53 protein-coding genes (2 of these 53 only partly in view) are annotated in these 56,273 nt (G+C 68.6%); 22 read left to right on the top strand and 31 right to left on the bottom strand.

Translation table 11 applies throughout. From position 1 onward, the window contains the following. Positions 1-222: the 3' portion of a DUF7344 domain-containing protein gene (locus tag M1L36_RS12280; RefSeq protein WP_250874024.1), read on the top strand. 105 nt of this gene lie to the left of the window's left edge; 222 of the gene's 327 nt are visible here — the last part of the coding sequence; its start codon lies beyond the left edge, outside the window; its stop codon occupies positions 220-222. Positions 223-876: 654 nt separating this feature from the next. Here the strand turns inward: M1L36_RS12280 and M1L36_RS12275 are convergent. Next, a complete protein-coding gene (locus M1L36_RS12275; RefSeq protein ID WP_369694226.1) occupies positions 877-4,083 on the bottom strand; it encodes a glycoside hydrolase family 97 N-terminal domain-containing protein in 3,207 nt (1,068 codons plus the stop codon). A gap of 389 nt (positions 4,084-4,472) precedes the next feature. Between M1L36_RS12275 and M1L36_RS12270 the strand changes: the two genes are divergently transcribed. The 5 genes from M1L36_RS12270 (at position 4,473) to M1L36_RS12250 (ending at position 9,304) form a co-directional block, all read left to right on the top strand. Then, complete coding sequence (locus M1L36_RS12270; protein ID WP_250874022.1) at positions 4,473-5,768, top strand: ABC transporter substrate-binding protein; 1,296 nt, start codon at positions 4,473-4,475, stop codon at positions 5,766-5,768. A gap of 3 nt (positions 5,769-5,771) precedes the next feature. After that, on the top strand, positions 5,772-6,686 hold the full coding sequence (locus M1L36_RS12265) for a branched-chain amino acid ABC transporter permease (protein WP_250874021.1): 915 nt from the start codon (positions 5,772-5,774) through the stop codon (positions 6,684-6,686). Beyond that, the gene (locus M1L36_RS12260; RefSeq protein WP_250874020.1) at positions 6,683-7,744 is read left to right on the top strand and encodes a branched-chain amino acid ABC transporter permease; all 1,062 of its coding nucleotides are present in this window, start codon (positions 6,683-6,685) and stop codon (positions 7,742-7,744) included. Before M1L36_RS12265 ends, M1L36_RS12260 begins: the two co-directional genes overlap by 4 nt. After that, a complete protein-coding gene (locus tag M1L36_RS12255; RefSeq protein ID WP_250874019.1) occupies positions 7,741-8,496 on the top strand; it encodes an ABC transporter ATP-binding protein in 756 nt (251 codons plus the stop codon). The genes M1L36_RS12260 and M1L36_RS12255 overlap by 4 nt, the downstream gene beginning before the upstream one ends. Before the next feature lie 103 nt (positions 8,497-8,599). Next, complete coding sequence (locus M1L36_RS12250; protein WP_250874018.1) at positions 8,600-9,304, top strand: ABC transporter ATP-binding protein; 705 nt, start codon at positions 8,600-8,602, stop codon at positions 9,302-9,304. 18 nt (positions 9,305-9,322) lie between these two features. Here the strand turns inward: M1L36_RS12250 and M1L36_RS12245 are convergent, their stop codons facing one another. The 3 genes from M1L36_RS12245 to M1L36_RS12235 all read right to left on the bottom strand — a co-directional run bounded on the left by M1L36_RS12245 (position 9,323) and on the right by M1L36_RS12235 (position 11,961). Continuing rightward, a complete protein-coding gene (locus M1L36_RS12245) occupies positions 9,323-9,841 on the bottom strand; it encodes a GNAT family N-acetyltransferase (RefSeq protein WP_250874017.1) in 519 nt (172 codons plus the stop codon). Positions 9,842-9,877: 36 nt separating this feature from the next. Then, positions 9,878-10,717, bottom strand: a complete 840-nt coding sequence (locus M1L36_RS12240; RefSeq protein WP_250874016.1) for a VOC family protein — start codon at positions 10,715-10,717, stop codon at positions 9,878-9,880. An 80-nt stretch (positions 10,718-10,797) separates the two neighbouring features. Then, a complete protein-coding gene (locus M1L36_RS12235) occupies positions 10,798-11,961 on the bottom strand; it encodes an NAD(P)/FAD-dependent oxidoreductase (protein ID WP_250874015.1) in 1,164 nt (387 codons plus the stop codon). 139 nt (positions 11,962-12,100) lie between these two features. On the opposite strand from M1L36_RS12235, the gene M1L36_RS12230 reads away from it, so the two are divergent. Continuing rightward, positions 12,101-13,072 (top strand): ornithine cyclodeaminase family protein, encoded by a 972-nt coding sequence (locus M1L36_RS12230; RefSeq protein WP_250874014.1) that lies wholly within the window; start codon positions 12,101-12,103, stop codon positions 13,070-13,072. A gap of 126 nt (positions 13,073-13,198) precedes the next feature. After that, positions 13,199-14,968, top strand: a complete 1,770-nt coding sequence (locus tag M1L36_RS12225; protein WP_250874013.1) for an ArnT family glycosyltransferase — start codon at positions 13,199-13,201, stop codon at positions 14,966-14,968. 38 nt (positions 14,969-15,006) lie between these two features. Here the strand turns inward: M1L36_RS12225 and M1L36_RS12220 are convergent, their stop codons facing one another. From M1L36_RS12220 to M1L36_RS12185, 8 genes are all read right to left on the bottom strand, one after another. Then, positions 15,007-15,381: a DUF7344 domain-containing protein gene (locus M1L36_RS12220; protein WP_250874012.1), complete on the bottom strand. Its 375-nt coding sequence runs from the start codon at positions 15,379-15,381 to the stop codon at positions 15,007-15,009. Positions 15,382-15,616: 235 nt separating this feature from the next. Then, positions 15,617-15,925, bottom strand: a complete 309-nt coding sequence (locus M1L36_RS12215; RefSeq protein WP_250874011.1) for a HalOD1 output domain-containing protein — start codon at positions 15,923-15,925, stop codon at positions 15,617-15,619. A 44-nt stretch (positions 15,926-15,969) separates the two neighbouring features. Beyond that, positions 15,970-16,302 carry a hypothetical protein gene (locus tag M1L36_RS12210; protein ID WP_250874010.1) on the bottom strand — a complete coding sequence of 111 codons (333 nt, stop codon included), beginning with the start codon at positions 16,300-16,302 and terminating at the stop codon, positions 15,970-15,972. A 257-nt stretch (positions 16,303-16,559) separates the two neighbouring features. After that, on the bottom strand, positions 16,560-17,312 hold the full coding sequence (locus tag M1L36_RS12205) for a GTP cyclohydrolase IIa (RefSeq protein WP_250874009.1): 753 nt from the start codon (positions 17,310-17,312) through the stop codon (positions 16,560-16,562). 103 nt (positions 17,313-17,415) lie between these two features. Next, a complete protein-coding gene (locus M1L36_RS12200) occupies positions 17,416-18,012 on the bottom strand; it encodes a riboflavin synthase (RefSeq protein WP_250874008.1) in 597 nt (198 codons plus the stop codon). 77 nt (positions 18,013-18,089) lie between these two features. Beyond that, positions 18,090-19,463 (bottom strand): TIGR00341 family protein, encoded by a 1,374-nt coding sequence (locus tag M1L36_RS12195; RefSeq protein ID WP_250874007.1) that lies wholly within the window; start codon positions 19,461-19,463, stop codon positions 18,090-18,092. A 35-nt stretch (positions 19,464-19,498) separates the two neighbouring features. Beyond that, positions 19,499-19,636, bottom strand: coding sequence for a hypothetical protein (locus M1L36_RS12190; protein WP_250874006.1), 138 nt, complete (start codon positions 19,634-19,636; stop codon positions 19,499-19,501). Positions 19,637-19,720: 84 nt separating this feature from the next. After that, positions 19,721-20,155 carry an ester cyclase gene (locus tag M1L36_RS12185; RefSeq protein WP_250874005.1) on the bottom strand — a complete coding sequence of 145 codons (435 nt, stop codon included), beginning with the start codon at positions 20,153-20,155 and terminating at the stop codon, positions 19,721-19,723. 251 nt (positions 20,156-20,406) lie between these two features. Here M1L36_RS12185 and M1L36_RS12180 point away from each other — a divergent pair, with 251 nt between their 5' ends. The 4 genes from M1L36_RS12180 (at position 20,407) to M1L36_RS12165 (ending at position 26,893) form a co-directional block, all read left to right on the top strand. Then, the gene (locus M1L36_RS12180) at positions 20,407-21,195 is read left to right on the top strand and encodes an HpcH/HpaI aldolase family protein (RefSeq protein ID WP_250874004.1); all 789 of its coding nucleotides are present in this window, start codon (positions 20,407-20,409) and stop codon (positions 21,193-21,195) included. A gap of 320 nt (positions 21,196-21,515) precedes the next feature. After that, positions 21,516-23,726 (top strand): CARDB domain-containing protein, encoded by a 2,211-nt coding sequence (locus tag M1L36_RS21585; protein WP_250874003.1) that lies wholly within the window; start codon positions 21,516-21,518, stop codon positions 23,724-23,726. Between the two features lie 90 nt (positions 23,727-23,816). After that, positions 23,817-26,240: an efflux RND transporter permease subunit gene (locus tag M1L36_RS12170; protein WP_369694233.1), complete on the top strand. Its 2,424-nt coding sequence runs from the start codon at positions 23,817-23,819 to the stop codon at positions 26,238-26,240. A 380-nt stretch (positions 26,241-26,620) separates the two neighbouring features. Beyond that, positions 26,621-26,893: a PadR family transcriptional regulator gene (locus M1L36_RS12165; RefSeq protein ID WP_250874063.1), complete on the top strand. Its 273-nt coding sequence runs from the start codon at positions 26,621-26,623 to the stop codon at positions 26,891-26,893. On the opposite strand, the gene M1L36_RS12160 is transcribed toward M1L36_RS12165, so the two are convergent. The 3 genes from M1L36_RS12160 to M1L36_RS12150 are packed head-to-tail and all read right to left on the bottom strand — an operon-like array spanning position 26,863 to position 30,022. Further along, positions 26,863-29,040, bottom strand: a complete 2,178-nt coding sequence (locus M1L36_RS12160) for a type B DNA-directed DNA polymerase (protein WP_250874001.1) — start codon at positions 29,038-29,040, stop codon at positions 26,863-26,865. The genes M1L36_RS12165 and M1L36_RS12160 overlap by 31 nt on opposite strands. Before the next feature lie 3 nt (positions 29,041-29,043). Then, positions 29,044-29,358: a DUF8156 family protein gene (locus M1L36_RS12155; RefSeq protein WP_250874000.1), complete on the bottom strand. Its 315-nt coding sequence runs from the start codon at positions 29,356-29,358 to the stop codon at positions 29,044-29,046. Beyond that, positions 29,345-30,022: a P-loop NTPase family protein gene (locus M1L36_RS12150; protein WP_250873999.1), complete on the bottom strand. Its 678-nt coding sequence runs from the start codon at positions 30,020-30,022 to the stop codon at positions 29,345-29,347. The genes M1L36_RS12155 and M1L36_RS12150 overlap by 14 nt, the downstream gene beginning before the upstream one ends. 245 nt (positions 30,023-30,267) lie before the next feature. Here M1L36_RS12150 and M1L36_RS12145 point away from each other — a divergent pair, with 245 nt between their 5' ends. The 3 genes from M1L36_RS12145 (at position 30,268) to M1L36_RS12135 (ending at position 32,060) form a co-directional block, all read left to right on the top strand. Continuing rightward, positions 30,268-30,840 (top strand): GNAT family N-acetyltransferase, encoded by a 573-nt coding sequence (locus tag M1L36_RS12145; protein ID WP_250873998.1) that lies wholly within the window; start codon positions 30,268-30,270, stop codon positions 30,838-30,840. A gap of 89 nt (positions 30,841-30,929) precedes the next feature. Further along, positions 30,930-31,466, top strand: a complete 537-nt coding sequence (locus M1L36_RS12140) for an SCP2 sterol-binding domain-containing protein (protein WP_250873997.1) — start codon at positions 30,930-30,932, stop codon at positions 31,464-31,466. Positions 31,467-31,514: 48 nt separating this feature from the next. Beyond that, positions 31,515-32,060, top strand: coding sequence for a hypothetical protein (locus M1L36_RS12135; protein WP_250873996.1), 546 nt, complete (start codon positions 31,515-31,517; stop codon positions 32,058-32,060). A gap of 85 nt (positions 32,061-32,145) precedes the next feature. Here M1L36_RS12135 and M1L36_RS12130 read toward each other — a convergent pair whose 3' ends face one another. From M1L36_RS12130 to M1L36_RS12105, 6 genes are all read right to left on the bottom strand, one after another. Then, positions 32,146-32,892, bottom strand: coding sequence for a helix-turn-helix domain-containing protein (locus M1L36_RS12130; protein ID WP_250873995.1), 747 nt, complete (start codon positions 32,890-32,892; stop codon positions 32,146-32,148). Positions 32,893-32,905: 13 nt separating this feature from the next. Beyond that, positions 32,906-34,114: an acyl-CoA dehydrogenase family protein gene (locus M1L36_RS12125; protein WP_250873994.1), complete on the bottom strand. Its 1,209-nt coding sequence runs from the start codon at positions 34,112-34,114 to the stop codon at positions 32,906-32,908. A gap of 1 nt (position 34,115) precedes the next feature. Further along, the gene (locus M1L36_RS12120) at positions 34,116-34,685 is read right to left on the bottom strand and encodes an SCP2 sterol-binding domain-containing protein (RefSeq protein WP_250873993.1); all 570 of its coding nucleotides are present in this window, start codon (positions 34,683-34,685) and stop codon (positions 34,116-34,118) included. Positions 34,686-34,871: 186 nt separating this feature from the next. Beyond that, a complete protein-coding gene (locus M1L36_RS12115) occupies positions 34,872-36,581 on the bottom strand; it encodes an AMP-binding protein (RefSeq protein ID WP_250873992.1) in 1,710 nt (569 codons plus the stop codon). 103 nt (positions 36,582-36,684) lie between these two features. Further along, positions 36,685-37,335, bottom strand: coding sequence for a helix-turn-helix domain-containing protein (locus M1L36_RS12110; RefSeq protein WP_250873991.1), 651 nt, complete (start codon positions 37,333-37,335; stop codon positions 36,685-36,687). A gap of 99 nt (positions 37,336-37,434) precedes the next feature. Continuing rightward, complete coding sequence (locus M1L36_RS12105) at positions 37,435-38,211, bottom strand: SDR family NAD(P)-dependent oxidoreductase (RefSeq protein ID WP_250873990.1); 777 nt, start codon at positions 38,209-38,211, stop codon at positions 37,435-37,437. A 154-nt stretch (positions 38,212-38,365) separates the two neighbouring features. Between M1L36_RS12105 and M1L36_RS12100 the strand changes: the two genes are divergently transcribed. Then, positions 38,366-40,045, top strand: a complete 1,680-nt coding sequence (locus M1L36_RS12100) for an acetate--CoA ligase (protein WP_250873989.1) — start codon at positions 38,366-38,368, stop codon at positions 40,043-40,045. 13 nt (positions 40,046-40,058) lie between these two features. Here M1L36_RS12100 and M1L36_RS12095 read toward each other — a convergent pair whose 3' ends face one another. From M1L36_RS12095 to M1L36_RS12085, 3 genes are all read right to left on the bottom strand, one after another. Next, positions 40,059-40,421, bottom strand: a complete 363-nt coding sequence (locus M1L36_RS12095; protein ID WP_250873988.1) for a hypothetical protein — start codon at positions 40,419-40,421, stop codon at positions 40,059-40,061. A gap of 140 nt (positions 40,422-40,561) precedes the next feature. After that, a complete protein-coding gene (locus M1L36_RS12090) occupies positions 40,562-40,858 on the bottom strand; it encodes a HalOD1 output domain-containing protein (protein WP_250873987.1) in 297 nt (98 codons plus the stop codon). A gap of 92 nt (positions 40,859-40,950) precedes the next feature. Continuing rightward, entirely contained in the window at positions 40,951-43,857 is a 2,907-nt protein-coding gene (locus tag M1L36_RS12085) for a bacterio-opsin activator domain-containing protein (RefSeq protein ID WP_250873986.1), read from the bottom strand. A gap of 189 nt (positions 43,858-44,046) precedes the next feature. Between M1L36_RS12085 and M1L36_RS21390 the strand changes: the two genes are divergently transcribed. Continuing rightward, positions 44,047-44,175 carry a hypothetical protein gene (locus M1L36_RS21390; RefSeq protein ID WP_305794467.1) on the top strand — a complete coding sequence of 43 codons (129 nt, stop codon included), beginning with the start codon at positions 44,047-44,049 and terminating at the stop codon, positions 44,173-44,175. 221 nt (positions 44,176-44,396) lie between these two features. Continuing rightward, positions 44,397-45,122 (top strand): competence/damage-inducible protein A, encoded by a 726-nt coding sequence (locus M1L36_RS12080; protein ID WP_250873985.1) that lies wholly within the window; start codon positions 44,397-44,399, stop codon positions 45,120-45,122. Positions 45,123-45,170: 48 nt separating this feature from the next. Here M1L36_RS12080 and M1L36_RS12075 read toward each other — a convergent pair whose 3' ends face one another. Then, positions 45,171-46,493, bottom strand: a complete 1,323-nt coding sequence (locus M1L36_RS12075; protein WP_250873984.1) for a site-2 protease family protein — start codon at positions 46,491-46,493, stop codon at positions 45,171-45,173. A gap of 141 nt (positions 46,494-46,634) precedes the next feature. On the opposite strand from M1L36_RS12075, the gene M1L36_RS12070 reads away from it, so the two are divergent. Continuing rightward, positions 46,635-47,048 (top strand): cupin domain-containing protein, encoded by a 414-nt coding sequence (locus tag M1L36_RS12070; RefSeq protein WP_250873983.1) that lies wholly within the window; start codon positions 46,635-46,637, stop codon positions 47,046-47,048. Between the two features lie 24 nt (positions 47,049-47,072). On the opposite strand, the gene M1L36_RS12065 is transcribed toward M1L36_RS12070, so the two are convergent. Next, positions 47,073-47,852: a sulfite exporter TauE/SafE family protein gene (locus M1L36_RS12065; protein WP_250873982.1), complete on the bottom strand. Its 780-nt coding sequence runs from the start codon at positions 47,850-47,852 to the stop codon at positions 47,073-47,075. Positions 47,853-47,856: 4 nt separating this feature from the next. Then, entirely contained in the window at positions 47,857-49,131 is a 1,275-nt protein-coding gene (locus M1L36_RS12060) for an Nramp family divalent metal transporter (RefSeq protein ID WP_305794466.1), read from the bottom strand. Between the two features lie 262 nt (positions 49,132-49,393). Between M1L36_RS12060 and M1L36_RS12055 the strand changes: the two genes are divergently transcribed. Next, a complete protein-coding gene (locus tag M1L36_RS12055; RefSeq protein WP_250873980.1) occupies positions 49,394-51,499 on the top strand; it encodes a prolyl oligopeptidase family serine peptidase in 2,106 nt (701 codons plus the stop codon). Between the two features lie 61 nt (positions 51,500-51,560). On the opposite strand, the gene M1L36_RS12050 is transcribed toward M1L36_RS12055, so the two are convergent. Further along, complete coding sequence (locus M1L36_RS12050; protein WP_250873979.1) at positions 51,561-51,920, bottom strand: HalOD1 output domain-containing protein; 360 nt, start codon at positions 51,918-51,920, stop codon at positions 51,561-51,563. A 296-nt stretch (positions 51,921-52,216) separates the two neighbouring features. On the opposite strand from M1L36_RS12050, the gene M1L36_RS12045 reads away from it, so the two are divergent. Beyond that, positions 52,217-54,253: a DEAD/DEAH box helicase gene (locus M1L36_RS12045; RefSeq protein ID WP_250873978.1), complete on the top strand. Its 2,037-nt coding sequence runs from the start codon at positions 52,217-52,219 to the stop codon at positions 54,251-54,253. Between the two features lie 36 nt (positions 54,254-54,289). On the opposite strand, the gene M1L36_RS12040 is transcribed toward M1L36_RS12045, so the two are convergent. Together M1L36_RS12040 and M1L36_RS12035 are read right to left on the bottom strand one after the other, a co-directional pair. Then, complete coding sequence (locus M1L36_RS12040; protein ID WP_250873977.1) at positions 54,290-54,541, bottom strand: hypothetical protein; 252 nt, start codon at positions 54,539-54,541, stop codon at positions 54,290-54,292. Then, a complete protein-coding gene (locus M1L36_RS12035) occupies positions 54,541-54,786 on the bottom strand; it encodes a DUF8593 domain-containing protein (protein ID WP_250873976.1) in 246 nt (81 codons plus the stop codon). The genes M1L36_RS12040 and M1L36_RS12035 overlap by 1 nt, the downstream gene beginning before the upstream one ends. Before the next feature lie 123 nt (positions 54,787-54,909). Between M1L36_RS12035 and M1L36_RS12030 the strand changes: the two genes are divergently transcribed. Continuing rightward, on the top strand, positions 54,910-55,788 hold the full coding sequence (locus M1L36_RS12030) for a hypothetical protein (protein ID WP_250873975.1): 879 nt from the start codon (positions 54,910-54,912) through the stop codon (positions 55,786-55,788). A gap of 190 nt (positions 55,789-55,978) precedes the next feature. Here M1L36_RS12030 and M1L36_RS12025 read toward each other — a convergent pair whose 3' ends face one another. After that, on the bottom strand, positions 55,979-56,273 hold the final stretch of the coding sequence (locus tag M1L36_RS12025; RefSeq protein WP_250873974.1) for a radical SAM protein. The gene runs 698 nt beyond the window's last position; the window shows 295 of its 993 coding nt (coding positions 699-993); its start codon lies beyond the right edge, outside the window; it ends in the stop codon at positions 55,979-55,981.

Raw genomic sequence — 56,273 nt, 5'->3', positions numbered from 1 at the left:
GGCGATCGAATCGACCTCGATACGTTCGCACAGGATGTCGCGACCGAGATACACACCGAGAGTACAGTGAATAAGGAAGGCGATCACACGACCAAGGTCGAAATCGCACTGGTACATCATCATCTGCCTCGTCTCGCCCAAGAGAATGTTATTTCGTTCGACCCAGAGGCCGAGTGGGTCGGTCCTGGTGAGAACATCGGCGATCTTGACCCGCTGGTTTAACAGGGAGTGACCAAGTCCGCCACTGCTGACTTGGATCCGTGTGAGAACTGACATCGCTGGGCGTACGAATATTCCTGTGTACCTTGTTGAAGCGGCTCGTTCACAATCAGATTGGACTTGACACCTCTAAGAAATCATTGTCCTCCCCTAGCTTCCTTGCTTTTGCTCGAAGCCCCTGTCAATATACTCGGTACCGCCTCGTCTGTCAAAATTCAGTTGCCTGATTGCTCATCCAATAATCCAATACGAAAGATAAATGTGCATGGGTGGCATTAACTAGCACGCGGGCGGGAAGGTGTAGTCAGAGGCACTTTGCCCCTCGTCAACGGTGCCGGGCATCCACTGGGCCCCGTCTTGCGCTTGCTCGACCGGGGTTTTTGAGGAAGACTGTCGTTTCCTCTGGTGTCTTTTTCCTGTTGGATTCACTACTTTCCCTTTGACTGGTGACGTTTGCTTAATCGAGGTTGTGAATACCGTGGCGTTGAAGCAAGAAGCCCCATCACCAGCCGTCAGAGACGTCTGGGTGGCAGTCAGAACGCTCCGCGGTCTAGTGTGCGAACGAGACGCGCCGCATCTCGTCAACGCCGCGAACGGCGGGATTCTCTCGTTAAAGCAGATAGAATCCACCTCGAGCCCGCTACCGCGGGCAGTCGTTCACAGACGTTCGAATGTCCACTTCTGGTTGTCCGCGCCACCGTAGCCGTACTGGTGGACGTTCGCTCCGTCGCTCGTCGAGGCGTACTCGACGTCGAGTGCCTTCCCACTGTGTCGAGCGAGCAGGCGGTAGCTACCGTCGGCGTTCTCGACGATCTCCCACTGCTGGTTGTCGGCACCGACGTAGCCGTACTGGTGGACGTTCGCGCCGTCGCTCGTCGACGCGGCCTCGACGTCCAACGCCTTCCCGCTGTGGACTGCTTCGAGTTTGTAGTAACCGTTGTTGAGGTCGGTAACGACCCACTTCTGGTTGTCGTCGCCGACGTAGCCATACTGGTGAACGTTCGCACCGTCGCTCGCTGAAGCGGACGCGACGTCTAGCGCCTTCCCGCTGTTGACGTTCCGGAGGACGTAGGTCTCGCCGGACTGGAAGTTCGCCCCGTCGCCACTCGCGGCGGGGACGATGTGCAGAGCGGTACCGCCGCTGGAACCGAGCGAGAGGTCGACGTCGTCGCCGGCGGCGACGTCGTAGTCGCTGATGACCACCGACGTGGGGTTGTTGTCGACACCGGTCTCGGGGGCGTCGGCGTACTCGACAACGGTCCACCCACCGGAGCGACCCGCGAGGAAGTCGAGCGAGACGGTCAGGTCGCGGGCGCTCTCGTCGGTCATCGCGCCGAGGAACCACTCGTCGCCGCGGCGTTTCGCGGTGACGCTGTAGTCGCCGACCCGCCCGTCGACGGCGACGGTTTCGTCCCAGCTGACGGGGACGTTCTCGACGAACTCGAACGCCGGCACCGTGTCGAAGTTCTCGTTGGCGGCGTGGGTCTCCGAGAAGTCGGTGTAGGCGGCCGGGAACGGCGCTCCCGCCCCGGGCTCCGTGACACCGACCGTGTTGAGGTTGAACCCGCCGACGTCACCCGAGCCGAGTTCGATGCCGAGACGGTTGGTCCCCGCGACGAGGTCGACGGAGACGGTGTGGACGGCCCAGTCGTCCCAGTAGTCGGTGAACGGCGGCGTCAGGCTCGTCTCCGTGTCGTTGACGACGAGCGTCGCCTGTGGGGTGCCGTTGGTCTGGACCTCCGTTCGGTTGTCCTCCTGGTCGGCCGCGTAGCGCAGGTGCAGGTCGTAGGTGCCCGCGCTGGGGACGTTCCGAACCGTGAACCGGGCGGTCGCGCCCTCCGGTTCGCGCGAGGGGTCGATAGGGACGTAGTGACCGCCGAACGCGTCGCGCCACGTGTCAGCCGTTATCGTGCCGTCGAGTTTTCCCGACTGCGCCTGGACGAACTGGCCCACCTCGAACGTGTGGTCGACGTACGCCTCGATGCGGTCGGCCGCCATCTGCAACCCACCGAGGTACGTCGGGTACATCGCCAGTTGTTTCGCGAGGGTGGTCCGAATGCGCGCGTCGTCGTTGTCCTCGAACGTGAGGTCGAAGATACCCGGCTGGTAGCTGGTCGGCCCGGCGAGCATCCGCGTGAACGGCAGGGTGACGTGGTGGCCGTCGCCGACGTCGGCACCCAACTCACCGAACCCGTCGTACTCCTGGGCTTTGACGACCTCGCGGGCGGCGACGTTCGGGTAGGTCCGAATCTCGCCGGTCGGCTTGATGCCCTCGTGTATCTCGAGCATCTGGCGGTTCGACGCGGCCGCCTGCATCACCAGTCGGTGGTGGTTTACTGCCGTCTGGCAGTGCTGGTTGTGGCTGGCGGTCGCGCCGTCGCCCTCGAAGCCCAGGCCTGGGTCCTTGACGTAGCCGTTCTTGATGGAGCGAATCCCCTCGGCCTCGTACTCCGCGAAGATGCCCTGGGTCTGGATCTCGTCCTCGTAGGTGACGACGTTGCCCGCCGTCTCGTTGTGGATGGTCATCTCGACCGGGTTCGGGAGGCTGGCTCCGTAGTTGGTCACCTCGGGGACGTCGAAGTCTGGGTAGGAGTCGGCGACGCCCATCTCAAAGCCGGTGCCGTCGCCGGGGTACGTCGACCAGCCCTGGTTCCACCCCTCGGCGAGCACGCTCTCGATGCCGTGCTCGTTGGCGAAGCGCATGTAGCGTTTCATCCGCTCGGTCCTGGCTCCGTGGATGTACTTCGCCGGGTCGCCGCCCTCGCTCGACACCTGGCTGTCGGACTTGTACTGCCAGTTCGCCGACCCGGCGATCATCAGCCACCAGATGCCGACGTACGAGCGACCGTCCTCCAGCCAACTGGTGTCGCCGCCGGGGAACGCCGACGCGTCGAGCGGGTCGGCGAGCAGCGGAATCAGCTGTGACTCGACGAGGTCGCCCGGCGAGTCCCCGATCTGGAGCGTGCGCCACGGCGTCGTGTGCGGGGCCGACGCCTGGACCTTCGTCCCGTCCGGGAGGGGGGCGAGTTCGGTCGCGAATCGCGTTCCGCCACCGTCGGCCACCGCGGCGAGCGACATGCTCGCGTAGTCGTCGAGGTTCGACTCGTGGACCGAGAGGTGTGTCCCGTCGCTCGCCCGCATCGTCAGCGGCGTGTGCGCTCCGCGTCGGACCGAGTTGTCGTTCGGCCTGGTCGTGTGTGCACCCGCGGGGATGGCGCTGAGCGCCGTCTCGCGGTACTCCTGTTCGAAACGAGGGTTCGTGAACTCGTTCTCTATCCACCAGCTCGTGTAGTCCTCGCCGAAGCGCCACTCGGTGTTCTCGGAGGTGACGGTGAAGTCACCGAACTCCTGGTCGAACACGACACGGAACCCGAGGCCGCTGTCAAACACACGCAGTTCGAGGTTGGCGGACCGACCCGGACTGGCCGTCTCTTCGAGACCGAGCCGGAGGGAGCGGTACTCCTCGGCGACGGTGTCGAAGTCACCCCACACTGGGTCCCACGTCTCGGTGGCGCTGTCGCGCTCGCTGCCGGTGACGGTGATAGCGGGGCCGGAGCCGCTGATAGCCGTCCCGAAGGCGGCCTGGTTCGCGAAGTCGAACCCGATGGGTGACTGGTCGATGTAGTCGGTCCCGTCACGCGAGACTGCGTACGTTGGGACGCCCGTGGAGACATCGACGGTGACGGTGATGGAGCCGTCCGGGGAGCTGACCGATTGCACGTCCGAGTCGTCCCCGCTGGTCACCTGTGCCGCAACTTCGGCCGGAATCGTTGCCGAGTACGCCGAGGCAGCGACCAATCCCGCGAGCCCCTTCAACAATCGCCGCCGGTCTGTACTCACACCATCGTCAGTGTCCTTCGACATTCGTCTAACAGTTTACACGAAGCGTAGTAAACACATATCCTCGATTCGTTGTCAACTCGGTACAACTCAGTTCGGTAGTGTAACGATGTCCGACATCCCTCTCCAGTCGCTCGATTCACGCCGTCGCGAACACCGCCGCTTGACTGGTACAGTGGAGACAGCGTCGGTCGTCGCCACACGGTGAGTGTCCCGAACGCCGCCAAGAACCTGTGAAGCGGCTCAAGAGCACCGCTGGAGGACGATAACTCCCTCGTCCGGGGTTCACACCGGACATTCTCTCAGTGACGAACATCTAAACAACAATCGAGGAAATCGGGTGACTGCGCGCCGATTTAGAAATTAAATTACACAAAGTTATAACAACCCCTGCTGCAAACTGCTCGAATAACATGGCGTTTGATAACACAGGTCGAAATACGCGTCGGAACTTCCTCAAGGCGGTCGGGGCCGGGGGAGTCGCCGCGACGGCAGGGTGTCTCAGCTTCGGCGACAGCGGCGGGGGGAGTGGGACGATTACGCTCGGGCAGCCGGCGGCCCAGACGGGCGACTGGGACTTCCTCCAGCCGGGTGTCTCGCAGGCGACCGACGTCGCCGTCCAACAGATCAACGACGCCGGCGGCCCGCTCGACCGCGAGATAGAGGTCCAGCGGCGTGACACGGCGGTCAACCCACAGGAGGCGCGCTCGGTGGTGACACAACTCGTCGAGAACGACGACGCGCTGGCGCTGATGGGGCTGTTCTCGAGCGAGATCAACCCGCTGTTCGACTTCCTGCAGGAACAGCAGACGCCCGTCGTCACCCCATGGCCGGGGTCGGGCTACCTCGACACCCGTGGAGGAGACATGGGGACGCCGGACAACATCGACGACGACCAGTGGGTCTGGCGGACCGTCATCGGCGACACGGTCCACACGGCCGGCGGTGCACGCCGGGCGCTGGACGAGGGCAACGACACTCTCGGCGTCATCAACGGGAACTCCGAAGGGGCGCGGAGTTGGGCCGACGGGTTCGTCGCCGCCTACGAGGAGGGTGGTGGCACCGTTGCCCAGCGCGTCGAGGTGAGTCTCGGCCAGTCGAGTTACCAGTCGGCGCTCGACCGGTTGTTCGGCAGCGAGTTCAGCGCGTTCGCGGTGAGCATCCCGCTGGAGGACGCGACGACACTGTTGAGCGACTGGTCGGACGGTGGCTACGGTCGCCAGCCCATCCTCTCGGACCCGCTCGCACAGAACGACCTCGCCTCGCAGGTCGGCGGCGACCTCGACGGAGCCTGGGCAGCGAGTCCGGGACAGGCCGGCCCCAGCTTCGACTCGTTCGTCGAGACCTACGAGCAGGGCGGCGATGCGGAACTCAACGGCTGGACGCCACCGGCCTGGGACGCGATGCACGTGACCGCCCTCGCCATCGAGCGGGCGGGCGAGGCGACGCCCGAGGCGATTCAGCAGAACCTCGGCCCGGTCAGCCGGGACGGTGGCACCGAAGTGACGACGTTCGCCGAGGGGAAGGAGGCGCTGGCGAACGGCGAGGAGATATCGTACCAGGGGGCGGCGACGCCGACGAACTTCACGAACTTCGGGAACGTGTTCGGCCCGGTCGCCATCAACGTCGCCGGCGGCGGCGAGTTCTCCCAGGAGGAGGTCATCCCGGCCGAGGACATCCGTGGCCTCGTCCCGGAGGACGAGTACTGAGCGATGGGGCTCGCACAGAACGTCATCTTCGGGCTGGTGACCGGGTCGTACATCGCCATCGCCGCCATCGGCTTCACGCTCATCTACGGCATCGTGAACATGATCAACTTCGCCTACGGCGAGTACCTCACCATGGGGGCGTTCATCGGCATCCTCACCGTCGGCGTGTTGCCGTTGCCGCTCCCGCTCGCGGCCGTCGTCGCGATGGTGGGTGGCGGGCTCATCAGCCTGCTGCTCGCCCGGCTGTTCTTCACCCCCATCAACCAGACCGGGCCAGTCCCGATGTTGCTCACGTCCATCGGCCTCGGGTTGGTCCTGCGAAACGGCATCCGTCTCACCGCCGGCCAGAGCGCCCGCTACTTCGATACAGAGGCTATCACGTTCCGGTTCGACGGCCTCCCGCCGCTCTCGGTTGGGTCGGTCGACCTGCTCGGTGGGTTCTTCGTCACCTCCGAACAGCTCATCGTCATGGGCTGTGCGGTCGGCGTCTTTCTGCTCGTCCACACGCTGTTGACCAGAACGGACGTCGGGATCGCGATGCGAGCGATGGGCGACAACGAGAACCTCGCTCGCGTCCGGGGCATCGACACCCAGCGCATCCGCGACAGCGTCTGGGTGCTGGCGGGCGTACTGGCCGCACTCGCCGGCGTCCTGCTGGGTATCCAGACGAACGTCAGCGCCGGGACCGGGTTCAGCCAGATCCTCCAGATACTCTCGGCGGCGATTCTCGGCGGGGCGGGGAGTCCCTACGGTGCCATCGCCGGGTCGTACGTCATCGGCCTCGTGTTGGCGCTGTCGACGGCGTTCCTCCCGGCCGGGATGACGGGCATCTCCTCGGCCATCGCCTTTCTCATCCTCATCGGCGTCCTGCTCGTCAAACCGAGCGGGCTGGCCGGCCAGGAGGTGCGTGAGGCGTGAGCGTCAGAGAGCGGTTGTTCGGCGACGGCGAGCGTTCGGGCGGCAGTGCGGAGCGTGCGTTCCTCGTCGGCGGCGTCTGCCTGCTCGTCGCGGCGCTGCTCGTGTTCACGCCGCTGGCCGTCACCGTCCCGGGCAGCTCGTTCGTGTTCATCGAGGTCGGGACCCTGTTCGTCATCTACGGACTGCTCGTCCTCGGGTTGGACCTCCAGTACGGCTACACCGGCCTGGTCAACTTCGGGCACGTCGTCTTCTTCGCCGTCGGCGCGTACACGGTCGCGATGCTCTCGGCGGAGGGCTCGTTCGCGGGCGTCGCACTCGGTCTCCCGTGGCTGCTGGCGCTCCCCGTGGGTGTCGTCGCCGCCGCGGTCCTCGGTGCCATCGTCGGGACGACGTCGCTCCGACTTCGCGACGACTTCCTCGCCATCGTCACGCTCGCGACCGCCGAGATATTCCACACGCTGTTCGTCAACTTCCGTGGCGTCTTCGGCGGCAACGTCGGCATCCTGGGCGTCCCTCAGCCCATCGCCGACCTCGCCGCCGACAGCGACACCGCTCAGATAGCGACGCTCGTCCTGTTCGGTGGCGTGACGATCATCGCGCTGGGGTTCATGACCCGACTGACCGGGTCGCCGTACGGGCGCGTCCTGCGGGCGATTCGGGCGGACGAGCTCGTGACCCGCTCGGTCGGGAAGTCGACGTTCAGCTACAAGATGCAGGCGTTCGTCTACGGCGCCGCCCTCGCGGGCTTCGCCGGCGGCCTGTTCGCGCTGTACAACGGTGCGGTCGCGCCGGGCTTCTTCACCATCCAGGTGACGGTCACCATCTGGATCGGGATGCTGCTCGGCGGGGCGTCGAACCACCGGGCCGTCCTCGGTGGACTGGCCATCATCATGGGGCTCCGGCTGCTCTCGCGGTTCGCCCTCGAGGTCACGCCGGTGTCGGCGGACGCGTTCGCGTCCATCCGGCTCATCGCCGTCGGCCTCATCCTCGTGCTCGTCATCCGATACCGGCCGGCCGGTATCTGGGGCGACGAGCGTGAACTGGGGGTGGACTCGTGAGCCTGCTCGACGTCGACGGACTGGTGAAGGACTTCGGTGGGCTTCGTGCCCTCGACGACCTCTCGGTCTCGGTCGACCGTGGCGAACTCGTCGGCGTGATGGGGCCCAACGGGGCCGGGAAGTCGACGTTCTTCAACTGCGTCAGCGGCGTCGTCGCACCGGACGCCGGAACGGTCCGGTTCGACGGCGAGGACGTCACCGGCGACGCTCCCGAATCACTGGCGAAGACCGGTCTCGTCCGGACGTTCCAGCGGACGCGCGAACTGGAGACGATGACCGTCCGCGACAACGTCCGACTGGCAGCGCCCGACCAGCGCGGCGAACGGGCGCTCCCCGCGCTGTTGCGGACCTCGGGGATGCGCGAGGAGGAGCAGGCGGTCCGGGACCGGGCCGACGAACTCATCGAGGCGTTCGAACTCGACCACCTGAAAGATGAGTACAGCGGGGCGCTCTCGGGTGGCCAGCGCAAGCTGCTGGAGCTGGCCCGCGTGTTGATGCTCGACCCGGAGGTGCTGTTGCTCGACGAGCCGTTCGCGGGCGTCAACCCGACCCTGACGAACGAGATCGCTGGCCGCATCGCCGACCTCAACGACGAGGGGATGACCGTCGTCATCATCGAACACGAACTGGAGACGCTGACCGAACTGGTCGACCGCCTCGTCGTCCTCGAACAGGGGAGCCTCCTCGTCGAGGGCGAGCCTGCGGCGGTGTTGGCAGACGAACGCGTCATCGAAGCCTACCTCGGGGAATGAGCATGGACGAACACAGACACCGAGAGAGTCGCCGTATCGTCGCTGAAACACGGTGGGTACGGGTACACGCCCCGTCGAACGCGGCCCCCGGAGGTGACCACCGATGAGCCTGCTCGACGTCTCGAACCTGGACGCCGGCTACGGCGACCTGCAGGTGCTCTCCGACGTCGACCTCACCGTCGACCGGGGGGAGTACGTCGCCATCGTCGGGCCGAACGGGGCCGGGAAGTCGACGGCGATGAAGTCCGTCTTCGGCATCGCCGACCGACAGGGCGGATCCATCACCTTCGACGGCACCGACATCACGGCACACTCCCCCGAGCGGGTCATCCACGAGGGGTTGAGCTACGTTCCCCAGACCGAGAACGTGTTCCCGTCGCTCACCGTCGACGAGAACCTCCGACTGGGTGGGTACATCCTCGACGACGTGCCCGAGTCGCGTCGCGAAGCTATCTTCGAGCGGTTCCCGGTGTTGGCCGACCGTGGCGAGCAGGTCGCGGGGACGCTCTCGGGGGGCCAACAGCAGATGCTCGCGATGGGCTGTGCGCTGATGCTCGACCCCGACCTAGTGTTGCTCGACGAACCGTCGGCGGGTCTCGCGCCGGACCTCGTCGACGAGATGTTCGACCGCATCGACGATATCAACGAGATGGGGACGGCCGTACTCATCGTCGAGCAGAACGCGAAGGAGGCGCTCCGGCGCTGTGACCGTGGGTACGTCCTCGCGAACGGCGAGAACCGCTACGAGGGTGGCGGCGACGAGTTGCTGAACGACGAGGAGGTCAGACGACAGTTCCTCGGCGGGTAGCGAGCCTCCCCGACTGGCTCACCCGTCGACGTTGCTCGTCATCGAGTACTGCCGTGTCTCGAAGCCGAGCTTCTCGTAGAACGCGATGGCACGGTCGTTCCCGACGTCGACGTCGAGCGTGAGTTCGTCACAGCCTACCTCCCGCGCCCACGTTCTGGCCCGCTCAACCAACTCGCGGGCGATGTCCGTCCCGCGATACGACTCCCGAACGTAGATGTCGGTGACGAGCAGGCGGTCGGGGCGGTCGAAGACGCTCGGGGCCTCGTCGAGAGTGGCCGCGACGAAGCCGACCAGCTCACCGTCCGTGGTGGCGAGGTCCACGTCTCCGGGCGCGCCGTCGACTGCCACCCACGTCCGACGGCCCGCCGACTCCAGGCGGTCGACGCGGAACGCGAGTTCCTCGGCGACGATGTCGACGTCCTCGGCGAGCGCGAAGTCGTCGAGGAGCATTTCGAACTCGCGGTTGTACGGCAGCCAGAGTTCCTCGAGATAGCGACGGACGGCGGCCTCCTCCGAGACCAGTCGGACGACGTTCATGCCCTCTCGTGATGGGGGTGGCCTTTGTAGCTGTGGTCAGCGTGTCGCGTCGACGAGCCCGAGGTACGGACACCCTACGGGTTCGGTCAGTCCCAGCCACCGAACCTCACGGTCGCCGAACGGGGCTGCCCGGCCGACGTCGAACCGCCCGTCGGCCCGAGCGTCGAGACCGAGGAGGTACGCGACCGGCAGCGGCCCGAACCGGTCGAGTCGGTCGGCGAGCCACCCGTCCGACGTCGGTTCGGCCAGTGCGACCGGCGTCCCGGGGAAGCGAGCCACTGACGCGTCGAACGGCGAGGGGACGCCGCGCTCGACCCCGCGCAGGTCGAACGCGGTCTCGAACCGCTCGATAGCCGCCTCCAGATTGGCGACCGCGAGCACGACCGTCTCCACGCCACGAATCGCTGACGCACCCAGGTCGCCGGTCGGCCGGACGCGCCGCTCGCGTGGCGTCCGGTCGCTGATGAGGAACGGCAACGTGTGGCCGGGGTCGCCCCCGCCGAGGAACGTGAGGTCCCACTCGACGAGCGTGCCGTCCGGGCGCTCGCGTTCGTACTCGTGCGGGCCGTCGATGGCGACGCCACGCTCGCGGAGCGTCTCGCTCGCCGCCTCGATGTCGTCGACGCCGACTGCCCACGCACACGGCCCGCCGTCGGCGCGAATCGGGTCGTTCCACCACGGTGACGCCGTGTTCGACGCTTCGGTCGAGACGAGTTCAACGTAGCTCCCGTCGCGAAAGCCGACGACCGACATGTGGGTGACGCCGTTCGAGTGCGCCCCGCCGTACTCCGCGGGGAGGCCGGCGCTCGCGAAGGCCGCGTCGAGTGCGTCGAGGTCGGCACCGGCGACGGTGACGTGGTCCACGGTCAGGTCCATGCTGGTGGGTCGGGGAGCGACGGGATGGTCGTACCGGCCGTCGAGTCGTGGCCGTCGCACTCCGCCGGTCGCGAGACTTCTCAGGCGACGTTCTGCTCGGTGAGGTGGCCATCACTAGCGTCGAACCGGTCACTCGACAGTACGTCGACGTCGACGAGCGACGTCGCACCGTCGACACAGAGTTCGGCGACCAACTGTCCGGTCGCAGGGGCGTGCTGGAAGCCGTGGCCCGAGAAGCCGGCGGCTGTCACGAGTCCCGGCATCGTCTCCTCGAGGATGGGGTGGTGGTCGGGCGTCACGGCGTACAGGCCGGCCCACCCGCGTCTGATGCGTGAGTCGCCGTCGAAGTACCCCGCCGCGTCGGCGGCGCGTTCGACGGCCGTCGCGGCCCACTCGATGTCCATCGACTCGCTGTACCCCTCCGTGTCCACGTCCGGGTCGGTGCTCCCGAAGTGCCCGCCGACCAGCGCGGTCCCCTCCCGCTCGGGGCGGAAGTACGACCCCGTCTCGAGGTCGATGGTGAGTGGGACGTCCTCGGCGAGGTGCGTGCTCGGGTCGACGACGGCGATCTGCCGTCGTCGCGGGCGAATCGGGAGGTCGACGTCGGCCATCGCGGCGAGGCGACGTGCCCACGCGCCAGCGGCGTTGACGACGAACTCTGCCTCCAGCGGGCCGTCCTCGGTCTCGACGCCCGTGACGACTCGCTTCCCGGCTCGCTCGTCGGTGTGCAGGTCCGTGACGGCGGTCTTGGTGCGGATGTCGGCACCCGCCTCCCGGGCCGCTCCGGCGAACCCCTGGACGGCGAGGTTCGGGTCGGCGTAGCCGTCCGCGGCGTTGAACGTCGCGCCGACGAACTGCTCGGCGTGGAGTTCCGGACAGTGCTCGGTCGCCTCCGCGGGCGTGAGGAACTCGCTGTCGACGCCGAGGTCGTTCTGCATCGCGACGTTCTCGCGGAACTGCTCGGCGGTCGCCTCGCTCCGGGCGAGGAAGAGATAGCCGTGACGCCGGTAGCCCATGTCGACGCCGAAGCGCGCTTCGAAGCTGTCCCACACCTCGCGACTCGCCAGCGAGAGTTCGACGTTGACCGCCGTCGAGAACTGCGAGCGGATTCCCCCCGCCGACCGGGCCGTGCTCTCCGTCCCGAGCGCCCCCCGTTCACAGAGCGTGACGTCCGCTCCTGCCCGAGCGAGCGAGTACGCCGAGGCGAGACCGACGATACCACCCCCCACGACAACGACGTTCATACTCGCTCGGTCGGGAGGGGTGGCGAATAAACCTACGCCGACCTGTCGGCATGAAGACCGGAGTCCCGTTCTCGCCGCTCGGACCGCTCCGAACGGGCGGCCCCACAACACCTAACGGACGTGCCTCGGAACGGGTCGCATGGTACTGACTCTCTCGGACGAGGACGTGGACGCGGTCCTCGACCTCCCGTCGGTCGCCGACGCGGTCGAACGGGCGCTGGTCGAACAGACGGCGGGCAACGTCGAGCGTCCCCACCGACCGCACTACCCCATCGGCGAGGGCATCGAGTCGGAGGAGGCGCTGGGGACGGGACTCGCGATGCCCGCGTACATCCACGGCGACCCCTACTTCTCGACCAAACTCGCGAGCGTCTTCCCCGGCAACGACGAGCGGGGGCTGCCGTCGCTCCACGCACAACTCGTCCTCGGCGACGCCGGGACGGGCGAGCCACTCGCATTCCTGAACGCGACTCGGCTGACGAACGCGCGAACGGGGTGCATCGGTGGGTTAGCCGCCCGCGAACTCGCGACCGACCCCGTCCGCGTTGGCGTCGTCGGGGCCGGTGCGCAGGCCCGCTGGCAGACGCGTGCCATCGCCGCACTGTGTGACGTGGCGTCGGTCTCGGTGTACTCCCCGAGCGACTCGAAACACGACTGTGCGGCGGCGCTCCGGGAGGACGGTCTCGACGCGACGGCAGTGGCGTCGGCCGAGGAGGCCGTCGAGGACGCGACGGTGGTCGTCACCGCGACGACGAGTTCGACGCCCGTCTTCCCCGCCGAGGCGCTCTCGCCGGGGACGCTGGTGGTCGCGGTGGGGGCGTACACCGCCGAGATGCAGGAACTCGAACCGGCGGTGTTCGACCGCGCGGCACGGGTGTTCGCCGACGTCCCCGAGGAGGTGGCCGCCATCGGCGACGTCGCAGCGACCGACCTCGGCGTCGATGACCTCGTCCCGATGGGGTCGCTGTTCGACGGGTCGAGCGGTCGCGAGTCGGCCGAGGAGGTACTGGTCGTCGACAGCGTGGGGAGCGCCGTCTTCGACGTGGCCGCCGCGAGCGTCCTCTACGACGCCGCCCACGAGGCGGGACTCGGTACGGAACTCTCGCTGTGAACTGAGACCAGCACCGCCGCGGTCGACGCGGCCGCCGACGAGAAGTCGCCGCCGAGCGTCGTGTCGACAGCGGTATAAGACGCAGACGAGAACCGACGTGTTCGAGTCGTGTTACGAGAGACTCGCGTGGCGGGAGCCGCGCGCAGCGTTTGTCGGCGAGCGAGACGACAGGTCCGACGTGACCTCCGCGAGGACCCCTACCTCCTGTACGTGTTGTGTTCGGCGGCCGTGCTCGCGGGGTTCTGGTTCTGGCATCTGGCCCCGAACTTCGCGACGCGCGACGAGCGCGACCGGTTGCTCGACGTGCTGGTCGCGTACGGGACCGTCGTCGACGACCCCAGCGTCGCCTCCTTACAAGAGGGCGTGACGTGGGGGCGGACGGCGTTCGCGGGGACGTTCTACCTCTACGCCGTCGTGTTGCTGCCCGTCGTCGCGGCGACGCTCCTGCTCGGTCGTGTCGACGTCCTCACCGGGTTCGTCTCCCCGGACGACAGCTTCCGGTACTGGCAGCTCTGGCACGACACGCCGGAGTGGTTCTGGATGGCGTGTATCGTCCTCGCTCGCCTCGCGAACGTCGCCTTCGCCGTGGGTGCCGTCTACGTCACCTACCGTATCGGGACGACGATTCGCGACCGGCCGACCGGCCGCCTGGCGGCGGTGCTCCTGACGGTCACGTTCGGGTTCCTGGTCCTCGCTCACGAGGCCGGCGAGGACGTGCCGGCGCTGTTCTTCTTCCTGCTCGCGTTCTACTACACGGTCCAGTACACGGAGACGGGCGCGCCCCGCCGGTTCCTCGCGGGGTGTCTCACCGGGGCCCTCGCCATCGCGTTCAAACTCACCGCTGCACCAATCGTCGTCGTCCTCGTCGTCGGCTACGCCCTCCGCGTCCACACGACCGGGAACTACCGCCCGGCGCTGGGTCACGCGAAGGTGCTCGTCGCTGGGGGAGCGCTCGGTGCGGTGACCATCGTCCTCTGTTTCCCCAGCGTGCTCGTCTCGGCGAGTTTCGACCCGCTTGTCGACCGCGTGCTCGGGGAGTCGGTCGGCCGGACCTACAGCGAGACCGGACCGGACGCGCCGGTCTGGTGGTGGTTCCTCCGTGGCTACGTCAACGGCCTCGGACTGCCGCTGTTCGTGGGGAGCGTCGTCGGCGTCCTCGCCAGCGTCCGCAGCGTCGGTCGGCGGACGACCGCCGCCGGCGTCACGCTCGCGCTGGTCGGCCTCGGGAGCTACCTCCTGTTGTTCTCCCAGTGGCACGACTTCCGCGTCCACCACCTGCTGCCGACGTTCCCGTTGCTCGCCGTGGTGCTCGCGAGTTCGCTCTCCCGGCTGCGGGTGCGTCGGCCGTCCGTCGCGCGCGCCCTCGTCGCGTGTCTGGTGCTCACCAGCGGCGCGTACGCCGCCGTCGGCACCGCCGGCTACGCCTCCCAACCGCGCGACGCGGCCGTCACGTGGCTCGATGCGAACGCGTCACCGAACGCGACGCTCGGCGTCTCGCGCAACGACTTCCAGGACACCGCCATCCCACACGGGATGGCCGTCGAGCGCTTTCACGACGACGACCGGGCCGGCGTCGACGTCGACCCGTGTCCGACGTACCTCCAGGTCACGCGCCGGGACCTCCTGAACCTCAGAGAGGAGTTCCGTTTCGGGTACGACCCGGAGCGAGCCTCGTACCTCGAGAACCTGGTCGCCGGGCAGTACAACTACGAACTCGTCGAGGAGTTCGGCCCCCGACCGCCGGCGTTCGTCCCCCAGCGACCCACTCCCGGGTCGCTGTCGGACCTCGTCCCGCTGGGGGTCGTCCCGCGGGTCGACCAGTACGGTGACGAACAGGAACTCGGCCCCAATCAGTACACGGCGATTCTCGAACGGACCGGTGCCTGCGGTCTCTGAGTCGGTTCTGTGACGGTTCTGTGACGATTCGGTCGCGCTCAGGCGTTGAGCGAGACCTGCTCGACCGACGCCTCCGAGCAGTCGAGGGACTCGCCGAGGTACGCGCCCACCGCCGAGAGGTTCTCGCCCGGCGTCACGACCATCGCGTCGTGGTCGAAGTCGACGACGTCCTCGTCGGCGAGTTTCGGGAGCGTACAGTGGTACAGTCGGGTGGCGAGACGGTCCGTGTGATTCTCGACCTGCGCACCGTCCGGAGCGAGGGTCGGGTCGAGCCGGACGAGCTCTGCGGCCAGCGTCTCGACGTCCCACGTCCGCTCCGCTTCGAGCAGGAGGGTGATGACCTGACAGCGCGTCTTCGTCCCCAACAGCGAGTGCACCGTCGTCGTCGAGATGCCGAAATCGGCGTCGTTCATGCTAGTAAGACAGACAGGCAGGTCCGTAACGTCTTCACCCAAAGAGATTGGTGTGTGGGTGACTGACTCTCGTCGCACTCCTCGAACCTCTTCTCGGGAACGAGCGCGTGTGGCGTGTCACCCCTCGAATCGACGGGTTCCGCCGCGAGTGGCACCCGTTGGGACGGCAGGGCGTCGTGGCCGTCGGAGGGGAGTGTCGTCCCACGAGCGTCCGCGACACGCGACGGTGGAGACGTTACTCCGATTCGGCGGTCTCCTGTACCACGACGTACCCCTCGTCGGAGAGCGTGACGAGGCGCTCACAGAACCGGAAGACGACCGCAGCCGTCTGGTCTCCGCGCTCGGACGGCTGTCGGAACAGCTGTTCGAGTGCGTGTGGACTCGTCGCACTGTAGAGTGTCTCCGGGAGCGACTCGGGGGCACGCTCGGTCGCGTCGGCGACAGCCTGGACGACGGCGTCGCACGGCGACTCGTCGTCGGCGACTGTCCGAACGAAGCCCACGTCGGGGTCGTGGCGGGTCTCTCTCTGGTCGTGGTCACTCATGGTTCGTGTCGTGTCGGCCGAAGTGGCTCGAAACGTCGGTGTCGCTAGTTCGGCAGCTCCTCCTCGTGCTCCTCTAAGAGCGTGAGCATCGGGGCGACGTCGTCGAACGCCTGGCCCCGGTACACTACACCTCGACTCCGATTCCAACCGATGAGCTCCTCGTCCGCCAGCTTCGGGAGCTGGACGTGTTGGAACTCGAGTTCGAGGTCGGTCGCGGAACCGGTCGTCTCACGGCCGCTGAGCAGTGTGTCCAGCGTAATTTCGGGGTGCGCCGGGGTCGTCTCCTCGGCGACGTCCTGGAGGATCTGTCGGCGGTGGTCGTCGCTCAGTATCTCGAACGTCGTTTCCAGCGATATCGCGGGGGTAGTCTGGGACATTGTGGGCACGTATCACGGGTCCGACGGACACTCGGTGGTCCCGCGCTCCGGACACGCGGAAAGGAACAGGCAGTTCAGGCGGCCCCTTCATAATCGGGGCGCGAGCACACGGTGTGTGGTGACTCCGCTTGGGAAATCGCAGTGAGTCACACGGAAAACAGTTGGTTCTGTCGCGAGACACTGTTCGGTACTTGAGAGTGAGCTATCCGAAAGTAGCACACTGGCCGAATCCGGGGAGACACCGGTAGCGTCGGTCGTCAGTCTCTAGCCATCGTGATTCGAACCGTTTCCTTCCGACACCGTTCGAGGCCGTGTTTGGCAGCCATCCCCGCCTCTGTCGCCGTCGCCCCCGTTCCGACGCCGACCTGTAACGTGACTCCGGTCGCCTCACGGACGTGTTCGAGCGCTTCGCGGTAGGCGACTTGCGGAAGCGATGGGCAGAGCGCGACGACGTTGTCTCCCCCGACGAAGAACGACAGCGCGCCGTGGGCAGTGTAGAGGTGGTCCATCAGCGAGGAGTACCCCCGTTCGATGGTTCGGTACGTCTCGAACGCACCCATCCGGTCCGTGTACCGCCCGGTCACGTCAATGACGTCGAAGTGGGCAACCGAGAGGTGCTGGTCGGTCGAGGGCGGGGCCGACGTGCCAGCGACGACCATCTCTCGGTTGGGAGACTGTGCGCCGCCCGCCGACTGCATCAGCGCGGAGGCGTCGTCGACCGCTTCCTTCGGGGTTGCTCCCGTCCCAATCGCCATGCTCGTCGTGACGGGGTACTGGACGGCGAGCGACGATTGAATCTCGGCGTGCGCCTCGCGACCGATGCCGTTTGTGACGCTGATCATATTGTCTCCGCGGGTGTAGAACGCGTAGCCATTACGGTGACCTACTGCCTCCGCGAGGTCGGCGTACAGCCGTGCCTGGAGGGCCTGGAGGCACATCTCCGCTCGTGGCTCCGGCGTCACCGTCCACGGGCCGTAGTTGTCGAGCTGGACCAACGTCGTCTGTATCACACGTGTACCTCCAGGCGACGGGCGTTCGCCGAGGCGTCGGTGGTGACACTTCGGCAGTCGGCATCACGTATCGCCACCGACTGCGTGGAGCACATCGTTCGTTTCATGTCGCTCCGACTGTCTGTTGGCGTTCGACGTACTTCGCCAGCACGTCCGCTTCGAAGTGGACCGGGTCGCCGACCGCTTTCTCCGAGAGGGTCGTCTTCGCGTTCGTCTGTGGGATAATCGCGAGCGTGAACGTCTCTTCGGTGAGGTCGGCGACGGTCAGACTGATTCCGTCCACAGCGACCGCTCCCTTCTCGACGAGGTACTGCTCGTACCCGTCGGGAATCGCGACGGTGAGCAGTCGGTCGTCGTTGTCGCCTCGCTCCTCGATGGCGACGACCTCCGTCGTCGTGTCGGTCGTCCCCTTGACGACGTGGCCGTCGAACCGTCCGTCCGCCGAGAGCGGACGTTCGATGTTCACGGCCGCTCCCGGTCGAAGTGACGCGAGATACGTCCGTTCGACGGTCTCTGCCGAGAGGTACGCTTCGAACCAGCCGTCGCCGACGGCTTCCGCGGTCAGACAGACACCGCTGACGGCGACGCTGTCGTCGACGGCGAGGTCTGTGACCGGCGCTTCGACGACGACTCGACAGCCGCTCGTCTCGGGGGTGACCGCCACGATTCGTCCGACTTCTTCGACGAGTCCAGTGTACATCGTATCTGGTCAGACCTGACTGGTTCACAAATGTGTTACGCTACTCACTTCTGATATGAGAGGTCGTTCGTCCTCGTCTACGTGGCGACGGTCGTGAGTCGTCGGTCCGCCAGCGACGTGGGGGAGGACTCAGCCACCCGTCCGAACGGCGGGTCGGGCGGTTCGGACTCGGAGACCTCCGCCTCGACGAACCCCATCCGGACGACGACGTCCCGCCCCAACTGCTCGGTCAGGTGGTCGTCGAGGCGCTGGGCCAGGTCCGGTGGTGCCTGGACGTCCCTCGGGATGCCGATGAGGACGTCGACCTCGGGTTCGTTCCCGAGCACGAGGTCGACGGGTTCGTACGCCACCTCGACGGAGACGAGTTCGACGCCCTCGGCGTCGACCCGGTCGAACTCCTGTTGGATCTCGTTCTGGGCCTGGGCCGCGTAGGACTCGGTCTGGAACGTCGTCCAGGTGACGGCCCCGAGGACGACCGAGAGGACGACGATGCCGACGGCGATGACGGCGATGCGCGAGACGACCGACCGGCGAACGCCCTCGACCTGGTCGGCGTCGAGCGGTCTGAACCCGGCGAGGTAGAACAGGACGAGCGCCGAGAGGTTGATGGCCAGCAGGTTGACCAGCACGAGGACGCTCGCGCCGACGGCGACGCCGAAGGGGCCGAACGCGAGGCCGAGGCCGGCGGTGGCGGCGGGGGGGATGAGCGCGACGGCGATGGCGACGCCGACGAGCGTCGACCCGGACCCGCGCATGATGCTGATGGCCCCGGCGAGTCCGGACCCGAGCGCGAGGAACAGCGAGAGGAAGTTCGGGTTCGTCCGCTCGACGATCTGGGGGACGGTGAGGATGTCGAGGTCCGGCGGGATGAGGATGGTGAACTGGAGCAGCCAGCCCATCACCGCGCCGGTCGCGATGGCTGCGAGGAGGCCGACGACCTGGAGTCTGACCCCTCGGGCGGCCATGCGCTGGTCGTCGAGGACGGTCCCGACGCTGGCGGAGATGGCCGGCCCCATCAGCGGCGCGACGACCATCGCCCCGATGATGGTCGCCGCCGAGTCGAGCAACAGCCCCGTCGTCGCGATGACGGTGCTCAACACGAGGAAGGCGAAGAACGTCGAGTTCGCCGGCGCGAGGTCCTCCGCCCGGGCGTACAGCTCCTCCCGCGAGATACGTAGCCCCGGATACCGCTCGATGAGCGCCGTGAGACGCTGTGAGACGACGGTCTCGGGGGCGAGGACGATGGTGTAGGAGTCCTCGCGGATGCCCGCGTCGGTCAGCCGTTCGAGCACCGGTTCGACGCCGCTCGGCGGGACCGGGAACTGCACCATCGCCTCGAAATCCCCCCGCCCGATCTCCTCGAAGGCGGCGTAGTCTATCCCCTCGTCGTCGAGGGTCTCGAGGACGTGCTCTCGTGCCCCCTCCGGAATCAGTACCTGTACGAGCCGCATACGCCCCGTAGGGCACAAAGATAGATAAGTTGACACTAGCGGACGGGGTCGTCGCCGCCCGAGCGAGTATCCGGGAGGCTGGTGCTCGGCGAACGGGCCGCACCGACGCGTTCGCGGGCTTCCTCGTCATCTTCGTCGGGGTCCTCCTGTCGAACGTCGACGACGTGAGACACCTCACCGGCCGACTCCGAACGCGGTTCGCCCCGGTGCGGTCGCTCGCGCGTCGGTCCTCCGCGACCGAAAAATCGGGTGTCGGGTCACCGCATCGGCGACTCGACGACCCCGAGTTGCCGGAGCATCCCGAGCATGTCCGGGAGTATCCACCGTTCGGCGATCCGGCCGTCCTCCAGTCGTGTGAACACCATGTTCTCGACCTCGAAGGACTCGCCTGTCGGCGCGATGTCCATGAAATCACCGTCGTGCGTGCCGCTGAGCGTCACGCGCATGGCGACGGTGTCGTCTCCTGCGACGACGTCGTCGACGGTCGCCGTGAAGTCCGAGAACCCGCCGACGAACTCCTCCAGTCCCTCTCGGATGGACGCCCGGCCTCGCCGCTCGTCGACCGGACTGTGTTCGACGGCGTCCTCGGTGTACACCTCGTCCACGAGGTCGAACCGTCGTTCGGTGGCGATGTCTTCGGGGACCCGCCGTGCGATTCGTACGTTCTCCGTCGTGCTTGTCGTGGCTGCCATCGGTCCTCACCCTGTCGCACTCGGCACGACGTCTCTCCCCCTCGCGGCGTGTCGGCGGAGCGAGCGCAGTCGTCCACTACGACTTCAGTGTGCTAAATGTTGTCGAACAGCATACTTTCGGGGGCGTCGTTTCCACCGCCGTCACGTGGTGTCGCCACCCCGACTCCACCCCGTCCCCTCCCCGTCGCGGACGGTCTCGTCGAACTGGTGGTTCGCCAACAGCTATCGACACTGCTGTTCATCCACTCCTCATGACACGAGCGAACGAGAACGGTCTTCGACGAATCGTCGAGGACGGTGACACCGCCTTCGGCGTGCTCGACGGTCTCTACAGCCCAGCACTCGTCGAGTTGTACGGTGAGTTCAGCTTCGACTTCGTATGGCTGGACCTCGAACACGCGGGGCCGAGCGTCTACGACGCGCCGACGCTCGAACACCTGCTGCGTGCGGCCGACGCCACCGACACGGAACTGCTCGTCCGCCTGCCGTCGCCCGACCCGGCGATGGTCCGGAAGGTGCTCGACGCCGGCGTCAGGACGGCGTTCGTCTCGCGCGTGGAGACGGCCGAGGAGGCCCGCCGGGTCGTCGAAGCCGCCCGGTTCACCTACGACGGCGGCCCGGGCCAGCGCGGGATGGCCGCCCCCCGAGCACGACGCTGGGGACACGTCGAGGACTACCCGACCGTCGAGGACCGCGAGACGCTGCTCGGTGTCACCGTCGAGTCGCTGCGGGCCGTCGAGCACCTCGACGACATCCTCGCGGTCCCCGAGTTGGGGTTCGTCTTCGTCGGTCCGCTCGACCTCTCGGTGTCGACGGGCCACCCCGGACAGGTCGACCACCCCGACGTCGAGGCGGCCGTCGAGACGGTCCGGGACCGCTGTCTCGACGCGGGCGTCCCCGTCGGGAACCTCACCTTCGGGATGGACGATGTCCACCGGAAGGTCGAGCAGGGCTACCAGATTCTGAACGTCGGTAGCACGATGGCGGCGCTCTCGGAGACGCTCGGCGGGTGGCACGAGCGCTATCGAGACGGAGCCTGATGGCTGTGGGGAACTGCGACCAGCGCTCGGGCGCTCGGGCCGGTGACGGTTCGCGTCCACCGGCGGGGGTACCGACGAGCGTCACCCGCTCGCCGCCCACGCCTCGCTCACTCCCCTCTGTCTGGACACCGCCACGGGTGTGACTAACTGACAGAATAGATGGACGTTACGTCCGGAAGGATACTCCTAACGACCGGGAGGCGGCGATTCTGCGTCGCTCCGAAACTAATAATTCTGTTGTCAAGTTTCTACTCTCTGTGTGGGGGCTGTTATCACGATGGTACTGACGCCGGGGTCGTGCGCGGCGGAGTGGGGAGCGCGTGCGTCGTAACCTCCTGCTCGTCGTCCTCGTCGGTGCGCTCGTGGTACAGGGCGTGGCGACCGGGGTCGGAGGGCCGGCCGACGGTCCTCCCGGTGTGACGACGGCCGACGTCACAGGCGAGGTGGTCGCGACCCAGACGCCGACCGAGACCGGGCCGGAGAACGACTCGGGCAACGAGAACGCCGACGCGTCGGCGACCGCGTCACCGGCGGGACCGCCCTCCGGTACGCCACCGTCGACGGCCGGTACGGAGCCGTCGCAATCGCCGGCCGCGTCGCCGACCTCGGGTGGCGGGCAGGCCGGGCCGTCGGCCCCCGACGGGTCGGCCGCGGGCGAGGCAGCACCGTCGGGGTCGGCCCCCCCGACGGCGACGCCCACGCCGGGCGGCCCTCGAACCGACGCGCAGAACTTCTCGCTCGACGACGTCGACGCCTCGCTCGCCGTCGGGAGCGACGGCACCGTCTCCGGGACCGTCACCAACGACGGCCCGGACGACGTGGAGGACGCCGTCCTCGTCGTCGCCTCGAACGCGAGCGACGTCACGCCCAGACAGTCCGAGGTAGTCCTCGGCGACCTCGACGACGGCGAGTCTGTCGACTTCGACTACCCGGTCGCAGTCCGACCGGGTGTCGCCCCCGGTGACCGGCAGGTGTCGTTCGTCGTCCAGTTCCGGACCGAGGGGGACGAACGGGGACGGAGCGCCCCGCTCGCCGCACAGGTGACCGTCGAGGAGCGCGACGCCGACCTCGCCGTGACGGCCGTCGACTCGACGCTCGAACCGGGCGCGGAGGGGACCGTCTCGCTCACCGTCGAGAACACCGGCGAGGACGCCGACGACGCGGTGCTCTCGCTCCAGTCGCTCGGCAGCGCGGTGCTGTTCGGCGAGTCACCCAACGCGAGCGTCTTCGTCGGCGACTGGCCCGCCGGCGAGACGCGCACGGTCGAGGTGAGCGCGCTCGCCGGTCGTGGGGTCGCCGTCGGCGAGTACCCGGTGCAAGCGTCGCTGTCGTACACCGACACGGAGAACGAACCCGGCCGGGCCGGACCGGTCGCGTTCGGCGTGGCCGTCGGGGAGGCGACCGACGACTTCGAACTCGTCTCGACGGCCGCCGACGTCCCCATCGGCGGGGAGGGGACGGTCGACGTCACGCTCCGCAACGCCGGCGCGGACGCGAGCGAAGCGACCGTCTCGCTCTCCTCGCTCGGCCCCGAACTCGTCGTCGGGCGGGCCGGCAACGCCACGGCGTTCGTCGGCGACTGGCCCGCCGGCGAGGAGCGGACCGTCGCGTTCGACGTGCGGGCGGCGAACGACTCCGAACGGCGGTCGTACCCGCTCCGGACGGCGGTGAGCTACGTCGACGCCGACGGCGATTCGGCCCGGGCCGACCCCGTCACGTTCGGCGTCGAACCGGCCGACGAGCAGGCGTTCTCGCTGGCGAACGCGAGCGGCAACCTCAGCGTCGGCGACGAGGGTCGCCTCACCGTCACGGTTCGCAACGACGGCCCCGGCGACGCCGAGAACGCGGTCGTCCGCCTCCTCGCTCCCGGCGAGAACGTCGAACCGCAGTCGACCGAGGTCGCGGTCGGTAGCCTCGCCGCGGGCGCGTCGACCACCGTCTCGTTCCCCGTCGAGGTGACGACGAGCGCCGACCCCGGCCCCAGACAGTTCTCGTTCGTCGTCGACTACGACGACACGGACGGGACCGCGCGGACGAGCGACCGTCTCCCCGCGCAGGTCGACGTCGGTCCCGAACGCGAGGAGTTCCGCATCGTCCGGCGCAGCGGCCCCGTCGACGTCGGCGGAACCGCGACCGTCACGCTCGAACTCACGAACGAACGGAACGGCACCGTCCGGAACGTCAACGCCAAGGCGTTCGTCGACGACCCGCTGAGCGTCGACCGCGACGAGGCGTTCGTCGCGGAGCTCGCCCCCGGCGAGTCGGTGAACGTCACCTTCGAGGTGAGCGCGAGCGGCGACGCTCCCCCCGGTACCTACCCGTTGAGCGTCGACTTCCAGTACGACACGGCGGCCGGCGACACGAAGCTCTCAGAACCGTACGAGGTGCCCGTCGAAGTGCGGGAGCCCGAGGGCGGCGGCCTGTTCGGCAGCTTATGGGCCGTGCTGGTGGTGCTCGCGCTCTTGCTCGTCGGCGTGGGGGTCGCCGTCACCGTCCGCCGGCAGCGAGACGAGGGCGACGGGGGCGACTGAGTGACCCGCCCCGACCGCTCCGACGCGGCTCACTCGGACGGCGGCACCGACGAGCGTCCCGAGCGCTCCGAACGGCTCTACCAGCGCGCCATCGACCGCGTCGACGACTGGATAACGGAGCGGCCGGTGGCCGTCGTCGTCGCGTTCTTGATGGTGTCGGCGGTGTTCGCCGTCGGGGTCGGCAACATCTCGACCGAGGCCGGCACCGAGCAGTTCACCGAGGACAGCCCCGAGCAGGTGGCGCTCGACCGAGTGAACCAGGAGTTCACCCCCCCGTTCGCGACGACGAACGGGACGACCCAGCTCGTCCAGCAGGGGACGAACGTGCTCGCGAGCGACCAACTGCTGTCGATGCTGACGGTCCAGCGCCGGATGGCCGACCGTCCCTCGATGCGCGTCGCGTCGACGTCGAGCGCCGCGGCCATCGTCGCCCAGACCATCGACCCCGACGCGACGACGCTCGACGCCCAGTACGCCGCCATCGACGGAGCCAGCGAGTCACAGGTCCGCGAGGCCGTCCGACGAGCGGCGGCCACCGACGCCTTCCTCGGGGTCGTCAGCGACGACTTCGACCGCGAGGCGGCCACGGCGTCGGCGACCATCGGCGTCGTCGAACACGACGTCCCTGGGGGGGTCTCCCAGTCGGCGGGCCAGAGCGGCGAGAGTCCACTGACGCCTATCCAGGAGGAGGCCCGGTTCGTCGCGAGCACGGTCGACGCCGACGTCACCGTGTTCGGGGCGGGGATTATCGCCGCCGAGAGCCAGACGGTCATCGGCGACTCGTTGCTCATCGTCGTCCCCGCCGCCGTCGTGCTCATCGTCCTGTTCCTCGTGGTCTCCTATCGCGACCCGCTGGACCTGCTGTTGGGCGTCGTCGCCCTCGCGATGGCGGTGCTCTGGACGTTCGGCTTCCTCGGACTGGCGGGCATCCCGTTCTCGCAGTTGCTCATCGCCGTCCCGCCGCTCTTGCTCGCGGTCGGTATCGACTTCGGCATCCACGCCATCAACCGCTATCGCGAGGAGCGCGTCGCGGGCCGGGCGGTCCGCCCGTCGATGCGGACCGCGACCGACCAACTGCTCGTCGCGTTCTTCATCGTCACCGGGACGACCGTCTTCGGCTTCGCCTCCAACGGCGTCAGCAGACTCGCGCCCATCCGCGACTTCGGGTTCATCGCCGCCGTCGGCATCGTCTTCACGTTCCTCATCTTCGGTCTCTTCCTCCCGGCGACGAAGGTCGCCGTCGACACCCGCAGCGACCGGTGGGGCCTGCCGCGGTTCGGCGAGCGCCCGCTGGGGGCGGAGGGGTCGGCGCTCGCTCGCGTGCTCTCGGTCGGCGTCGTCGTCGCCCGCCGTGCGCCGTACCTGTTTCTCGCTGGTATCGTCGTCCTAACCGCCGGGTCGGCGGTCTACGCGACCGGCGTGGGGACGTCGTTCGACACCGAGGACTTCCTCCCTCCCGACGACGCCCCCGCGTACCTGGAGGCGCTGCCCGAACCGTTCGCACCCGGCGAGTACACCGTCACGGGGACGCTCGACCTGCTCGAATCGAAGTTCGCCTCCGCAGAGGACGACACCGTCACCGTCTACGCCGAAGGGCCGCTGACGGCAGACTACGCGCTCGAATCGCTCCAGCGTGCGAATCGCGACCCGCCCGACTCGTTCGTCGCCGAGAACCGGCGTGCGGAGCCGACGAGCATCCTGACGGTCGTCGACGACTACGCCGCTCGCGACCCCGCGTTCCGGGCACTCGTCGAGCGAAACGACGTCGACGACGACGGCGTCCCCGACGACGACCTCGAACGGATCTACGACGCGCTGTTGGCCTCGCCGGCCCGCGCGCAGGCGCTCCACTACATCGACGAGGAGTACACGAGCACGCAGGTCGTCTACGCCGTCGAGGCCGACGCCGACCAGGCCGAGGTCACGGCCGACGCCCGCGAGATGGCCGACCGCTACCGGCTGGCAGCGACGGCGACCGGGCCCATCGTCGTCTTCGAGGCGACCGCGGACGTCATCCTGGAGTCGACGCTTCGGAGTCTGGCGGTCGCGCTCGTCGCGACGGCGGTGTTTCTGCTCGCCGTCTACCACGTCCTCGAACGGCGGGCGTCGCTGGGGCTGGTCAACCTCGCGCCCATCGTCGTGTCGGTAGCGCTGCTCGCCGGGACGATGCGCCTGCTCGACATCCCGTTCAACGCGCTGACGGCGACCATCCTCGCCATCGCGCTGGGACTCGGCATCGACTACTCCGTCCACGTCGTCCACCGGTTCGTCGACGAGTACCGCCTCACGGGCGACGTGTTCGCCGCGCTCGACCGGACCGTCGCGGGCACCGGCGGCGCGCTCACGGGGAGCATGCTCACCACGGCGTCGGGCATCGGCGTACTCGTGTTCGCTATCTTCCCCGTCCTCGGGCAGTTCGGCGTCCTCGTCGCGCTCACGGTCGTCTACTCCTACGTCACCGCCCTCGTCGTCACGCCCTCGGTGGTGGTCGCGTGGGACGCGCTCGCGAACTGAGCGCTAGCGGCGAGGCTCGGTGGTAAACGGAAGTGGGGCGCGACGGTGACGCCCCCCGACAATGATAGCCAGGCTGTTGCCTACACAGCGCCGTCAGCCAACAGTCATCGCCCCAGGTACATGCGCCTACGTATCGCGGCAAATGTTGGCACGTGCCTCTAGGTGGTCGTCCGACGACCACCTCGTTCGTTCCGAGAGCTTCCCAGATGAAGCATAAAGCACAGCATACGGCCGAAGACAGTCGTGCAACGGTTACTGTTGCGTTCTGTTGAGTGTCTTGGCGGAGTATAACAATACACCGCTGATACCTATAGCGGACCATGTCCACGCCAGACGAAGGTGTCGCAGCCGGGACCGGAGCCAGTGCGAGCAGTCGTTCCATCCACGGGTTGACCGGGTTCCAGCGCGACCTGCTGTACGTCATCGCCGGACTGGACCAGCCGTCGGGCCAGTCCATCAAGGAGGACCTCGAAGCGCAGTCGGGCCAGGAGATTACCCACGGCCGACTCTACCCGAACCTCGACACGGTCGTCGACGCCGGGCTGGTCTCGAAGGGGACCATCGACCGCCGGACGAACTACTACGCCATCACCGACGCCGGCCTCGCGGCGCTCGAGGAGTATCACGCCTGGGGGTCCGACCGACTCGCCTGAGCGCCTCGTGCCTCTCGCTCGCCCCACTCCCCGTCGGTGAGTCGACGGTCCGTCGTCTCGGCGAGCGCCGCGTCGACGTCGGCCTCGCGCCAACCGACCGGCGAGCAGACGCTCTCGGCCGCCCGGACGAGCAGCCCCGCGTAGAACTCGGTGTCGTAGGTCGCGGGAGCTTCGGAGGCCAGCCTCACCCGCTCGGGGGCGGCCGCGTCGTCGTCGACGACGACGTAGCCGACGCTCTCGCCGGGGTGTTTCGCGACGCCTAACGACGCCGACCGCTCCAGTGCGGCGGCGTTACGCGTCGCCTGAACGTACTCGTCGGCCGTCTTCGAGACGCGGTTCTCGACGACTAGCTCCGAGGGGTCGACCGCGCCGTTCCGGAGGTCGGCGAGTCGCGTCGCCAGCCGCGTACACACCGCCTCCGGCGAGCGAGTCCTGTCGAACACCCGGATCAGTTCCCGCTGGACGTCGGCGACGAACGGCGGCGTCGACCGCTGGCGACACTCGATACCCCGGAACTTGTACGCCGCGGGGTCGTCCGTCCGACGGTCGGCCCGCCGGCCGAAGTACTTCGTGAGCGCGCCGGTGTTCGACGTCCGTCGCGGGACGAACGCCACCCAGTCGAACCGCCCCTCGTACTCCAGTCGGATACCGGTCTCGTCGGTGATGGCCGTACAGAGCGCGTCGAGCGGGACCTGAAGCTCGTCCTCACGAGCGGTGACCCACAGCGAGTCGACGATGCCGTGGACGACCCGCCAGCCGTTGCGCTCGAGGGTCGCCTTCGCGTCCAGCAGTATCTCGCGAGCGTAGGCGTTGATGGCCTCGTGACACTCGATTCGACCGAACTTCGCGTTCGAGAACCCCTGGTAGCCGAAACAGCTGACGAGCACCCACTTGATGGCCGCCGACCGCCCTTCGAGGACCGCGCGCTCTTCGGGGTCCGAACAGTCCCGCAGCCGGGCTTTGATGGCGTCGCGGTCGTCGACGAGCGGTTCGAGCACCTCGGGGAGGTAGCCCTGCTCGTCACAGACGGCGTAGTCGAGACCGGGCACGTCCGGTCGTCCGCGATGGCAGTCACACCGTGTCGTCTCGGGACTGACGTTCCGCGTGACGATGACGTTCGGGTAGAGACTGGAGAAGTCGAGTTCGTGGACGTCCTCGTGGACCCCCACCCTCGGGGAGAGCGTCGTCCCTCCGCGGTCGGCGTCGTGGAGTTGGCCGGCGCGCTTGAACTGCTCGTGTCGCCAGGAGTGCCACGGCGTGAGCACGTCGCGAGCCCGTGCCTCCCGGACCTGCATCGCCGTCAGCACGTTGCCGATGGACGCCCAGCCGAGTTCCTGGAGGGGTTTCCCCGACCGCTCGACCATGTCGAGACAGCCCGCGAGGTTCGTCTCCGACCAGAGAAACGAGTTCGAGCGGTCGATTATGACCCGTCCCGGCACCGTGTACCGCGCCGGCGAGTGGCCGACCCGCCCGTAGCTCTCGTACGTCGAGCGCCCCGCCAACTGCTCGAACCCCGGCAGTCGCCCGAGGTGGTAGGCGTCCCCTTCGCCCGGTCGTTCGCCGAGGAGTCGGTTCACCCGTGCGAGCACCGCGGCGGTGTTCACGACCAGCACGTCCGGGTCGCGCTCGGCGATGCGGTCACAGACCGTCGTGGCGAGTGTCCAGTCGTCGCCCGTCACGGTCTCGCTGTCGACGCTCACCTGTCCGAGCGTCTCTCCAGCCAGCGCCCGCGGCGTCGCCTCGATGGCGAGCGTCCGGAGGTCCCGGTCGGGCACCGGCGACAGCCCCTCGTCGAGACAGTGGCGGAACTCCCGGCTGAAGTCGACGTCGTACAGGCGGTAGGTGCCGGGGTCGCCCCACCCCTGGACGGTGTGGGCGACCGGCGTCACGTCGTCGATGGACGCCACGTCGACCCGCAGGGTCTCCTCGACGTCGGAGCGGAACCCGCGGCGGTGGGACTCCAGCACCGTCCGGACGACCCGTGGGTGGCGCTCCAGGTGCTCGCGGACGTCCCCGACGGCGGCGGGGGTCTCGGCGGTGACGTAGAGCGCGGGGGTGTACTCCGTGTCGCGGTCGACGCTCGCACCCGAAGCGGTGGCCGACCAGCGCAGCACGTCGCCGTCGCGGTAGTCGACTTTGAACACCATCGCTCAGCGACCCGATTCCTCCTCCGGGGTCGACTCGTCGCCGTCGACGCCTCGCTCGTTCAGGTCCGTCTCCAGCGTGTCGAGGCGGTCTTCCAGGTCGTCCAGGCGCTTCTCCTGTTCGAGGTCGACCGCGACGAACACCGGGAGGAGCGGCGAGCGGTGGTTGAGGTAGCTGGCGGCGTCGGCGTGCTCGCCGGCGTACTCGAACAGGCGGTCGAGGACGAACTGGTCGTCACGGCGGAGCGCCCGGCGGTAGTCGCTCCAGCGTTCCTCGATGCCCCGCAGCAGGTCGCGGTAGGTCGGGTTAGTTCGCCCCACGCGCCAACACCTCCTGTCTGAGCGCCTCGCGGGCCTGCTGGCGTTCGGCGAGCACCCCGGCCCAGAACGCGATGGTCGTCTGGACGGTCCGCCCGTCGCGGTAGACGAGCGTCTCGAACGCCCCCTCGGAGTCCTCGACGAACCGCGGGCCGTGTCGGGTCGGGACGACCGTCAGCACGCGGTCGGCGCAGGCTTCGACGGCGTCCCCGCTCGCGTGGCGGGTCACCAACACCGGCACGTCCCACTCGTCGGCGAGCGCCCGCAGTCGGTCGAGCGCGCTGGCGAGCATCCGGTCTGCGGCCCCGGCGTCGAGGTCGCCCTCGCGGTACGGGTAGTCGAGTTCGGGGACGACGACGAGTGCCGTCTCGCCGTCGACGCGGGTCGCGAGCGCGTCGAGCAGGCTTCGGTGCTGGTAGGCGGTGAACCCACGGGCGACGTCGATGCGGTCGAGGAAGCGTCGACTCGGTGCGAGGTTCAGCAGGTCGCCCGTGCGGGCGGTGCCGTGACTGTCGACCCACACCGCCTCGCCCTGGCGGATGCAGAGGTGGTCGACGACGAGCGAGTGGACGACGCCGCTGGCGCGGGCCGACCCGTCGAGCAGGGTGACACCCGTGTCGAGCGTCGGGAGCGACGGCACCCCGGCCACGGCCGTGTTGACTGACATACTACAACGGACGAGCCACGTCCCAGATGTAGCTAGGAGGGTCGTTTCCGAAAGTTCCGATACTCACTACATCGCTCGGAGAACCGCCACAGGTGGCGATATCGGGGCTTCGACCCGTTTCCGATACCGGTTTCCGATTCTCCGAGCGGTCGCTCGCGGCCCGGGGCCTTCGTTCTCTCTTTCGGGACGCTCACGTCTCGCCGACACAACGAACGGTTAACTCGAATCGTGTGGTACACGACGGCATGACCGTTCGACGGGCGACCGGCGACGACATCGAGGCCATCCGCGAGGTGGCGAAGCGGTCGTGGACGACCGACTACCCCGACATCCTGACCCGCGAGACCGCCGAGACGGCGGTTACCGACTGGTACACCGCCGAGGGCATCGCCGCGGAGCTCAGAGACAGTCGGACCCTCGTGCTCGTCGCCGAGGGCGAAGACGGGGGAGACGGCGAGGGTGGTGAGGGAGAGAACGAGGCGGGCGACGAGAGTAGCGTCGTCGGGTTCGCCCACGCGACGTGGACCGACACCGACCACGAGGGCTACATCCTGCGACTGTACGTCGACCCCGACCACCGCCGGGAGAACCTGGGCCGCGACCTGCTCGACCGGACCGTCGACGCCCTCGCCGACGCGGGTGTCGACCGGGTCAACGCGATGGTACTCTCGGCGAACGAACCCGGCCGCGGCTTCTACGAGCACTTCGGGTTCGAACGCGTCGACGAACAGCCGACCACCATCGGCGGCGAGTCGTACCCCGAGACCCGGTACGTCCTCGAAGACGTCCGGGACACGTCGTCGCCGTCCCGTTCGTGAGCGGGCGTCGCCCGTGCCTCTTAAACGACCTCTTATGACCCGGGGTAGGTTGATAGCCGTCTGCGTGACATTGTATGTCGTGAACGATAATGTCGAACGTTGAGTACGACCCCGACCCGTTGCTGTTCCCGAGCCAGGCGTGGTTCGAAGCCTACGAGGAGGCCATCAACGACGACGAGGCGTACCGCGAGGCGAGTGAGGGCTGGGGCGTCGACTTCGAGGGGGACTTCCTCTTCGAGATGACGGAGATGCCCGTCGAGGAGATGGACACCGCCGCGATGCCCGAGTACCTCCGCGAGGAACTCGACGAGTACGTCACGCCCGAGGAGGGGAAGGGCCACGTCGGGCGCGCCTACCTCGGTCTCGAAGACGGTCGCTGTACCGGCGCGCGACTCGTCGAACCCGACAGCGTCGACCCCGGCTTCCGACTGACGGCTCCCACCGAGACCTGGAAGGCGCTGTTGGACCAGGAGATCGGCATCATCGACGGGATGATGAGCGGGAAGTTCCAGCTCGACGGGGACATGCAGAAGGTGTTGCAGTACTCCCAGGCGGCGGTCAGGCTGACCGACATCGCCGGCGAGATAGACGCCGCGTTCGCCGACGAACGGTACGATGGCGGCTGAACCACGGCGCTCGGGCCGGCTCTCGACCCCACGTGCCGGAGGTGCGCGATGCGGCTGACGGTGCCGTCGGTCGGTGAGGGACGTATCGACCTCGACACGGGCGAGGTCGGGATGCTCGCCGCGGGCGGCTTCCTGGGGGCGGCGCTGGCCGGGACGACGATGCAGATATTCGACCAGGTCGCGATGCTCCTGACCGGGTCGCTCGTCGGTCTGGGGTCGGTCGGCGGCGGCTGGCTCGCGACGCTCGTCTTCGGCGTCGTCCTGGCGGTGCCGTTCGGCGCGGTCGTCTCCGGCTCCATCAACGGGTTCGTCAACCGCGTCATCGTACTATCGAGCCAGTCCGACGCGCTCCAGCGGGTGCTCGTCCCGTTGCTGAACCGCTCGGCGCTCGCGGTGACGACCAGCGCGCTCGGTGCCGGCTACGGTCTCGTCGTCGGCGTCGGCGTCTACCTGGTCGCCGCCCCGGTGTGGGCGACGCTCGCCGGGTCGGTCGCCGTCGCCTCGCTCGTCGTCCCGTGTCTCGTCGGTGTCGTCGCGAGCGTCGTCTACGGCGCGACCCTCGGGGTCGTCTACGGTCTGTTGCTCGAAGCCTGAACGACCCGACTCCACTCTCCTCGCCGACTCGTCGGTCGCTCGTCGACTCGTCTTTTCACCACCAGTTCTCTCACGATTCGTTCACTCACGAACCGCTCTCGAACAGTCGGGTGACGATGTGACGTTCGGCCTTCTGGAGGTGTTTCCCGACCGTCGACGCCGAGCAGTCGAGTCTCGCCGCGACGTCCGCACGGTCGCCGGACTTGGGGACGTCGTAGTAGCCGACGTCGACGGCCGCTTCGAGCGTCTCGCGTTGGCGGTCGGTCAGCCCCGCCAGCAGCCCGTCGTCGGTCTCGACGGCCGCGAACGGGACGTGGCGCTCGACGGTCCACTCGACGTTCGAGGGGAGGTCGCCGAGCGCACCGCGCAGCGCCGCGGCGGTCCCGACGAGCGTCACTCGCAGTCCCTCGTCGGTGAACGCGAACGGCGTCTCCACGAGCAGGCGGTACGCCGAGAGCAGTTCGACGAGGGTCCCCGCCGGCTCGCCGGAGTCGACGTGGAGATAGAGGACGGTGCTCCCGTCGTGGTCCGCGACGACCTCGTAGCCGAGGACGTCCGACCGACGGTCGAGCGGGCCGTCGAGGACGCTCGGGTCGCCGGAGAGGCGATAGCCGAGCAGCCCCGTCCCGTCGACGAAGGCGTCGGCGTACCACACCGACTCGCGCGAGACGTCGCGCAGGCCCGCCAGCATCGCGTCGACGGGGTGGAGCGCGTCGCCGGGCAGCCGGAGCGTGAGCGTCACCGCCCGAATCCGGTCGTTCCGTACCAGTGGCTCCTCGCCGGTCGGGCGAGGGCCGTTCGTCCGGTCGGTGTCGTCGACGTCTCGGCTCACGGGTGTGGGTGACCTACGTGTACGCGCTCAGGTCGGTCAACTCCTTGCCGACGATGAGCTTCTGGATTTCGGTCGTGCCGTCCGGGATGGGCATCACCCGCGCGTCCCGGAAGTAGCGTTCCAGTCGGTTGTCGGTCTTCAGTCCCTCGCCGCCGAACACCTGGATGGCGTTGGAGGTGACGTCGACGCACGTCTCGCTGGTGTAACCCTTCGCCATCGAAGAGAGCAGGCGGGCGTCTTCCGACCCGGTCTCCAGCGACTCGGCGGCCCGCCGTGCGAGCTGTCGGGAGGTCTCCAGGCCGACGCGCATGTCGTACAGCGTCTCCTGGACGAGCTGGTGGCCCCCGATGGGCGAGCCGAACGTCTCGCGGTCGGTGGCGTGGGCGAGCGCCTCGTCGAACGCCGCCTGCATGATGCCGACGGCCATGAACGCCATCCCCGTCCGCATGAACGAGAACGTCGCGTTGAGCGGCTTCTGCTCGAAGAACAGCTGGGTGACGCTCTCGGGGAACGGGACGATGTCGTTCATGTCGTTGCCCGCGCCGATGGCGTTGCTGAACATCGTCGAGAGGCGGTTGTCCGCGGGGACGCGCACCTCGTCGAACGTGATGCGGGCGTTCGAGACGCCCTTCCAGCCGAGCTTCTCCAGTTCCTCGGTCTCGAAGCTGGCGTTCTCCCGGTCGACGAGGAACATGTCCTGTGCGCCCGCCGACTCGTCTTCCGCGACGACGAGCACCACGTCGGCGTAGTGAGCGTTGCCGACCCACGTCTTCTGGCCGTTCAGGACGAACTCCTCGCCCTCCTTGCGGGCCGTGGTCCGGGGTCGGGCGGTGTCGCTCCCGCCGCTCGGTTCGGTCACCGCGAGACTGCCCAGACACTCCCCGCGTTCGAGCTTCGGGAGCATCGCCTCGCGGGTCTCGCTGGAGGCGAACCGGACGAACACCGACGGGAACGACATCATCAGGCCGACGTTGAGGCTCGGCCAGACGCGACTGACCTCCTCGGCGGTGATGACGAACCGCCAGACGTCGCCGAAGAACTGCGGGGCGGTCTCGGGGTCGAACCCGATACCCAGCTCCCGGAGGTCCCGGATAAACGTCAGCAGCGTCTCGCGGTCGAGCGGCCCGTTCTCGTCGAGGTCGTCGACGACGGGGTCGACCTCGCTGTCGAGGTACTGGCGGAGGTCGTCGCGGAACGCCTCCTGTTCGGCGGTCAGGCGCATCTCACTGGGGCGTCGCCGCCTTCTCCGAGAGCGAGTTCATGATGGGCGCGAGTCGCGTCCCCTTGTGGACGGGACCGTCCATCTCGTACTTCTGCTGCATGAACCCCTGGATGGGGTCCACGCCGCCCGTGATGAGGCCGACGAGCGTGTCCGCCGGCCCGGTGATGGTGAGGTCCGAGTCGTCGAGGTGGCCCGAGCCGCCGGTCACCGTCCCCGCGTCCGCGTCGGTCCGGAGGTGGCCGGTCATCGGGCAGTCGTCGGCCTCGAAGTTCACCGAGATGTCCTCGGTGATCTGCTCGCTGACCTCGTCGTCGTTCTCCGCGAGCACGCGGACCCCCGCCCAGAGCAGCTCCTGGAACTGGTCTGCGGTCTCGGGGTTCTCCGAGACGAACTCCGCGATGTCCATCTCCTGCATCCGGCCGAGCAGTCGCGAGACGAGCGCGGGGTGCTCGCGGACGAGTTCGTCGGCCTGCCCGTCGATGTCGTCGAGCAGTTCGGGGAGGTCCTCCTCCAGCTGGTCGTCGTCTTTCTCGAACGATGCCTCGATTCGGCGTGCGAGTTCGTCGGTCATGGTTCGTGGTGGCCGGTCGCCGGGCGACCGGTCTCGACCCATCGTACGGCCGTCTCCCGCTTCGGTCCGTTCCGTCGGATGGGAGGTCGTTTATAAGTACTGCCGCGAGCGCCCCGTTCGACGCGACTCCCGCCCACGTTCGTTCCGCTCCCGTGCTCGCTCGCACTCGCCCACGGTCACACGTCGCTACTCGTCGGCCCAGCGCGCGCGCAGCGCCTCCTTGTCGGTCTTGCCGATGTCGGTCAGCGGCACCGTCTCGACCACCTCGACGGCGGTGGGCATCGCGTGGTGGGGAATCTCGCCGTCGAGGTACGTCTCGACGGCTCCTGGGTCGAGGTCCTCGTCGCGTTCCGGTTCGACGTAGACGACGACGCGTTCGCTGCCCGGTCGGTCGGGGTCGGGAACGCCGATAGTCGCCGCCCGGCGGACCGCCGGCATCTCCTGGAGCACGTCGTCGACCTCCTCGGTGTACACCTTCAGTCCTGAGACGTTGACCATGTCCTTCACCCGGTCGACGACGTAGAACCGGCCTCTGGAGTCGACCTTCGCGACGTCGCCGGTGGCGACGAAGCCGTCCTCGTCGAACGGGTCGTCGGCGTCGAGGTAGCCCGCCATCCGCTGAGGGCCGTTCAGCCACAACTCGCCCGTGCGCTCCTCGTCGACGGCCACCGAGAGGGGTATCTCCTCGCCGGTGTCGACGTCGACGAGTTTGACCTCGGTGTCGGGGACGGGGACGCCGATGGTCGGGTGGTCGAACCCCTCGTCGTCGGCCGCCCGGCCCGACAGCGCCTCCTGCAACCCCGCGACGTTGAAGTGCGTGATGGGCGACAGCTCCGAGAGTCCGTAGCCCTGCGAGAGGCCGCCGCCGCGCTCGCCGAACCGCGAGCGCGTCTCGGAGGCCAGCGGCGCGGACCCGGAGATGCCGACGACGTTCTGGTTGAGTTCCTCGTCGACCAGCTCCATGAACTGGGTGGGGACGCCGAGGACGACCATCGGTTCGTGCTCGCGGATGCCCGCCGCGAGGTGGTCGGTCGCCCGCGCGTCCGGGACGAGCACGAGGTCGAGACCGAGTTCGACGAGGCTGTTGGTCACCGAGTAGCCGTAGGCGTGGTACATCGGCAGCGCCATCACGGCCGCGGCCTGCCCGCGCATCAGGTCGGTGAGTCGCGACTGGGCGGCGGTCGCCTGCAACGCGTTGGCGACGAGGTTGCGGTGGGTGAGCCGACAGCCCTTCGGCCGGCCCGTCGTCCCGCCGGTGAACAGGAGTGTGTGGACGTCATCGGCCGGCGAGAACGACACGTCGGGCGGGTCGGCGTCGTGGGCGGCGACGAGGTCGGTGAACCACTCGACGCCGTCCTCGCCGCCGTGTGTCGTCGCGTCGCTCCCCTCGTCGTGGTCCGGTGGTCGCCCGTCGTTCGCCGCCGAGTAGTCGTCGAGGCTCGTGAGGACGAGCGTGTCGAGGTCCAGTTCAGCGCGCAACGTCTCCAGCAGGTCGCGGTGTTCGTCGTGGCCCACGAGCACGTCGGGGTCCCCCGTCTCCAGGCGGTAGACGAGGTCGTCGGTCGCGTCGAGGAAGTCGTTCGGGATGTGGGTCGCGCCCACTCGCGAGACGGCGTTCGTCGTCACGACGAACTGGACGGACGTCGGGAGGACCGTCGCGACGCGGTCGCCCGGACCGACGCCGCGGGCGGCCAGCGCCGTCGCGAACCGCTCGACCTCCTCGACCAGTTCGGGGTACGACAGCTTCCGGCCGCGCTGGACGACCCCCTGGTCGGGGAACCGCTCGGCGGCGTCGTACAGGAACTGGTGGACGGGGGCGTCGGGGTACGGTTCGAGGCTCTCGGGCACCCCGTACCGCTCGTACTCCGTCAGCCACGGTCGCTCGATGTCGCTCATGTGTCACTCCGTACCGAACACGCCCCCAAGGCGGTTCGTCCGGGCATTCGAGGCAGTTTATGTTGGGGGTCGTCTCCGCGGTCCACACGCGGTCGACGCGCGTTCAGCGCGGCGTGATGGCCGAGAACACCGTCGCCTCTATCTTCCGCAGGTGCTCGCCGACGGTGCCGCCGCTGAGGTCGAGTTCGGCCGCGACGTCCTCGTGGGTCGCCTCGCGAGGCACCTGGTAGTACCCCACCCGAAGGGCCGCCTGCAGGGTCTCCTGCTGGCGCGGAGTGAGCTGTGAGTACAGCCGTTCGGCCTCGGGTTCGTAGTCCCCGAGCCGTTCGAGCTTCAGCGAGATGTCGTCGGGGACCTTCGGGAGTATCTCGCGGATGGTCTCCTCGGTGCCGATGACGAGCACGCGCAGACCGCCGCGGTCGGTGTACTCGATGGGCGTGTCGAGGATGAGGCGGTGGTGCTGGAACAGCGAGAGCAGGCGTGCGACCGTCTCGGTCGGTTCGAAGTGCGCGTACAGGGTGACGTGGTCCGGTCCCTCCGCGAGGTGGTACTCGTGGACGTCCGGGGAGTCACAGATGTCGTGGATGCGCTCGACGCTCCCCGACAGTCGGTACATCGTCATCGCCGTCCCGTCGCCCAGCAGGTTGACGTTGTGCAGCAGTTCGCGCGTGACCTCGGGGTCGCGCGCGAACGCCGCGTCGATGGGGTGAATCCCGTCGCCCGCCGGGATGACGACCGCCCTGAAGTAACGCATGTGACAGCTACGTGCGGGGTGGCGACTATAGCCGCTTCTCTACCGGTCGGATTCCGGAGGTGTTCGTCGGTGCGTTCGCGGGCGGTCGCTCCGCCCGCTTCAGAAGCTGAACAGGTCGATACCGCCGGTGACGCCGACGACCTGTCCGGTGATGTAGCTCGACTGCTCGCTGGCGAGGTACGCCACGAGGTTCGCCACGTCCGCCTCCGTCCCCAACTCGCGCATCGGGGTGGCCTTCGCGATACGGGCGAAGTGCTCGTCGACCTGTTCGAGTTGGTCGACCGGCAGGTCCGCGAGCGCGCCCACCACGATGCTCGGGGCGACGACGTTCGAGGTGACGCCGTGTTGGGCACCTTCGAGTGCGAGGGTCTTGCCGAAGCCGACGAGCGCGGCTTTCGTCGCGGAGTACGACGCCTGGCCGAACCCGCCCTGCCACCCCGCCATCGAGGACATGTTGATGATTCGCCCCCAGCCGCGTTCGCACATCGCCGGGAACACCTGTCGAGTGACGTTGTACGTCCCGGTGAGGTTGACGGCGATGTCGCGGTCCCAGACGTCGTCGTCGTAGTCTTCCATCCGCGAGCGGGCGTCGACCATCCCCGCGTTGTTCACCAGCACGTCCACCCCGCCCGTCTCCTCGCGGACCGCCGTTATCGTGTCGGCGACGGCCTCGCGGTCGGTGAGGTCACAGACGACGGTGTGGGCGGTGCCGCCGTCGTCCTCGACGTCGCCGGCGACCGACTCGGCCTGGTCCTCGGCGACGTCGAGGACGACGACCTCCGCGCCCTCGGCCGCCAGCACCGCACAGTCCTCGCTCCCGATTCGACCGCCGCCACCCGTGACGAGCGCCGTCTTCCCGTCGAGTCCGAAGTCCATCTCGACCGGTGGAGACGGCGCGGACGCACAAGGCGGTTGGACGCCGGATGCGAGGCGGTTCAAGTGTCGAGGCCGCGACGCCCCGCGAGAGAGCCGTCCCGTCGGGGCTGTCGCCACCCGAACCACCAAGTTCGGACCGTTCGAACGGGGTGCCATGCCGTGGCACGTGCTGCCCGACTACGACACGTACGAGCGTGCCCGAACCGAGTTCGAGTGGGCGCTCCCCGAGACGTTCAACCCGGCGGTCGACTGCCTCCGGAAACACGAGTCGCCCGGCCCGAGCGACCGCGTCGCGCTCCTCGACGCCGCGACGGGCGAACGGTTCACCTACCGCGATATCGACGACGCGTCGGGCCGCCTCGCGAACGCACTCGCCGCACGCGGCGTCGAACCGGGCGACCGCGTCGGCGTCGTCGCCCCACAGCGGCCCGAGACGCCTATCGCCCACATGGCCTGCTGGAAGCTCGGAGCGGTGACGGTACCGCTGACGACGCTGTTCGGCCAGGACGCGCTCGCCTACCGTCTCGACGACGCCGAGGCACGGGCGGTCGTCTTCGACCCGAGCGTCCGCGCAGCGCTCGCCGCCGCCAGCACGGAGTGTCCCGCGCTGGAGACCGCCGTCGCCCTCGACGAGCACCCGTTGTTCGCCGGCGAGCACGACCGCGGCGACGCGACGGAACCGCTCGACTGTGACGTCCTCGCGTACGACCGCGTCGTCGCCGACCACGACCCGGAGTACGCCCCTTACGAGTCGACGCCGGCGACGGACTCCGCCATCATGTACACCTCGGGGTCGACGGGACCGCCGAAGGGCGTGCGCCACCGCCACGCCGTCTGGCTGGGGCGAGCGGCGGCCGCCCACACGTTCTTCGACGGCGGCCTCGGCGCGAACGCGGTCTGCTGGACACCCGCCGACTGGGCGTGGGGGTCCGCGCTGGGCGGTCTCCTGCTCGGGACGTGGCACTACGGCGGCACCGTCGTCGCCGCGCCGATGGCGGGGTTCGACCCGAGCGCGGCGTTCGACGTGCTCGACCGGTTCGGCGTGACCCACGCGCTGATTCCGCCGACCGCGCTCCGGATGCTGATGAGCGAGACCCCGCCCGCCGACCTCGCGCTGGAGACGGTCGCCTCGGCGGGCGAACCGCTCACCCCCGAGATTCTGGACTGGGCGGCCGAGGCGCTCGACGACGTGGCTATCGACGAGTACTACGGCCAGACCGAACTCAACCTCGTCGTCGCCAACGCCGCGCGCTGGTTCGACGTCCGCCCCGGGAGCATGGGCAAGGCGCTCCCGGGCTACGACCTGGCGGTGCTCGACCCCGAGACACGCGAGGAACTGCCTCCCGGCGAACTCGGCGAACTCGCCGTCCGCCCCCACGACGAGCGGGTGTTCTTCGCGGAGTACTGGAACCGTCCGGAGGCGACCGCCGCCAAGCGCCACGACGGCTGGTACCTCACCGACGACCTCGTCACGCGCGACGCGGACGGCTACGTCTGGTTCGAGTCCCGTGCGGACGACGTCATCATCACCGCGGGCTACCGCGTCGGGCCGCTGGAGGTCGAGCAGGTGTTGCTCGACCACCCCGCGGTCGAGCAGGTCGGGGTCGTCGGCGTCCCGGACGACACTCGCGGCGAGCGCATCAAGGCGTTCGTCGAACTCGTCCCCGGCGCGACGGGCGACGACGACCTCAGAGAAGAACTCCAGCAGCGCGCCCGCGAGCGTCTCGCGGCCTACGAGTACCCCCGCGAGGTCGCGTTCGTCGCCGACCTGCCCAAGACCTCCTCGGGGAAGATTCGCCGGGTCGACCTGCGTGACCGCGAGCAGACCGAGTGAGCGGCGACCCCGACTACCCGTCGCCCGCTCGCTGTCCAGCGCCGTGCCCCTGCTCGTCGCTCGCGGTCCGGCCGTCGCCCGCGGTCTGTCCGTCGTCGATGCGCTCGGGCGAGCGGCCCGCCTGCTCGTCGGCACTCGGCGCTTCCGTCTCGGAGACCAGTTTCATCGCGCGTCGCTCGACCGGTGTCTCGCCCCCCGGTGGCCCGTCGGTGGCGAGTCTGGTGAGGTAGGTGACCGAGTAGACGTCGACGTTGTGGTCTTCGCCCTCCCGGCGCTTGTGGTGGCCCATCCAGTCGAGCGCCGGGTCGAGGGCGTCGACCGCTCGCTCGAACTCGCAGGCTCGACAGACCAGCCGGTAGGACTCGTCCGTCGTCATCGGATCACCCGATCGTCGGGGTGGTCGTTCGTCGGTTCACGGTTCCGTTCGCGCGTGTCGTTCGTCTCGGTCCGCTCGGTGGTCATGCTCGGTGTGTTCGGTGGATGTCGTCTCGTGGTCGGTCGCGGTTCGTCCCGTGGTCAGTTGTACGTCGCCGAGTCGTCGGCACCCGCGTCCAGTGGGGAGACGGCGACGCTGCCGTCGTCGCTCACTCGCACCTCGTGGCGCTCGACAGGGAAGGTGACCCACCCGTTGCCCCTGTCCGTCCCCGCCGGCGTCCGAAAGAGGGTGGAGAGCGCGTCGACGTCGACGTAGTCGTGCAGCGGCGGGAGGTCGAGCGGGTCGACGTCACGGGCGGTCGCCAGCGCCTCGACAACGGCGACGACGAGGGACTCGCACGTGAGTCGACCGGTCGTGTCGGCTGCCGAGTCTCGCATCCTCTCGGCCGAGTCACGCCTGCGCCATACGTCGTCAGGATAAGACTATACGGTCCGTCCCCGGTCGGATGCTAGGATGCTAGCATCCGAGGTCAGTCGTCGTCGAAGACGAGGCCGAACAGTTTGCGCTCGCCCGACCGCAGGTGTCGGCTGACGGTCGGTTGTGCGATGTCGAGCATCGCGGCCAACTCCTTCCCGCTGGTCACCCGCGGCCACTCGAAGAAGCCGCTGAAGTACGCCGTCTTCAGCACCTCCGTCTGGCGTTCGGTCAGGCGGTCGCGGTAGTCGGCCTCGAACTCCGCGGAGGTCCGGATGGGCCGGTCGTGTTCGGTTCGCGCCAGCAGCGTCGCCCCCTCGTAAGTCCCGACGAACATCCGGATGAACGACTGGACGTCGCCGCTCCGGGGGAGTTCGACGGTGACGCGCCCGCCGTCGGCGTCGGCCGTCAACGCCGTCGGGTGCGCGCCGTAGGAGACGAGGTCGCCGAGGAAGCTGTCGTCGCTCACCACCGCCTCGTAGCGTCCCGTGTCGCCGTGCTCGGTGAGTAACGAGACGTGCTCGACGATGGGCGAGCGTTCGGCGAACTCGTAGACCGTCGGCGGGTCGACGCCGGCGACGGCGAAGAACACGCGGAACGACCCGTCGCTCTGTTCGACGAGCGTCTCGAAGGTGAACTCGCCGCCGGTCTCGGCGGCGAACCGGACCGACGGGAGTGCCGGGTCGTCGACGGCGAAGGTGAGTTCGACCGCCGAGTCGCTGACGAGCGCCTTCTTGCGCTCGATGGCGTTGAGCGCGTAGCCGACCATCGACCCGAGTTCGCCGAGGACGGCCACCTCCATCTCGTCGAACACGTCCGGTTCGCCGGCGTAGAGGTTCAACACGCCGTACACCGTCTCGCGGTAGACCAGCGGGACGGCGATGCTGGAGCGGAACCCTCGCTGGAGCGCTTCGCTCCGCCAGGGTTCGAACGGGGGGTCGGTGTGGAGGTCGTTCTGAACGGCCGGGTCGTGGGTACGGAGTGCGACCCCGGTCGGGGCGTGTCCGTTCGGTCCCTCGTCGGCGGTGACGGTCACCGCGTCGAGGTACCCCGCGTCGCGACCCGCGCTCGCCCGCGGGACGACCTCGTCGCCGACTGCCTGGCGCTCGCCGACCCACGCGAAGGTGTAGGGCTCGACGCTCGCGAGCTCCTCACACAGCGCGGTCTCGACCGCCTCGCGGGTCGATGCCTGCGTCAGCTTTCGAGTCAGTCGCCGGATGACGCCGTTGAGTCGGTTGATGCGTTCGAGCGACTCGTTGTGCTCCTGGAGGCGTGCACGCTCGCTCCGGAGTTCCCGTTCGCGGTCGACACGGTCGAGCGAGGCGAGCGCGTTCGCCGCGAGGATACGGGCGACCTTCACCTCCGTCTCGGTGAACGCGCCGGCCGTCGACGCTCCGGCGACGAACACGCCGTGGCTCCCCAACGGGAGGACGATGGCGCTTCCGAGCGGCGTCTCGCCGACGTCGGCCGCCCCGTCGAGGTCGGCGACGACTCGGGCCTCGTTCTCGGCGTACACCTGCCAGGGGAGGTCCCACTCGTCGGTGAACAGCGGGTCGGTGCCCACGAGCGCCTCCAACTCGTCGGTCCGCGGTCCCGACGCCAGTCGGCCGGTCGTCTCGTCGTAGTACTCGACGGTCGCCAGCGGGAGGCCGAGGACCTCCCGTCCGCCCTCGACGACCACGTCGGCGACCTCCGCGCGAGTCTCGGCGACGGTCAGCGCCTGGCCGACCTCGTTGAGTCGCGCGAGCCGGTCCTCGCGGCGCTGGCGGTCGGAGACGTCGCGGACGACGCCCGCCCGCCCCGTGGTGTCGTCGTCGAGTTCGAACAGCGAGATGCGCGCCTCGATGGGTACCCGTTCGCCGTCGACGGTCGCGAGCCACGTCTCGAGCGTCGCCTCCTCGACGTCGTCGTCGAGAATCCGGCGCTGGAGGTCCGCGGCCTCGGCGGTGGCGTGCTCGCCGACGACCTCGTCGGCCGGCCGACCGAGGAGCGCCTCGCGGTCGGTGCCCACGAGGTCGGCGTACGCGTCGTTGACGACCACGAACCGCCCGTCCTCGTCGAGCGCGTACAGTCCGTCGCCGACGGTGTTCATCACCGCGTCGTGGAGTCGGAGCCGCCGCTCGCGGCGTTCGCGGTCGGTCACGTCCTGGAAGGTGACCACCGTCGAGCGGGTCGCCCCGTCGTCGGGCAGCGGTGCGCTGGCGACGGAGAGCCGTCGGGTCTCGCCGCCGACCGCGATTCGGAGTTCGCCGTCGACGGTCTCGCCCGCCGCCACCCGTCGAGCGGGTGGGGTCGTGTCGCCCTCGAACGACAGCAGTTCGACGTCGCCGTCGAGCGCCCGTCCGTCGGTCGCCGACCGGCCGTTCGTCTGCTGGCCGTCGTCGTCGGGGAGCAGCGTCGTCACCGGTTCGCCGACGAGTGCCACGGGGTCGTAGCCGAACAGTTCGCTCTCCGCCGAGTTGGCCGAGCGAATCGTCCCCGACTCGTCGACCGTGACGACGGCGTCGGCGGCGGTCTCGGCGAGCGCTGCCATCTGTCGGGCCGGCGTCGGGTCGGCGGTGGCGTCTCGCGCCCGGAGGAACCGCGCGACGTGCCGTTCGACGATGTGGTCGCTCTCCGGGCCGGTGTCCTGGACGACCTCGTCGACGCCGGCGTCGTACGCTCGCTCGACGACCGACGCCGAGGGGTTGGTCGCGAGGAGCAGCGTCCGCGTCCCGGGGTGGTCGTCGCGAATCCGACGCAGGACGTCGAAGCCGTCGCCGTCCGGCAGGTCCGCTCGGGCGACGACGACCGCCGGGCGTTCGCGCTCGACCACCGCGAGTGCCTCGTCGGCAGTGCTGGCGACGTGGCCGTCGAGCACCCCGTCGAGCGTCCGGAGTCTCTGTCGGAGCGTCGTGGACCGCTCGGTCTCGGCACCGGCGAAGAGGAACGCACTCGCGTGGTCCCTCCGGGAGAAAGTCACTACCCACCGTTGTGGGTCGCCACCCTTCGGTCTTCGGGGACGTGACAGCGCACCGACCTTCGGCACCGTACGTGGCCGATATCTTGATACTCTCTCAGTCGGAGCAATCTACGATGGTAGCCGTCGGCGCGTGGTGGCCGCTCAACTGATAGCGGGCACGCACAGGCCCCGGCGACCGAACGTATCACCATGGCACTCAGTGAACCGCTCGTGACGGTCGGGTTGACGTGGCTGTGTATCGCAGCCTACGCCCTGTTGATGTACTACTGGACGGTTGTCCCCCAGTACGAACGGAACGTCGCGTCCACGAACCCCTGACCTCGTCGCCCTGCGCGCCGTCCTCGCCCGATAGCTTGCGTCGGCAGGCCACACGACCACAGGACAGTCTCGCGTCGCGGAGCGTATGCTCGGTGCACTCCGTTCGATACTCCGGTCGGCGATCAGCCTGCTAATCGCGGTCATCACGTTCCCGCTCCGCGCGCTGCGTCGACTGCTGTAGCCGGAGCAAACCTCATCGCCCTGACGCCCCACGATGCGCTATGGACGCCGCTCTGCTCACCGTCGGCGACGAACTGCTGGCCGGTGACATCGAGAACACGAACGCGACGTGGATCGCCCGCCAGCTCGCCGACCGTGGGGTGACGCTCGCGCGCATCGCCGTCGTCCCCGACGAGGTGTCCGTCATCGCCGACTACGTCCGCTCGTTCTCCGACCAGTTCGACGCCGTCGTCGTCACCGGCGGCCTCGGCGGGACGCCCGACGACCTGACGATGGACGGCGTCGCCGCGGCGTTCGACCGCCCGCTCGTCGTGGACGAGGCCGCCGTCGCCGACATCGAGCGGACCGTCGAGGCGGTCCGCGACGAGTACCCCGACCTGGACCTGGACGTCGAGCGCCACGCCTCCATCCCCGAGGGCGCTCGTCCACTCCTGAACACCGACGGCCTCTCGCCGGGGTGTGTCGCCGAGAACGTCTACGTCGTCCCGGGCATCCCTCGCGAGATGAAGGCGATGTTCGCACAGTTCGCCGACGAGTTCGCCGGCGACCGCGTCACCCGCACCCTGGAGACGTCGATGGTCGAAGGCGAGGTGACACCGATGCTCCAGGACGCCCGCGAGGAGCTTCCGGCGGTGTCGCTCGGGTCGTACCCCTCCCGTGGTGCGGAGCACAACCGCATCAAGATAACCGCGGCCGACGAGCGCCACCTCGACGAGGCCGAGGCGTGGCTCCGTGAACACGTCGCCATCGTCGACGAGGAGGAGTGAGCGGGTAGGGAGGGGGAGTGTGGTGTCGAGAGCGACGCCGCTGGCCGGTCAGTACGGCCGGTCGTCGCGGTCGTCGTCGCCGCCGTCGGTCTGACGGCGGTCCGCACCGTCCCGGTCGAACTCCGAGCGCGGCGACTCGGCCGAGGGATCGCGCGGGCGCTCGCCCTCACCGCGGCGGACGACCTGTGCGCCCTGTGACCCGCTGGACTGGATGACGCTGAGCGCCGTCATCAGGTCGGTGCGGGTGACGAGACCGACGAACGGGCCGTGGTCGGTCGTCAGGTCCGCCGTCGTGGGGTCGCCCGCCCCCTCGATGACGAGCAGTCGACCGACGCCGCCGGACTGCATCCGGGTGAGCGCGGCCATCGCGCTCTCGTCGGGGCCGATGGTGACGAGTTCGGTCGTCATCACCTCCTCGACGCGGTAGGCGTCGCGTTCGACCTCCCGGACGTTCTTGGCGTCTTCGAGGGTGACCATCCCGACGATGGCCCCGTCGCGGACGACGGGGTAACCGGTGTGGCGCTCGGTGAACATCCGGTCGAGCAGGTGGGCGACCGAGTCGTCGGCTCGCACCACGTCGACCTCCTCTGCGCGGGTCATCACGTCGCGGACCCGGACGCCGTCGAACGCCGCCTTCATGACGGTCTGCTGGGCCTCCGAGGACGCCCCGATGTAGATGAACAGCGCGACGCCCGCGAGGAAGATGTTCCCGAAGACGAACAGCCCCGCCAACCCGAGGATGATGGCGAACGCCTTGCCGACCTCCGCCGCTATCTGGGTCGCCCGGGCGTAGGTTCGAGTGCGCGCGAGCAGCGCCCGGAGCACCCGGCCGCCGTCCATCGGGAAGCCGGGCAGGAGGTTGAACGCCGCGAGCGCGACGTTCGTCACCGCGAGGTAACCGACGACGAAGACGGCCGCGGCGAGCGCCGGACTCCCGGCCGGGAGCGCGAGCATCCCGGCGAAGAAGGCGACGCCGAGCAGGACGCTGACGATGGGGCCGGCGATGGCGATGGCGAGTTCCTGCTTCCAGTCTTCGGGCATCTCGCCGAGGTTGGCGACGCCGCCGAACAGCCACAGCGTGATGGACTCGATAGGGTAGCCGTAGCGCATCGCGACGACGGAGTGACCCAGTTCGTGGAGGAGCACACTGGCGAACAGTCCCACGGCCGCGACGAACCCGAGGACGAACGGGAACAGCCCCTCGCCGTACGGCCCGAGGTCGATGGCGACGCCCAGCGTCGTGCCCAGCGTCTCGACCCACGTCCCCGTCTGTGCGCCGATGAGGTAGGCGAACAGCGGCAACACCAGCAGGAACGTGAGGTCGAGCTTGATGGGGATGCCGAGGACGCTCCCGATACGGAAGCTTCGCATACACTAACTCGGGTCCGAACGGTAATAAGCAACCGCGCTGGGTGGGGTACGGACCGACCCCGTCGGCAGGTCCCCCGCGCGCCGCGGTGACCCGCCTCCGCCGAGGCGTAGCGTTTTGTCCGTCGCCGGCTAGCCTCGCCCATGAGCGACACCGACGCGAACGCCGACACCGACCAGGAGACCACCGCGCCGCGCCCGCTCGTCCGCCGGGCCGAGCACGTCGACTACGAGGAGGTGGGCGCGGCCGACGGGATGTCGAAGGGCGTCCTCGTCGGCCCCGACGACGGCGCGCCGAACCTCGCTATCCGTCGGTTCACGCTCGCCCCCGGCGCGGAGGTGCCCCCGCACACCAACGCCGTCGAGCACGAGCAGTACGTCCTCGACGGGGAGTACACGGTGGGCCTGGGCGAGGAGGAACACGTCGTCCGCGAGGGCGACTCGCTGTTCATCCCCGCGGGCGTCGTCCACTGGTACCGCAACGAGGGGAGCGAGGAGGGGGCGTTCATCTGTGCCGTGCCGACCGGTGACGACACCATCGAACTCGTCGAGGAGTGAGGCCGGCCGCCGGGCGCGACGCCCTCAGAACAGTACGATGGCGGGGCCGAGACCGACCATCATCCCGGCGAGCACGCGGGTCAGCCGTTCGGAGTCGACCGACTGCGCGACGTACCAGCCGGCGACCACGCCGAGCAGTTCCGGGACGCCGACGACGAGCGCGAGCGGCCACGACACCGCTCCCTGCGTGACGTAGCCGACCGTCGTGAACAGCGCGATGAACACCGACTGGACCTGCGCGATGCCGACCGCGAGCAGCAACGGCATCCCGACGACGACGAGCAGCGGCACCGCCAGCACGGGACCGCCGACGCCGAGCAGTCCGCCCGAGACGCCGACGAACCCGCCGATTACGCCGACGAGCACGAGTCCGGGCGTCGTGGCGTCCTCGCCGGCCGGTCGGGTCCCGACTCCTCGTCGGGTCCGGTAGAACACGAGCACGCCCGTCACGAGGACGAGCGCGCCGAGCAACACGCCGAAGGCGGCCTCCGAGACGACCGCGTTGAGTCGCACCCCCAGCAACGCGCCGAGCAGTCCCGTGACGCTCAACACCGCCGCCGCCTCCCGACCGCCGTCGCTCCCGAGTTCGCCCGAGCGGTAGTAGCTCAGCGACCCGAGCAGGCCGGTCGCGACGAACGTCGCGCTGACGGTCCCGACGACCGTCGCCGACGGCAGGTCCGTCAGCGCGTACAGCGCGACGGTGAGGAAGATGCCGCCGGGTCCGACGGCCGTGATGCCGACGCCGGCCACCGCGGCGACGACGACCAGCACGACCAACATCTCGACGGGGACCCCGGCGACCATCGGCTCAGAAACCGCCCGAGAAGATGGCGTCGAACACGGCCTGTCCCCCGGTCCACGCCGAGTAGACCGCCAGCAGGATGAGGAGGCTGTTGACGACGTTCAGTTTCCAGCCGTTGGTCCGGTCGCCCATCGTCTCGCTATCGTTGACCGCCCAGAACAACAAGAGGGCGGTGACCGGCAGTCCGACGACGCCGTTGTACGCCGGGAAGAGGACGATCATGTCGACGACGCTCAGCTGGAGCACCTGCTGGACGAGCGGCGAGAGACAGCCCAGACCAACGCCACCGACGTAGATGGCGGTGAACAGCCGAGAGTTGCCGTCGAACCGCTCGCCCATCGCGTCGGGAATCATGTACGCCGGTGCCCACATGATGGGGACGATGCTGTTGAACGCGGCGGCGACCGTCCCGACGAGGAACAGCGTCATCGCCCAGTCGCCGAGGACGGCCGACAGCGCCCGACCGGGTGTCAGGAACGTGTCGAGTTGCGTGTACCCCGCCGGGCGGAGGACCGCCGCCGCCACGATGAGAATCGCGACGGTGGTGAGCCCCCCGATGAAGTAGCCGATGGAGAGGTCGCGGCGCATGATGGGGACGTCGGCGGCCGAGTTCCAGCCCTTCTGCGCGACCAGCTTCGACTCGAGGAAGAAGTTCGGCCAGAGCGCCGTCGTCCCGAGGATGCTGACCGCCAGCGCCATCGACCCGGCCTCACTGACGCCGGGGACGAACCCCGAGACGACCGCCCCGACGTCGGGGCTGCTCCCGCTCAGGACGACGAGGTACGCGATGAGGAGGCCGAACATCATCGTGACCATCACCCGCTCGACGAAGTCGTAGCTGAGGATGCCGATGACCATCGCCAGCAGGCCGGTCGCCACCGCGAACGGCTGCCAGCCGATGCTCTGGAGGCCGAACAGGACGACGATACCCTGGCCGACGGCGGCGGTCAACGCGAGCGCCCACGCGACACACCCCACCGACAGCAACACCATGAGCGCCGTCGCGCCCGGTGCGCCTATCTTCTCCCGAGTGAACGACGCCAGCGAGTCACCGAAGATGCCGAGTCGTGCACTCATGTCCTGTGCCATGAAGCCGAGCAACACCGCACCGGCGGCCGCCCACAACAGCCCGTAGCCGAACTGCACGCCCGCGGAACTGGCGATGAACACCGAGCCAGACCCGAAGTAGCTGGCCACCATCACGAACGCCAGCCCGTACTGGTCGAAGAACCGTCTAATCGAAAAACCCCGTACGACACTCGAAACTGTTCTCGAACTCATTGGATGTGTTGAACCGTGCGAGCGTCGCCACTGGCCGTCGTTCTCGTCGCCAGGTCGACCTCGCTGCCACCGAAGTAGCACACTCACGACTCGCGGAACACGAAAGAGCGTTGTGCCTGTCTCGGCCGTCGGCTTGCCGGTGGCAGTCCGACGGCCCGAACCACGGGCAGGAGCGGCCGTCGAGCGACCATCGCTCGTGCGCCGTGGCACCGTCCGCCACCGTACCACCCGGGTTTATCAGTGGATTCCGCCTCGTGTGGGTATGTCACAGCCCCCCGAGACGCCCCGTGAACCGGTCACGGAGACCCTCCACGGTCACGCGGTCGAGGACCCGTACCGCTGGCTGGAAGCCGACGGCGACGACGAGCGCGTCGCCGAGTGGCTGGCCGCCCAGGACGAGTACACCGACTCCCACCTCCACACTGACACCCGCGAGGCGTTGCGCCCGCGTATCGAACCGCTCGCCGCGGTGGCGAGCTACCACCCCGTCGTCGTCCGCGAAGAGCGGTTCTTCCAGCGCGTCGAGGCCGCCAGCGAGGACCACGCCGCGCTCTACACGGGCGACCTCGTCGACCTCCGGGCGGGTGCGGTCGACTACGACGACCGCGACCCGCTGGTCGACCCCAACGAGTGGGACGGCGCGCGCTCGCTCGTCTGGTACGTCCCCTCGCCCGACGGCGAGCGAATCGCCTACGGGCTCACCGAGGGCGGCGACGAGCAGTACGACGTGGTCGTCGTCGACACCGACGGCGCGGAACTCGACCGACTCGACGACGTCGGCCGGTGTGGCCCCCAGTCGTTCGCCTGGACTCCTGACGGCGACGGGTTCTACCACATGGCGACGGGGAGTGCCGCAGACGGTGGCCAACTGGAGAAGACCGTCCACTACCACGAACTCGGCGCGGACGCCTCGACGCTGCTCGCGACCGAGACCGACCCCCACGTCTGGCCGGGTCTCGCGACCGACCGCGAGACCGGGACGCTCTGCTGTCTGCGCTCGGAGATGTCCGGCGGGACCGAGGTGTACGTCCTCCCCGACGACCCCGGGGCGTACGAGACCGGCGACGCCATCGCGGACGTGTTCCGGCCCGTCCTCGTCGACTCCGAGGCGGAGTTCGTCCCGACGTTCCACGACGGGACGGTGCTGTTCGAGACGGACTTCGACGCGCCGAACCGTCGCGTGCTGGCGTGCTCGCTCGACGCCGTCCGTGCGGGCGACCTCGCTCCCGACGACCTGACCGAGGTCGTCCCCGAACGCGACGCGCCACTGGAGGGGTTCGCCGTCGCCGGCGACCGTCTCGTCGTCCACCACCACCACGAGGCGCACTCGCAGGTGCGGCACTACCCGCTCGTCGACGCCGTCGAGACGGGCGTCGCGGACGCGGCCGGCCAGTCGCTCTCGTTGCCGGAGTACAGCACCGTCGGGGCGCTGTCGGGCAACCGCGACGTCGCCGAGGTGTTCTCCGTCGTCCAGTCGTTCGACCACCCGCCGACGGTGCGCCACACCGACCTCACCGCTGCTGGCGACGAGGCCACGACCGACCTCGCCGGCGTCGACGTGGCGGTCCCCGACGACCTCGTGGTCCGCCAGGAGTGGGTCGACTCGACCGACGGGGCGCGGGTCCCGCTGTTCGTCTGTCACCGCGGGGGCATCGACCGCGACGGCGACAACCCCGCCATCCTCTACGGCTACGGCGGCTTCCGAATCAGCGTCACGCCGTCGTTCGGCCGGTTCCGCGGACCGTTCCTCGACGACGGCGGCGTCTTCGCCTTCGTCTGTGCGCGCGGCGGCTACGAGTTCGGCGAGTCCTGGCACGAAGCGGGGATGCTCGCGGAGAAACAGCACACGTTCGACGACTTCCTCGCGGCGGCAGTCCACCTCCAGGAGACGGGCTACACCGCCCCCGAGCGTCTCGCGGTGATGGGCGGGTCGAACGGCGGCCTCTCGGTCGGGGCGGTCCTCACACAACGCCCGGACCTGTTCGGCGCGGCGCTGTCGGCGGTGCCGCTGCTCGACATGCTTCGATTCCACCGGTTCCTGCTCGGCGAGTCCTGGACCACCGAGTACGGCCACCCCGAGGACGAAGCGGCGTTCGGCTACCTCAGCGAGTACTCGCCGTACCACAACGTCGAGGCCCGCCCGTACCCGCCGACGCTGTTCACCACGGCGGCCGGTGACACTCGCGTCCACCCGACCCACGCCCGGAAGATGGCCGCCCGGATGCAGGCGGAGGCGGAGGGCGGCCCGTTCTTACTCCGCGAGCGCACCGACACCGGCCACGGCGTCGGCAAGCCCACCTCGATGGTCGTCGAGGAACAGCTCGACACGTGGACGTTCCTCTACGACGCGCTCGACGTCGAGCCGTGAGGTGCGCGTCGCCGAGTGGCGTCCCCGGCCGCCGCTCGCGGTCGGTTCTCGGGTGCCCCGTTCACGGTCGGTCGCCGACCCCGGTCGGTTCGTACACCGTGACCCAGCCCTCGCTGCTGACCGTCACGAGGTAGTCGGTGTACCGGAACTCGACGATGCCGACCGTCTCGCGCGAGTGTTGGCCCGCTCCGAACAGCGTCTGCTCCAGTGCGGAGACGTCGACACAGTCGTACAGCGGCGGCAGGGCCATCTCGCTCGGCGGTCGGTCGCTCGCCGCCGCGACGGCGAACGTGATGGCCGTCGTCAGTTCCTCGTCCAGGTCCGGGTCGTAGAAGCGCCGAGCGACCCGCATCCAGTCCGCGCCCGCGTCGGGGGTCAGGTCGTCGCTGGACGACCGCCCCCCGTCGTCGCTCGTCGTCATCCGCCGTCCACCGTCCACCGATAGGCGTCTCTCGACGCCCGGAACCGCTCCGGTCGCCGGAAACAAGCCGTCTCGCGTCGAACACCGTCCACTCTGCTGTCTCGTGCTGGTCCCCCCATGAACCGAAGCGAGCGGCAGTCGGGATAAGCGTTGTTCGAGCCTCAACCTGCGCTGAGATACAGCACCGGGGCTAATTGTTCCGGGGATGGATGTCTCGGTGACACGCCACACGTTCGGGCCGCCGGTGTCGTCATCCGGGCGAGTCAAGTAGCTCGACGAACTACTCCGGGCCAGACGTGTCCCAGCAGGTCGCACAGGTCGATACGCTGTTCCTCCACGAGCGAAAGGACGACTACACCGTCGCGGTTCGCGCGGACGGCCAGCGCGCGCTCCACGGCGTCCTCGAACTGAAAGACACCGCTGCGGGCCCGCGACCGGCCCGGCTTCGGGTGAAACGCGACACCGACGAGGACCTCCGTTCGCCCGACCAGTTCGTCGAACTCGCCCGCCGCGCCGAGCGCATCCGCATCTCCGAGCAGACCGCCCCCGAGAAACGCGACCGCCTCCGCGAGATGCTCTCGGGCTACCAGTTGGAGGCGAAGGTCGTCCGGACGTGTCGGTACTGTGCGAACGCGGGTCGCTACTCGCCGCTGACCAGCGATACCGCCATCCGCGCCGACGACGAACACATCTGTCCCTCGTGTGCCAAGCGGGAACTCGAACGGGAGATGAACTACCGGAACCTCCAGGCGGGGGCGCGCGACCGCCTCGAAGACCTCCTGCTGGAGGTCCAGGACCTCGAACGCATCGCCAACCTCCTGAAAGGTCGCCTCGACCCCGACCTCACGAAGTTCGACGAGATCTCCTCGACCGTCGAGGACGTCGACCCCGTCCCGACCTCCTCGCTCGACGTCCACCCGAACCTCAAGTCCCTCATCACCGACCAGTTCGACACCCTCCTGCCGGTCCAGAGCCTCTCGGTCGAGAACGACCTGCTGGAGGGTCAGGACCAGCTCGTCGTCAGCGCGACGGCGACCGGGAAGACGCTCGTCGGCGAACTCACCGGTCTCGACCGCGTGTTGAAGGGCGAGGGGAAGATGCTCTTCCTCGTCCCCCTCGTCGCCCTCGCCAACCAGAAACACGAGCAGTTCGAGGAGAAGTACGGCCACCTCGCGAACGTCACCATCCGCGTCGGGGCCTCTCGGATTCGGGACGACGGCAATCGCTTCGACCCGAACGCCGACGTCATCGTCGGCACCTACGAGGGCATCGACCACGCGCTGCGGACGGGCAAGGACCTCGGCGACATCGGCACCGTCGTCATCGACGAGGTCCACACCCTCGGCGAGGAGGAACGCGGTCACCGCCTCGACGGTCTCATCTCGCGGCTGAAGGAGTACACCAGAGTCAACGACGACGACACGCAGTGGGTGTACCTCTCGGCGACCGTCGGCAACCCCAAACAGCTCGCACGCGGGCTCCGTGCCCGCCTCGTCGAGTTCGAAGAGCGGCCGGTACCCATCGAACGCCACGTCACGTTCGCCGAGTCGCGCGAGAAACTCGACATCGAGAACAAACTCGTCAAACGGGCATTCGACGAGAAGTCCTCGAAGGGGTATCGCGGCCAGACCATCATCTTCACCAACTCCCGGCGGCGCTGTCACGAAATCTCCAGAAAGCTCAGCTACGACAGCGCGCCGTACCACGCCGGGTTGGACTACGGCCGCCGGAAGAAGGTCGAACGGATGTTCGCGAACCAGGACCTCTCGGCGGTCGTCACCACCGCAGCGCTCGCCGCGGGGGTCGACTTCCCGGCCTCGCAGGTCATCTTCGACTCGCTAGCGATGGGTATCGAGTGGCTCTCGGTCCAGGAGTTCCACCAGATGCTCGGCCGTGCCGGCCGGCCGGACTTCCACGACAAAGGGACGGTGTACGTCCTCGTCGAACCCGACGGCGTCTACCACAACTCCATGGAGATGAGCGAGGACGAGGTGGCGTTCAAACTCCTCAAAGGCGAGATGGAGTCGGTCGCCACGCCCTACGACGAGGGCGCGGCCGTCGAGGAGACGCTCGCCAACATCGTCGTCGCCGGCGCGGGCGCGAAGCGACTCAACGAGCGGATGATCGGACAGGTGCCGACGAAACACGCGCTCGGTCGCCTGCTGGAGTACGACTTCATCGACGGGGCGACGGCGACGCCGCTCGGCCACGTCGTCTGTCGGCACTTCCTCTCGCCGAAACGCGCGTTCGTGATGCTCGAAGGCATCCGGTCGGGCGACGACCCGTACGACATCGTCGGCGACCTGGAACTGCTGGAGAACGAGCGTCGCTGACCGGCGGACTCGCCCACGCGCCGGTCGACGACGGTCTCAGCCGAGTTTCGACTTCGCTTTCTCGACGAGGTCGCTCGCCCGCGATTCGAGTTCGTCGACCGACCGTTCGACGTGGTACACCCGGCCCCGTGGAATGCGGGTGACCGTCCCCTCGTCGTCCTCGCCGCTCGGTTCGACGACGACCCAGTGGTCGTCGACGAACGCGAGGCGTTCGTTGTCCACCTCGATGCGCTCGACGCCGTCGGGGGTCTCGTAGACCACCCGCGCGGTGCCGACGTCCGCCTCCATCAGAGTTCGCGCAGGTGGACCTCGTCGTCGGTGATCTGGCTGACCGACGCCTCCTGGAGCGGGTAGGTGTCCTCGTCGCGGTCACCCCACCCGAGTTTCGACATGACGGTGTCGGTGATGCCGGGGTCCGGGTCGACGTGTGCAGTCCCGTGTTCGACTGCCACGATTCGGCCGACCTCCTCGCCGTTCGGCCCGATGACCTTCTTCCCCTCGTCGTCGTCGCCGATGTCAGTTCTGGTCGACATTGCGTCCGACTGAAGACGACCGATGTGTTTCGCCGCGAGGCCTGCACTGGACAGGTGTTCATGTGGGGGGCGGACTCTCACGCCGAACGACACCGATTAGCACACCCGTCGCCCAGCCGTCGTATGCACCGGGCGGTCGTGGCGGTGGTCGCGTGTCTCCTCGTCCTCGCAGGCTGTGGCACCGACGGGGTCGGCGAGCGAGGCGGCCTCGGCACCCCCGCAGCGCCGGTGACGCCCGCTCCCGTCCCCGGGGACCGGCCAGCGCCGGCGGACACGGAGGCGACCGAGGAGGTCGCCCCCGGCGTGACGAACGCTGGCGTGGTCGACTCGGGTCGGCTCGTCGCCGCCCACGTCGAGCACGTTCGCGGCCGCTCGGTCGCGACGACGCGCCGGACGGTCGTCTACGGCGTCGACGGTCGGGTGCGGTCGTCGGCTCAGACCCGAGCGTTCGTCGGCGCGGACCGTCGGCGCGCGTTCGTCGACCATCGGGTCGCCGGTCCGCCCGCCGGGTTCGGGATGGACGACGAGCGCGTCCAGCAGTACGTCGCCGGCGAGACGGTGTTCGCGCGCACCGTCTCGAACGGCACCGAACGGTTCGCCAGCAGCGCGCGCGACCCCTACGCGACCACTGGGTCGGCGCTCGTCTCGAACATCTCGACGGGGCCGTCGCTCGCCACGGCGTTCGCGGCGTTCGTGTTCGACGTCGCCCCGCACGCCGGCGCGTGGGCCGAGTCGCGCTACCGTCTCCGGTCGACGACCGACCCGGAGCGAGGGGCGCTCGCCGGCCTCGCCGACGAACGCGCCCAGGACGTCTCGTTCATGGCGACGGTGACCGACGAGGGACTGGTGACCTGGTGGCGGATGGCGTACACCACCGACCGCGACGGCGAGACCGTCCGGGTCGTCCGGACGGTGTCGTTCGACGGCGTCGGGACTACGACCGTCGAGCGACCGGGGTGGGTCGACGACGCGCGCCGGAAGACGGCACGCGCCGCTCTGTGAGAACCCCACAAGCGAGCGCCGGGACGACGTCCCGCTGGCTGCCGAAACCGAAGGGTCCGGTGACGAACCTTCTGGGTGTCCGTGCGACGAGAAGCGTCGCACGATGGGACGAAAACCGCCGGAGACTCACTCGCTGTCGCTCGTTCGCCCCGGTGAACGACTCGGTGTGCGGTGCACGCTTCGCGGACGCCTACGCCAGCGGCGTGCGTTCGACGACCGTCCCGTCGTAGGTCGGGTACTGCTCGACGATCTCGCCCTTCTCGGCGTCGCCGTCCTGGACCATCTCCTCGAGCAGCCACCACGCCAACTCGACGTGGCTCTCCTTGACGACGTAGAACTCCTCGGGGACGCCCATCGCCTCCAACTCGGCCTCGGTGAGCCACGTCTTGCCGTAGACGAGCGTGCCGTCGTCGGTCACCTCGTCGAACTCCCGACGGATGTTCCGGGCCATCCGCTTCAATCGCGAGCGGTGCTGGGCGGCGTCT

This window comes from Halomarina rubra (assembly GCF_023699475.1).
Classification (GTDB): domain Archaea; phylum Halobacteriota; class Halobacteria; order Halobacteriales; family Haloarculaceae; genus Halomarina; species Halomarina rubra.
This window is presented reverse-complemented; position numbering and strand designations above follow the sequence as displayed.

Excerpts from the sequence above, each read along its gene's own strand:
- M1L36_RS12275 (WP_369694226.1), bottom strand. The coding sequence starts at position 4,083 with ATGTCGAAGGACACTGACGATGGTGTGAGTACAGACCGGCGGCGATTG.
- M1L36_RS12270 (WP_250874022.1), top strand. The coding sequence starts at position 4,473 with ATGGCGTTTGATAACACAGGTCGAAATACGCGTCGGAACTTCCTCAAG.
- M1L36_RS12265 (WP_250874021.1), top strand. The coding sequence starts at position 5,772 with ATGGGGCTCGCACAGAACGTCATCTTCGGGCTGGTGACCGGGTCGTAC.
- M1L36_RS12250 (WP_250874018.1), top strand. The coding sequence starts at position 8,600 with ATGAGCCTGCTCGACGTCTCGAACCTGGACGCCGGCTACGGCGACCTG.
- M1L36_RS12245 (WP_250874017.1), bottom strand. The coding sequence starts at position 9,841 with ATGAACGTCGTCCGACTGGTCTCGGAGGAGGCCGCCGTCCGTCGCTAT.
- M1L36_RS12240 (WP_250874016.1), bottom strand. The coding sequence starts at position 10,717 with ATGGACCTGACCGTGGACCACGTCACCGTCGCCGGTGCCGACCTCGAC.
- M1L36_RS12235 (WP_250874015.1), bottom strand. The coding sequence starts at position 11,961 with ATGAACGTCGTTGTCGTGGGGGGTGGTATCGTCGGTCTCGCCTCGGCG.
- M1L36_RS12230 (WP_250874014.1), top strand. The coding sequence starts at position 12,101 with ATGGTACTGACTCTCTCGGACGAGGACGTGGACGCGGTCCTCGACCTC.
- M1L36_RS12220 (WP_250874012.1), bottom strand. The coding sequence starts at position 15,381 with ATGAACGACGCCGATTTCGGCATCTCGACGACGACGGTGCACTCGCTG.
- M1L36_RS12215 (WP_250874011.1), bottom strand. The coding sequence starts at position 15,925 with ATGAGTGACCACGACCAGAGAGAGACCCGCCACGACCCCGACGTGGGC.
- M1L36_RS12210 (WP_250874010.1), bottom strand. The coding sequence starts at position 16,302 with ATGTCCCAGACTACCCCCGCGATATCGCTGGAAACGACGTTCGAGATA.
- M1L36_RS12200 (WP_250874008.1), bottom strand. The coding sequence starts at position 18,012 with ATGTACACTGGACTCGTCGAAGAAGTCGGACGAATCGTGGCGGTCACC.
- M1L36_RS12195 (WP_250874007.1), bottom strand. The coding sequence starts at position 19,463 with ATGCGGCTCGTACAGGTACTGATTCCGGAGGGGGCACGAGAGCACGTC.
- M1L36_RS12185 (WP_250874005.1), bottom strand. The coding sequence starts at position 20,155 with ATGGCAGCCACGACAAGCACGACGGAGAACGTACGAATCGCACGGCGG.
- M1L36_RS12180 (WP_250874004.1), top strand. The coding sequence starts at position 20,407 with ATGACACGAGCGAACGAGAACGGTCTTCGACGAATCGTCGAGGACGGT.
- M1L36_RS12160 (WP_250874001.1), bottom strand. The coding sequence starts at position 29,040 with ATGGTGTTCAAAGTCGACTACCGCGACGGCGACGTGCTGCGCTGGTCG.
- M1L36_RS12150 (WP_250873999.1), bottom strand. The coding sequence starts at position 30,022 with ATGTCAGTCAACACGGCCGTGGCCGGGGTGCCGTCGCTCCCGACGCTC.
- M1L36_RS12145 (WP_250873998.1), top strand. The coding sequence starts at position 30,268 with ATGACCGTTCGACGGGCGACCGGCGACGACATCGAGGCCATCCGCGAG.
- M1L36_RS12140 (WP_250873997.1), top strand. The coding sequence starts at position 30,930 with ATGTCGAACGTTGAGTACGACCCCGACCCGTTGCTGTTCCCGAGCCAG.
- M1L36_RS12135 (WP_250873996.1), top strand. The coding sequence starts at position 31,515 with ATGCGGCTGACGGTGCCGTCGGTCGGTGAGGGACGTATCGACCTCGAC.
- M1L36_RS12125 (WP_250873994.1), bottom strand. The coding sequence starts at position 34,114 with ATGCGCCTGACCGCCGAACAGGAGGCGTTCCGCGACGACCTCCGCCAG.
- M1L36_RS12120 (WP_250873993.1), bottom strand. The coding sequence starts at position 34,685 with ATGACCGACGAACTCGCACGCCGAATCGAGGCATCGTTCGAGAAAGAC.
- M1L36_RS12115 (WP_250873992.1), bottom strand. The coding sequence starts at position 36,581 with ATGAGCGACATCGAGCGACCGTGGCTGACGGAGTACGAGCGGTACGGG.
- M1L36_RS12110 (WP_250873991.1), bottom strand. The coding sequence starts at position 37,335 with ATGCGTTACTTCAGGGCGGTCGTCATCCCGGCGGGCGACGGGATTCAC.
- M1L36_RS12105 (WP_250873990.1), bottom strand. The coding sequence starts at position 38,211 with ATGGACTTCGGACTCGACGGGAAGACGGCGCTCGTCACGGGTGGCGGC.
- M1L36_RS12100 (WP_250873989.1), top strand. The coding sequence starts at position 38,366 with ATGCCGTGGCACGTGCTGCCCGACTACGACACGTACGAGCGTGCCCGA.
- M1L36_RS12095 (WP_250873988.1), bottom strand. The coding sequence starts at position 40,421 with ATGACGACGGACGAGTCCTACCGGCTGGTCTGTCGAGCCTGCGAGTTC.
- M1L36_RS12090 (WP_250873987.1), bottom strand. The coding sequence starts at position 40,858 with ATGCGAGACTCGGCAGCCGACACGACCGGTCGACTCACGTGCGAGTCC.
- M1L36_RS21390 (WP_305794467.1), top strand. The coding sequence starts at position 44,047 with ATGGCACTCAGTGAACCGCTCGTGACGGTCGGGTTGACGTGGCTGTGT.
- M1L36_RS12080 (WP_250873985.1), top strand. The coding sequence starts at position 44,397 with ATGGACGCCGCTCTGCTCACCGTCGGCGACGAACTGCTGGCCGGTGAC.
- M1L36_RS12075 (WP_250873984.1), bottom strand. The coding sequence starts at position 46,493 with ATGCGAAGCTTCCGTATCGGGAGCGTCCTCGGCATCCCCATCAAGCTC.
- M1L36_RS12070 (WP_250873983.1), top strand. The coding sequence starts at position 46,635 with ATGAGCGACACCGACGCGAACGCCGACACCGACCAGGAGACCACCGCG.
- M1L36_RS12065 (WP_250873982.1), bottom strand. The coding sequence starts at position 47,852 with ATGGTCGCCGGGGTCCCCGTCGAGATGTTGGTCGTGCTGGTCGTCGTC.
- M1L36_RS12060 (WP_305794466.1), bottom strand. The coding sequence starts at position 49,131 with ATGAGTTCGAGAACAGTTTCGAGTGTCGTACGGGGTTTTTCGATTAGA.
- M1L36_RS12055 (WP_250873980.1), top strand. The coding sequence starts at position 49,394 with ATGTCACAGCCCCCCGAGACGCCCCGTGAACCGGTCACGGAGACCCTC.
- M1L36_RS12050 (WP_250873979.1), bottom strand. The coding sequence starts at position 51,920 with ATGACGACGAGCGACGACGGGGGGCGGTCGTCCAGCGACGACCTGACC.
- M1L36_RS12040 (WP_250873977.1), bottom strand. The coding sequence starts at position 54,541 with ATGGAGGCGGACGTCGGCACCGCGCGGGTGGTCTACGAGACCCCCGAC.
- M1L36_RS12035 (WP_250873976.1), bottom strand. The coding sequence starts at position 54,786 with ATGTCGACCAGAACTGACATCGGCGACGACGACGAGGGGAAGAAGGTC.
- M1L36_RS12030 (WP_250873975.1), top strand. The coding sequence starts at position 54,910 with ATGCACCGGGCGGTCGTGGCGGTGGTCGCGTGTCTCCTCGTCCTCGCA.